The organism is Rhodobacter capsulatus (genome assembly GCF_003254295.1).
Taxonomy (GTDB): Bacteria; Pseudomonadota; Alphaproteobacteria; order Rhodobacterales; family Rhodobacteraceae; genus Rhodobacter; species Rhodobacter capsulatus.
In genome coordinates this window covers 321,037-378,062 of sequence record NZ_QKZO01000003.1, presented here as the reverse complement: position 1 = coordinate 378,062, position 57,026 = coordinate 321,037, and the positions used below count along the sequence as shown (strand labels likewise).

Sequence of the window (57,026 nt, the reverse complement as noted above, 5' to 3'; positions counted from 1 at the left end):
CGATCATATCCTTGCCCGCTTCGGTCAGCCGAGGGCCTGAGCCTTTTCCGCCCGCCTGGCCAGCAGATCGGGCAGATGCGTCTCGATCCAGTCGGTGAGCGCAAAGACCCGCGTCGCGATTTCCCAGCCCGCGGGCGTCAGGCGGTAATCGACGCGCGGCGGCACCTCGCCGTGATCGTGCCGCGCCACCAGACCGTCGGCCTCCAGCACCTGCAGCGTCTGCGCCAACATTCGCTCGGAAATCCCGCCGATCTTGCGGCGCAGCTGCGCGAATCGCAGCGTTTCGCGGCCAAGCGCGATCAGCACAAGCCCGCCCCAGCGCGAGGTGACATGCTGCAGGATCTGCCGCGACGGGCAGTCGGCGGCCAGAACATCGCCACGCGGCAGCTCTGCAAGGACGGCGGGGGGGCTGTGCATCTTTTTCGGATACTTACATTCATGTGGGTACTTACGTTTTGATAGCACCTGTGGCGAGATCGGGCAAGTCAACGAAAGGAATGCCCATGACCATCGCCGTCTCTGCCGCCACCGGACAACTGGGGACGCTTGTCCTTGCCGCGCTGAAAGCCCGCGGCGCCGCGCCCGTCGCCCTTGCCCGCACGCCCGCGCGCATCGTGGGATACGAGGCCCGCGCCTTCGACTACACCGCCCCCGATGCGGCGGCGCTGGCCGGAGTTTCGGTGCTGGTGCTGATTTCCAGCAATGATTTCAACGACCGCGCCGGGCAGCATGCCAGGGCGATCGCGGCGGCCAAGGCCGCGGGCGTGGGGCGGATCGTCTATACCTCGGTGCTCAAGGGCGATGCCTCGCCGATGACGCTGCTGGCCGCCGATCACATCGCGACCGAGGCCGCGCTGAAGGCCTCGGGCGTCGCTTATACGATCCTGCGCAACGGCTGGTACACCGAGAACCTGACCGGCAATCTTGGCGCGGCGCTGGCGCATGGGGCGCTGATCGGCGCGGCGGGCGAGGGGAAATATGCCGCCGCGCCGCGGGCCGATTATGCCGAAGCGGCGGCGGTGGTGGCGCTGGAGCCGGGCCACGAGGGGCAGGTCTATGAACTTGCGGGGGACAGCGCCTTCACCATGGCCGAGCTTGCGGCCGAGGTCGCGGCGCAATCGGGCAAGCCGGTCGCCTATGTGAACATGACGCAGGCGGACTATGCCAAGGCGCTCGAAGGCTTCGGCCTGCCCGCCGCCTTTGCCGCGACGCTGGCCCAATCCGATGCGGTGGTGGGCACGGCCGGGGCGCTTTACGACGACAGCCAGACGCTCTCGCGGCTGATCGGGCGGCCGACGGTGCCGATGGCGGAAACCGTGCGGGCGGCGCTGGCGTGAGCTGCCTTGGCCAAGGCCATCGCCTTGGCCATGCCTCACAGCAGTCCCGCGACCCCCGAGGGCCCAGAGGCCCTCGGGCAGCGCCCGCCCCGCCCATGGCGGGCGCTTCTCGCCCGCCGGGCCGGGCGCTGCCCTCTGTTGTGCGGGCTGAAACGGTCATGCCACAACCGGGGCGCCGCGGGCGGGGAAACGCGGGTCGCGTTTCCCCGCCCGAACCCCATGCCGCTTTTGCCCCATGCCCTGCCGGTTCCAAGGTTTGACCAAACCGGCCGCTCATGCCACAGATGCGGCACCAGATGGAGGATCCGATGCCCCGCGCCGCCGCCCTTGCCGTGATTTCCGCCTATTACGACGCCTTCAACCGGGGCGACACCTCGGCGATGGAGGCGCTTCTGACCGAGGATTTCGAGCATCACGTCAACGAGGGCGAAATCCGCCGCGGCGTCGAAACCTTCCGCGCCTTCAACGCCCACATGTCCCGCTGCTACCGCGAGACGCTGGCCGACATCGTGGTGATGGCGAATGATGCGGGCAGCCGCGCGGCGGCGGAATTTACCGTCCATGGCCGCTACATCGCCACCGACGACGGCCTGCCCGAGGCGCGCGGCCAAAGCTACATCCTGCCCGCGGGCAGCTTCTTCACCCTGCGCGGCAACCGCATCCAGCGCGTCACCACCTATTACAACCTGGCCGACTGGATCCGTCAGGTCCGCTGATGGAAACGCGGGTTCTGACCGGCCCGGCGCTTGATGCCGCGCTGGACGATGTGGCGGCGCTGCGCATCGCGGTCTTTCGCGACTGGCCCTATCTTTACGAGGGCTCGCTGGACTATGAACGCCGCTATCTGGAAAGCTACCGGACCTCGCCCGGCGCCGTCGTCGTCGGCGCCTTTGACGGGCCGCGGCTGGTGGGCGCCGCCACCGGCACGCCGCTGGAAGATCATGCGGAGGATTTCGCCGCCTCCTTCGCCCCGACCGGCCTGCCGCTCGAGACGGTCTTTTACTGCGCCGAGTCGGTGCTGTTGCCCGATTATCGCGGCCAGGGCCTTGGCCACGCCTTCTTCGACGCGCGCGAGGCCCATGCAAGGGCGCTCGGCCGCCGCTTCAGCGCCTTTTGCGCGGTGATCCGCCCCAAGGATCATCCACTGAAACCAGACACTTACCGCCCGCTTGACGGGTTCTGGCAAAAGCGCGGCTATGTGCCCCTGCCCGGCGTGATCGCGCATTTCCGCTGGACGGATATCGGCGCCGCGGGCGAGACTGCGAAACCGTTGCAATTCTGGGGGAGGCCGCTGTGAGACATGTCACCATCGCCGCCGCGGCCTATCCGCTCGACTGGGCCGAGGACTGGGCCGGCTATGAAGCCAAGACCCGCGCCTGGGTGCAGATGGCGGCCTTGAAGAAAGCCGATCTGCTGGTCTTTCCCGAATATGCGGCGATGGAACTGGCCAGCCTTGGCGGGGCCGAGGTCGCCGCCGATCTGCGCCGCGCCGTGGCCGAGGTGTTGCACCACCGCGCCGCGATGGAGCGTCATTTCGAGGGCCTTGCGATCGAATTCGGCCTTTACATCCTTGCCCCCTCGGGCCCGGCGCAGGACGGCTATGATCTGCGCAACCGCGCCGTGCTGTTTGGCCCCGCGGGGCGGATCGGCCATCAGGACAAGGCGATCATGACCCGCTTCGAACGCGAGGACTGGACCATCGGCCCGGGCCGGGGACTCACGCTGTTCGAGACCGGAATCGGCAAGATCGGCATCGTGATCTGCTATGACAGCGAATTTCCCCTTTTGTCGCGGGCCCTGTGCGAAGCGGGGGCGGAGATCTTGCTGGCGCCGAGCTGCACCGATGCTGCCGCGGGCTACAACCGGGTGCGGATCGGGGCGCAGGCGCGGGCCCTGGAAAACCAGTGCGTGACGGTGCAGGCGCCGGTCGTGGGCCTTGCGCCCTGGTGCCCCGCGGTCGATGAAAATCACGGCGCCGCAGGGATCTACGGCCCCCCCGACGCGGGCTGGCCGGACGATGGCGTGCTGGCGATCGGGGGCTATGACGAACCCGGCTGGGTCGTCGCCACGGTCGATCTGGACCAGGTCACGCACAGCCGCCGCGACGGCTCGGTACTGCTGTTCCAGCACTGGTCGGAGCAGCCTCTGCAGGCGGTGCAGATCCGCACCGTGGTCGAATCCCCCCGAAAATCTTGACATTGCCCTTGAATTCTGCCTTTAGCGGGCGCAAAGAAAGCGCGCCCGCCGCATCCGTGCGGGTATCCCCAATGGAGTGACCATGGCCAAGGAAGAAATGCTCGAATTCCCCGGCGTCGTGAAGGAACTCCTGCCGAACGCGACGTTCAAGGTCGAGCTGGAAAACGGCCATGAGATCATCGCGCATATGGCAGGCAAGATGCGCAAGAACCGCATCCGTGTTCTGGCAGGCGACCGGGTGCAGGTGGAAATGAACACCTATGACCTGACCAAGGGTCGCATCAACTACCGCTTCAAGTGAAGCTCATCCTCGGATCGGCCAGCCCGCGGCGACGCGAGCTTCTGGGTCAGCTGGGTCTGACCCCGGCCGAGGTGCGTATCCCCGACATCGACGAAACCCCCGAACGCGGCGAGGATGCCCGCGCCTATGTCGCGCGCATGGCGCGCGAAAAGGCGGCGGTGCTGGATTGTGCGGGCGATGAGGTGATCCTGACCGCCGATACCACCGTCACCTGCGGGCGCCGGATTCTGGGCAAGCCCGCCGATGAAAAGGAAGCGGCCGAGTTCCTGTGGCTGCTGTCGGGCCGTCGCCATCATGTGCTGACCGCGGTTGCCGTGCGCACGGCCTTGGGCCTGCGCGAGCGGCTGGTGGATACGGTGGTGAAATTCCGCCCGCTCTCGAATGCGGAAGTGAACGGCTATCTTGCCAGCGGTGAATGGCAGGGCAAGGCGGGCGGCTATGCCATTCAGGGCCTTGCCGGGGCCTTCGTGCCTTGGATTCAAGGCTCGTTCACCGGCGTCGTCGGCCTGCCGCTGGCCGAGACCGCCGTGCTGTTGCGCGCGGCGGGCCTTGCCATGGGAGAGGACGCATGAAGGGTCGGATCGTGGTTCTGGGCGCGGTCGGCGGGCTTGAGGCCGCCGCGCTGATGGTCGATGGCCAGCTCGAAGACCTGCTTGTCGATGTTTCGGACGCGATGGCGCTGGCGCCCGGTGCGATCTGCCGCGCGAAGATCGAACGGCCGATGAAAGGGCAGGGCGGTCTGTTCGTGGCGCTTCCGGGGGCCGAAAAGGGCTTTTTGAAAGACGCCAAGGGGCTGTCGCCGGGGCAATCGGTGCTGGTGCAGGTCTCGGGCGGGGCGGAACCGGGCAAGGCGATCCCGGTGACGCTGCGGCTGTTGTTCAAGGGCCGCTACGGCATCGTCACCCCGGGCGCGCCGGGGCTGAATGTCTCGCGCCGCATCCGCGAGGAAGATACGCGCGAAGGTCTGCAGGCGCTGGCGGCTGTGGTGATGGAGGGCTCGGAGATGGGCCTGATCCTGCGCTCGGCCTGCGAGGGCGCGGAAGAAGGCGAGATCGTCGAGGATCTGGCGGGCCTGCGCGAGCTGGCCGAGGCGGTTCTGGCCGATGTCGAGGGCGCGCCGGAATTGCTCGTCGATGCGCCTGCGCCGCACGAGGAAGCCTGGCGCGAATGGGCCGATCCCGCCCCCGACGAGGTGGTGGAGGGCTTTGAAGATCATGGCGTTCTGGAAGCGATCGACGCGGTTCTGTCGCCCCGCGTGGCGCTGCCCGGCGGCGGTCACCTGATGATCGAGCCGACGCGCGCGCTGGTCGCCGTCGATGTGAACACCGGCGCCGACACCTCGCCCGCCGCGGCGCTGAAAGCCAATATCGCCGCTGCCCGCGATCTGCCGCGGCAGCTGCGGCTGCGGGGGCTGGGCGGTCAGGTCGTGGTCGATTTCGCGCCGATGCCGAAGAAAGACCGTCTGGTGCTGGAACAGCAGCTGCGCGCGGCCTTCAAGACCGAAGCGGCGGAAACCAGCCTTGCGGGCTGGACGCCGCTGGGGCTTTACGAACTCGTGCGCAAGCGTGACCGGGCGGCGCTGGCGTCCCTGCTGGCGGGGCGGACATGAGCTGCCCGATCTGCGGCAAGGCGACCGAGCCGAAATACCGCCCCTTCTGCTCGAAACGCTGCGCCGATGTCGATCTGGCGCGCTGGCTGAGGGGCAGCTACGTCATTCCGGGCGATCTTGCCGAGGAAGAGGACAGCCCGACCGAAGACCCCGCCGCCCCGCACTCCTGACCGCCCGCATTCCCGAACGCCTGCAGGCTGGCGGGCGGGGCGATCCCCTTTTATGGTGAGGCCGGGGAGGCCTGCGGCATGGTGAGGATTCTGATCGTCGATGACGACCCGGATGTGCGCGAGCTTGTGCGCTACGAGCTCGAATCGCGCGACTGGGAGGTGACCGAGGCGGCGACCGCGGCCGAGGTGGCGCCCGCGCTGGCGGCGGCTGCGCCCGATCTGATCTTGCTTGATCTGCGCCTGCCCGATCAGGACGGGCTGAGCCTGGCCGCGCGGTTGCGGGCAACTTCCGCGATTCCGATCATCATGCTGACCGGGCTGGGCGGCGATGTGGACCGGATCGTCGGCCTTGAAATGGGCGCCGATGATTATGTGGTCAAACCCTTCAATCCACGCGAATTGGTGGCGCGGATCAAGGCGGTGCTGCGCCGCTCGGGCGCCGCCGCGGTGCCGGTTGCGCTGACCGAACATGACCGGCGCAGCTTCGCGGGCTGGGTGATCGACCTGACGGCGCGGGTGCTGGAAACCCCCGCGGGGCAGGCGGTGGCGCTGACCAATGCGGAATTCCTGCTGCTGGAGGCCTTTGTGCGGGCACCGCGCTGCGTGCTCAGCCGCGATCAGCTGCTCGAACGCACCCGCGCCGATGGCGGCGAGGTCTTTGACCGCACCATCGACGTGCTGATCTTGCGGCTGCGGCGCAAGATCGAGCCCAATCCGCGCGCGCCGCAACTGATCCGCACCGAACGCGGCGCGGGTTATGTGCTCGATGCCGAGGTGCGGCGGCTCTGATCTTCCAGCGTCAGGCGGATCGCCGCGGCCAGAACCTCCTCGGGGACGGGCTTGCGCAACAGGTTCGGCAGATCCGCCCCCGCCTTGCCCGGCGCGCCCGAGGTGAAGAGCACCGGCAGATCCGGGCGCAGCGCCTGCGCCTTCTCGGCCAGCGCCCGGCCGTCCAGCCCCGGCATCGCCAGATCGGTGTAAAGCAGGTCGATTTCGGGAATTTCCTGCAGCATTTCAAGCGCGCTCAGCCCGTCGGGCGCGGTGACGACGGCATGGCCCAGACGGCGCAGCTGATCGGCGGTGATCTCCAGCAGGTCGGCGTCGTCATCGACGGCCAGAATGCAGGCCTCGGCCGTGTCCAGCCCTTCGGGGCGCGCGGGGGCCTCGGGCGCGGGGCTCTCCAGCAGGCGCAGGCTGACGCGGGTGCCCGCCCCCGGGGCGCTGTCGATCGTCACCGTGCCGCCCGATTGCCGCACGAAACCATAGACCATGGACAGGCCCAGCCCGCTGCCCTTGCCCACGGGTTTCGTGGTGAAGAAGGGCTCGAAAACCTGATCCAGAAGGTCGGGCGGGATGCCCGCGCCGGTGTCGGAAACGGCCAGTTCGACAAAGCCATCGGCGGCGCGCCGGGTGGTGACGGTGATCTCTCCGGCCCCCTCCATCGCGTCGCGGGCATTCACCGCCAGGTTCATCAGCGCGTTTTCCAGCTGCCCCGGATCGACACGCACCCGCGGCAGATCCGCGGCCAGATCCGGCGTGATCCGCACCCCCGACCCCAGGCTTGACTGCAAGAGATCCAGCATCCCGTGCACGAGGCCGTTCAGATCGACATTTTCGGGGGCAAGGCGCTGGCGGCGCGAAAAGGTCAACAGCCGGTTGATCAGCCCGGCGGCGCGGTTGGCGGCGGACAGGCCACGCTCGGCCCGCGCCTTCAGCGCCGGGCTGGGGCCCAATTCGCGCGCCAGAATGTTCAGATTGCCGATGATCACCGCCAGGATGTTGTTGAAATCATGCGCGATGCCCCCGGTCAGCTGGCCCACCGTCTCCAGCTTTTGCGCGTGCAAGAGCTGGCTTTGCGTCGCCCGGCTTTCGGTCACATCCATGTGGATCGTGGCGAAACCGCCCATCGGGATCGGGTTCGAGCGCAGCTCCAGCACCCGCCCCGCGGGAAAGCGCATCTCGATCCGCGTCGGCCCGGCCAGCCGCCGCGGCACCAGATCGTCCAAGTCGACCGGCGTGCCGTCGGGCAGGCTGGCCTGCACCCCCCGCGCCGTCAGCATCCGGTTGATCTCGGTGATCGTGGGGGCGGTGGCGACCTCCGCGGCGGTGAAATCATGCAGCGTCAGATATTGCGGATTGCAGGCCACCAGCCGCCGGTCGCGATCAAAGACGGAAAACCCGTCCTTCATCGTCTCGAAAGTCGCCAGAAGCAGGCTCGAGCGTTCCGCCAGCTCGCGGTCCAGCTTTTCCACCTGCGCCGAGTTTTCGCGAAAGACGCTGAAGGCGCGGGCGAGATCGCCGATTTCGTCGGCGCGGCTGGCGCCGGGCACGGTGGCGTCGCGTTCCCCCGCGGCCAGCCGCACCATCGCCGCCGTCACCCCGCGCAGATTGCGCGCGAGCGGCCGGATCACCAGACCATAGGACAGCCCCCCGGCGATCAGGATCACCGCAAGGCCGATCGCCGCGAATTGCGCGGTGCGTTCCAGAATCGTGCGGCGCAGGCTTTCGGTCACCTCGGCGGTGGTGGTGCTTGCGGCGATCACCCGGCCGTCGACCGCGGTCTTCAGATCCGCCGCCCGCGCCGCCGCGCCGCGCAGATCGGCCTCGGCCCGGGCGCGGGCGGCCATGTCCTCGGCCTGCAGATCGAAGATCCCGCCCGTTTTTGCCTGATTGTGAAAGGCGACAAGGGCCCTGCGGAACTCGGCGCGCAAGCCCGCGGGCAGCGCCGCCCCGGTGGCGTCAAGCTGCGCCAGCGTGCGCCGATAGGCGGCGCGGCCAGCCTGCAGCGCCGGCGCGTCGCGCGCATCGCCCGCCAGGAGCAGCTCCGACATCGCCCGGTCGGTCAGCCGTTCCGCCGCCAGCAGCGGCGCCTGCGAGCGCACGGCGGTGCGGTAGATCTCTGGGTCGGGCAGGGTCTCACCTGCGGTGATCGCCTCCACCGCGAGGATCGAGGGGCCCAGCAGCTGGCGCAGAAAATCCTGTTGCGCCAGCATCTTTGCCCGTTCCGCCGCGCGCAGTGTCGCAACGGCGCGGAGCCGGTCGAGATCGGCGGAAAGCGCGCGCAGCCGCGCCGCCAGATCGGCCGAAAGCGTGGCGATCTGATCCGAGTTCTCCCCGGGCGCGGCGGCGCGCAGGGCGCGCATCTGCTCGGCAAAGGCCGCCAGATCGGCATCGATGGCGCGCTGCGCCTCGCTCAGCGCTTCGGCGGTGCTGGCGGCCATCAGGCTGGCGCCGCGGCTTTGCAGCCGGTCGCCGATCCGCGCCAGCCGCAAGGCCGCCGCCATCGCGGGCACATCGCGGCCGGTGACGGTCTCTGCCGCCTCGCCGATCTGATCGAGCGCCCGGATCGCCGCGACCCCCGCCAGCGCCATCGCCAGGGTGGAGAGCGCGACGATCAGCAACAGCCGCCCCTGAATGCCGCGCCAAAGGCTCATGGCGCCGCCTCCAGCCCCATCGCCTCGCGGTAGTGGCGGCGCTGGCTGGCGCGGCCAAGGCGATCGGTGATCCGGTCCCAATCTGCGGCGGCGGCGGCCAGTGCCACCTCGGGCGAGATCTCGCCCGCCAGCACCCGGCCGATCCGGGCATCCAGCGCGGCCATGTAGGCGGGATATCCCGGCAGGCGCAGATCCGGCGCGGTCTGCGGCGCCGACAGGCTTTCGCGCAGCACCGACAGATAATCCCCGGCCGCCTGCGGCCCCATCAGCCGCGCCCAGCCCGCGGTGTCATCCAGCTGCGAGAGCCGGTAGGGGTTGAAGCCCGAGGCGCCCGACATGACATCCTGCGCCGCCCGCGCCGGATCGGCCATGAAGGCGATGTAATCCCAGGCGGCGTTCGGATCGGCGGCGCCGCGCGGCACGACGGCGATCCAGCCGCCAAAGGCGAGGAACGGCACCGGACGCGGCGCCGCCAGCCGGTCCCAGCGTTTCGCGACCGGGTTCCAGACCTGATCGGCGCCCGGAAGCGCAAAGAACCCGACCCGGTCGCGGATTTTCGAACTCACCGGATCGGTCGCCACCGTGCCGATATCGGACCAGTCGAGCGCCATCGCCGCCCTTCCCGCGGCAAATTCCGTGCGCACCGCGTGACTGGGCAGCGGCGCCCCGGGCGCCGTGGCCAGCGCCGCCAGATAATCCTGCAGCGCCCGGACCCAGGCCGGGTTGTCGATCTCGGGCGCCATCGTCTCGGGGTCGAAGAAGAAATGCCCCGGATGGTCGGGATGGGCGGTATAGGCGGCGGCATGGGAAAACAGCGACCAGAGCCGTTGCCCGTTCTCGGCCGAGGCTTCGAGCGTGCCGGAAAGGCCGCGGGCGTGGAAAAAGGCGGCGATGCGGGCGTAATCGTCCCAGCTCCGCGGCGGTTCCAGCGCCCGGCCGGTCTGCGCCCGATAGGCCGCCCGCGTCGCCGGATCCTCGAACAGATCGCGGCGATAGGCGCCCATGTGCAGATCGCCGTCCAGCGTCACCGCCAGCCATTGCCCCCGCCAGCGCATCTGCCGGTCGCGATAGGCGGGGTGGATGCCGCGCACCAGCGGGCTCTCCACCAGCGCCGCGGGCACCGGCATGAGGTAAGGCGCGACATCGGGCAGCCAGTCGGCGGGCAGGATCAGCACATCGGCGGGCGGACGGCCGGTGACGAACCCCATCATCACCGCACCGTAAAGCGCATCGAAGGGGCGGGGCGTCACCTGCACCGCGACGCCGGTTTCGCGCGCGAACTCCGCCCCATGCGCGATCGCGGGCCCGGCAATCGGGCCGCCGTCGCGGGTCAGCACTTCAAGCGCCTCGGCGCGGGTCAGGCTCAGCGCCAGGATGACAATTGTTACAAGCCGGGCCGTCACGGGCGACATACTCCATTCATCTGCCGGGCGCTTCGTCCCCCAGGATCATCGCACATCCGATGCCGAGGAGGAACCGTGATACCCCTGACCAGCGAACTTGTGGCCATCGGCAAGACGGCCACCGACAAGGCCGATGCGATCGCGCAGGCCGTGGATCTTTTGACCGCGGCGGGCAAGATCGACCCGCGCTACGGCCAGAGCATGATGGGCCGCGAGGCCGTCGCGAATACCTTTCTGGGCAATGGCATCGCGATTCCGCATGGCCTGCCGCAGGACCGCGACCTGATCCACGACACGGCGATTGCGGTGGTGCAGCTGCCTGCTGGGGTCGAATGGGCGCCGGGCGACACCGCGCGTCTGGTGGTGGCGATCGCGGCGAAATCGGATGAGCACCTGCAGGTGCTGAGCAATCTGACCGATGTTCTGGCCGACGAAGCCGAGGCCGAGCGGCTGGCGACGACGACGGATGCGGCGGTGATCGTCGCGCGGCTGACCGGCGCCGCGGCGCCGGTGGCGGCCCCGGCCGGGGCGCCCGCCGATTTCGCGCAGGGGTTCGATGTCGTGGTCAGCGGCGCGCATGGGCTGCATGCCCGGCCCGCGACCACGCTGGTCGATCTGGCTAAGGGTTTTGCCGCCGAGATCCGTGTGCGTAACGGCGCCAAGGTGGCGAATGGCAAAAGCTTGATTTCGCTTCTCAATCTGGGGGCGGCGCAAGGCGCGGCCCTGCGCGTCAGCGCCGAGGGCCCGGAGGCCGATGCCGCCCTGGCGGCGCTGGCCGCGGCCTTTGCGGCCGGGCTTGAGGACGAAGAAGACACCGGTGCGGCGGCCCCCGAAGCCGCGACGCCCGGTCTGACGGGGGCAATCGCGTCGATGGCCTGCTACGAGGGGCGCACCCTTCATGGCATCTCCTCCTCGCCGGGATACGCGTTTGCCCCCGTCTTCCGCTTTGCCCGCGACGAGGTGGTCTTTGACACCGACGGTGCGGATGCGGCCTTTGAAACCGACCGGCTCGACACCGCGCTGCAGACCGCCTGGCACGAGCTGGAAGAGCTGCACGACGAAGTCTGGAAAAAATCCGGCCCCGCCCGCGCCGCGATCTTTCGTGCCCATCAGGAGTTTTTGCACGACCCCGAAATGGTCGCCGAGGCGAAGGCGCTGATCGGGCAGGGCCGCTCGGCCGGGTTTGCCTGGCACCGGGTCTTTTCCGACCGCGCCGACATGCTGGGGGCGATGAAGGATGCGGTGCTGTCGGGCCGCGCCATCGATCTGCGCGATGCGGGCCAGCGCGTGCTGCAGCATCTGGGCCGGGTGCGGACGGGCGAGACGCATCTGCCCACCGCGCCTTGCATCCTGCTGGCCGATGACCTGACGCCGTCCGATACCGCGCGGCTCGATCCGGCGCTGGTGCGCGGCCTTGCCACGGCGCAGGGCGGGCCGACCTCGCATACCGCGATCATCGCGCGGGCGCTGGATATTCCGGCGGTGGCGGGGGTCGGGCCGCGGCTCCTTGATCTGGCCAGCGGCACGCCGGTTCTGCTGGATGGCGGCGCGGGGGTGATCGTCGTTGCCCCGACCGAGGCCGACAAAGCCCGGGCCGAGGCCGCGATGGCGGCGCTGGCGGCGCAACGCGAGGCCGAGGCGCGCGAACGCTACAAGCCCGCGCTGACGCTTGATGGCGCGCGCGTCGAGGTGGTTGCCAATATCTCGGACGTGGCCGAGGCCATCGCCTCGGTCGAGGCGGGGGCCGAGGGCGTGGGGCTTTTGCGCACCGAATTCCTGTTCGTGAACCGCGAGGCCCCGCCCGGCGAGGACGAACAGCTGGCGATCTATGCCGCCATGCTTTCGGCGCTGAACGGGCTGCCGATCATCATCCGCACGCTGGATGTGGGCGGCGACAAGGAAATCCCCTATCTGCGCATGCCCGTTGAACAAAACCCGTTCCTGGGCGAGCGCGGCATCCGCTTTTGCCTGTCGCACGAAGACCTGTTCCGCACCCAGCTGCGGGCGATCTACCGGGCCGCGGCCGGGGGGCAGGTCCGCATCATGTTCCCGATGATCGCGATGATCGAGGAGCTGGAAACCGCCCGCCGCATCGCCGAGGAGGTCCGGCTGGAGGTCGGCGCCGCACCGGTCGAGATCGGGATCATGATCGAGATCCCCTCCGCCGTGATGATGGCGCCGGAACTGGCGAAACGGGTCGATTTCTTCTCGATCGGCACGAATGACCTGACGCAATATGCGCTGGCGATGGACCGGATGCATCCGGTGCTGGCAAAACAGGCCGACGGGCTGCATCCGGCGGTGCTGCGGCTGATCGACAGCACCGTGCGCGCGGCCGAGGCCGCGGGGATCTGGGTCGGCGCCTGCGGCGGCATCGCGGGCGATCCGGTGGGGGCCGCGGTGCTCTCGGGGCTGGGGGTGCGGGAACTCTCGGTCTCGATCCCGGCGGTGGCGGGGATCAAGGCGCAGCTGCGCCACTCTGCGATGGCGCAAAACCGGGATCTGGCACGCCGCGCGCTGGCCTGCACGACCGCGGCCGAAGTGCGGGGGCTGAAATGACGCTGCGCATCGCCACGGTTTCGCTCAATTCCGCCGTCGATCAGACGGTGACCGTGCCGGGCTTCACCGCCGATGCGGTGAACCGGGTGGCCGCCTCGCGCATCGATGCGGGCGGCAAGGGGGTCAATGTCGCCTCCTTCCTGGCCCATGTCGGCCACGGGGTCGCGGTGACCGGGTTGCTCGGCGCCGAGAATGCGGCGCTGTTCGCGCGCCATTTCGCGGCGACGGGGCTGGTCGATGCCTGCCAGCGCCTGCCCGGCGCGACGCGGACGAATGTGAAAATCGTCGATCCGCTGCAAGATCAGGTCACCGATCTGAACTTTCCGGGCATCGCCGCGGGGCCTGCCGATCTCGGGGCCGTGGCCGCGACCCTGACCGAGCTTCTGGCGCAGGGTCTGGATTGGGTGGCCCTTTGCGGCAGCCTGCCCGCCGGGATCGGCGCCGAGGCCTATGCCGATCTGGCCGCCCTCGCCCGCAAGGGCGGCGCGCGGGTGGCGCTGGACACTTCGGGGCCCGCGCTGGGGCTGGCGCTGGCGGCGCGGCCCGACATCGTCAAGCCCAATGTCGCCGAACTGGGCGCGCATCTGGGCCGCCGCCTGACCGGGCCCGAGACCGTCTGCGAGGCCGCGCGCGATCTGGCGGCCTCGGGCGTCGGGCTCGTCGCCGTCTCGATGGGGGCGGCGGGCGCGGTGCTGGTGCGCGGCGCCGAGGCGGTGCTGGCGATCCCGCCCGCGACCCGGATCGCCTCGACCGTCGGGGCGGGCGACGCGATGGTGGCGGGGCTGATCCATGCCGCGACGCTTGGGCTGGGCCTGCCCGACACCGCCCGTCTGGCCACCGCCTTTTCGCTGGGCGCGCTGGGGGAAATCGGCCCGCATCTGCCGCCGCAGGACCGCATCACCCAGCTTGCCCGCACCGTCACCGTCAAAACGCTGCCGCCCGTCTGAGCCGCAGGGGAGGAACCCATGTCGAAGATCGTTGCCGTGACCGCCGGTGCCAAGGGCGTCGCGCATACCCATCTGGCCGCCGAGGCGCTGAGCGCCACCGCGCAGGCGCTGGGCCATCAGATCCGTGTCGAACGCCACTCCGCCGAGGGCGTCGAAGCGCCGCTGCAGGGGGCCGAGATCGCCGCCGCCGATGTGGTGGTGATCGCCGCCGACCTCCGCATCGAGGATGTCCGCTTCGTCACGAAACCCGTTTACCGGACCTCGACTGCCCGCGCCGTCACCCAGACGGCGGCGGTGCTGGCCGAGGCCCTTGCCCTGACCGGAGAGGAGACCCCGCAAATGACGACAGACACAGGCCAAAGGCCGCTCAAGGTGGTGGCGATCACCTCCTGTCCGACCGGCATCGCCCATACCTTCATGGCGACCGATGCGCTGAAGAAGTCCGCCGCCGCCCGCGGCTGGGAGATCGCGGTCGAGACCCAGGGCTCGGTCGGCTCGCAAAACGCGCTGAGCGCGGCGCAGATCCAGGCCGCCGATCTGGTGGTGATCGCGGCCGACACCCATGTCGATGACAGCCGCTTTGCCGGGAAAAAGGTCTACAAGACCTCGGTCGGCGCGGCGGTGAAGGGCGCGGCCAAGGTGCTGGATGCGGCCCTGGCCGAGGGCGTGGTGCTGGGCACCAGCCTCGCCGACACCGTCGATGCGCTCAAGGCGCAGCGCGCCGCGACCCGCTCGGGCCCCTACATGCACCTGCTGACGGGCGTGTCCTACATGCTGCCGCTGGTGGTTGCGGGTGGTCTGCTGATCGCGCTTTCGTTCGTTTTCGGCATCAAGGCCTTCGAGGCCGAGGGCACGCTGCCCGCGGCGCTGATGGCGATCGGTGGCGGCGCCGCCTTCAAGCTGATGGTGCCGGTTCTGGCGGGGTTCATCGCCTATTCGATCGCCGACCGTCCCGGCCTGACGCCGGGTCTGATCGGCGGCATGCTGGCGGTGAACCTGAACGCCGGGTTCCTGGGCGGCATCGTCGCGGGCTTTCTGGCGGGCTATGTGGCGCGCTGGCTGCGCGATGCGATCAAGCTGCCGCGCACGCTCGAGGGACTCAAGCCCGTGCTGATCCTGCCGCTGCTCTCGACCGCGATCACCGGGCTGGTGATGGTCTATGTGGTGGGCGAGCCGGTGGCGGCGATCCTCGCGGCGATGACCGCCTTCCTGCAGGGGCTGGGCACCACCAATGCCGTCGTTCTTGGCCTGATCCTCGGCGGCATGATGGCCGTCGACATGGGGGGCCCGATCAACAAGGCCGCCTATACTTTCGCCGTCGGTCTTCTGACCTCGAGCACCTATGCGCCGATGGCCGCGGTGATGGCCGCGGGGATGACGCCGCCGCTGGGGCTGGCCCTGGCGACGCTTGTGGCGAAAAACCGCTTCACCGCCGAAGAACGCGAAGCCGGGGGCGCCGCCGCGGTGCTGGGGCTCTCCTTCATCACCGAAGGCGCGATCCCCTTTGCCGCGAAAGACCCGGCCCGGGTGATCCCCGCGATCATCGTCGGCTCGGCGATCACCGGGGCGCTGTCGATGGCGCTGGGCTGCCTGCTGGTCGCGCCGCATGGCGGGATCTTCGTCCTTGCCATCCCGCATGCGGTGACGAACCTCGGGCTTTATGCGCTCTCGATCGTGGTCGGCACGCTGGTGACGACGGGCCTGCTGATCGCGCTGAAAAAGCCGATCCCGGCCGAGGAGACCGCCCGCACCTGATCGGGCGAGGGGGCGAACACAAGGCCGACGGTCCGCGGATCGTCGGCTTTCCCATGCCCGCCCGGCGCGAAAATCGTGAAAATTCTTCCAAGATTCACGGGGCATCCGCAAAATCGCAAGGATTGCTTCACCGCTTGCGGTGCAGGGTGCCGGGGTATTTCGAAAGCGCGCGTTCACGGCGATTGACACATCGTCCGCGTTCGTGTCCGACTTCTTCTGACCCCGGAACACACGCGAAAAGCCCGCCATGCCTGCCAGACTGGTTCATCACTTCACTGCGTTTCGGGTCGCTGCGGCCTATGCGCTGGTGGGCGTGCTGTACATTCTGACAAGCGACCGGCTGCTGACGCTGATTTCCGGGGATTATCAGGATTATCAATCCTATCAGACCTTCAAGGGCTGGGCCTTCATCGCCCTGACCTCGCTGGCGCTCTGGGCGGTGCTGCGCGGCACGCTGGCGCAGCTGGAAAACGCTTTCGACGCCGTCTCGCAGGCCGAGAACCGGCTGCGCGGGGCGCTGGGTGCGGCGGGGGGCTGCGACTGGGAAAGCTTCGTCGACCGCCACGGGGTCCTGTGGCTGCGCACCTCCGGCATCCTGGCGCGCCGGATCGGCTGGCGCGAGGGGGAGGCGGTGCCGACAACCGAGCTGCGCGCGCTCGTCCATCCCGACGACATGGACAGTTTCAACGCCCATATGGCGCTGCACCGCGAGATTTTCGCGGGCGGGCGGGTGCCGATCCCGCCGCATGTGCACCGGATCCGCGACCGTGACGGCACTTACCGCTGGATCAAGGTGGTGACCGATGTCGACAGCAACTTTCGCGCCCCTGGCGGCAGGCTGTTCGGCTTCGCCCTTGATGTGCACGACCAGCAGGAGGCGATCCGGGGGCTGGCCGATGTCATCGCCGGGGGGCAGGTGGGCACCTGGCGGCACGATCTGCGCACGAACCGGCTGGTGATCAACGACCGCTGGGCCGAGATCATCGGCCGCAAGCCCGAAGACCTGCCCGCGCCGCTGATGATCGACGACTGGCGCGCGCTGGTCCATCCCGAGGACATGGTGCGGCTGAACACCGCCCAGGCGCCGAAGTTCCGCAGCCGGGACTATTTCTTCACCGAAGAATTCCGCATGCGCCATGCCGACGGGCACTGGGTCTGGATCCTGTCGCGCGGCCGCGCCGTCGAGATGGCCGCGACCGGCGAGGCGCTGGTGCTCTCGGGGGTGCATGTCGACATTTCGCGCCGCAAGCAGCTCGAAGCCGAGCTGATCGCGAAGAACGACTTCCTGCAGCGGCTGACGGAAACCTCTGTCTCGGGCATCCTGGCCTTCGACCCTTCGGGGGTGATCGTCTTTGCGAACATGGAGGCGGAGCAGATCCTTGACGCCACCGGGGCGGGGCTGGTCGGGCGCTCTCATGCGGCGCTGGGCTGGCTTTATGGCCAGCGCGACGGCAGCGGGGCGGGGCGGGGCTTTCCCTTCGAGCGCGTGGCGCGGGGCGGCGAGACGCTGAACGACCTGCGCCTGACCCTGCCGCGACCGGACGGGACGGAGCGGGTGATCTCGGTCAATGCGGCGCCGATGGAAGCGCGCGGCGGGCCGGTGCAGGTGGTCTGTTCGGTTTCCGACATCACGCAAAGGCTGATGGACGAGCGGCGTCTGGCCGAGGCCGCCGAAGAGGCCAGCCATGCCGCGACGCATGATGCGCTGACCGGGCTGCCCAACCGCGAATCCTTTCGCGCCCAGGTCGGCCCGGCGCAGCTGCGCGCGCGCGCCGCGGGCGATCTGTTGCAGCAGGTCTTCCTGTCGATCGACCAGTTCCAGCAGATCAAGGACCGTTTCGGCCCGCAGCTGGGCGACCGGGTGATCTGCAAGGTCGCCGAACGGCTGGAGGCGCTGCGCGAACCCGATCAGCTGCTGGCCCGGGCCGGGGCCGAGGAATTCACCTTCCTCAGCCGCGGCCGCCTTGCCGAGGAACCCGAGGCGGCGACCGCGGCGCTGGCGCAGGCTTTCGCCGAACCTTTCGAGATCGACGGCCAGCCGCTTTATCTGTCCGCCTCGATGGGGATGAGCCGGTTTCCGATGGATGCGCACAGCCCCGAGGAAATGTGGCTGAACGCCGATCTAGCGATGTACGAGGCCAAGGCGCTGGGCGGCAACCGCGCCGTGCCCTTCACGCCGAAGCTGCGCGACCGGCTCGCGCGCGAGGCGACGATCGGACAATCGCTGCAACGCGCGATCCGCGACGGCGCCTTTGCGCTTTATCTGCAGCCGAAGATCAACCTGCTCGATCACGGCAGCCTGGCCGGGGCTGAGGCGCTGGTGCGCTGCACCGATCCGGCGCTGGCGGGGATCGGCCCCGACATCTTCATGCCGATCGCGGAAAAGACCGGCCTCGTGCGCGACATCGACCTTTTGATGATCGATCTGGTCGGTGCCTTTGTCGCGACGCTGCGCGGGCGCGGCCAGCAGCTGTGCATCTCGATCAACCTCTCGCCCGAAAGCCTGCGCCGGGTCCGGTTCGGGCAGGCGGTGCTGGCGCATCTGCAGGCGGCGGATCTGGGCCCCGAAGATGTGCTGTTCGAGATCACCGAGGGCGCGGTCGTCGATCTGAATTCGGAGGCGCGCGACAGTATCGAGGCGCTTCTGGCGGCCGGGTTCGAGCTTTCGGCGGATGATTTCGGCACCGGCTATTCCTCGCTCAGCTATCTGCAAAAGCTGCAGCTGAAGGAATTGAAGATCGACCGCAGTTTCGTCTCGCGCATCGCGCTGGATGACGGGGCCTCCGATGCGATCGTGCGCGCGACCCTGGCGATGGCGGCGGCGCTGGGGCTGCGCACCGTCGCCGAAGGCATCGACACACCCGCCCAGGTGGTCTGGCTGCGCCAGCATGGCTGCGATCTGGGGCAGGGCTATCATTTCGCCAAACCCCTGCCTGCCATGGATTTTCTATGCGAATTTCTGCAATCCGACGGGCTGCGCGCCGAGGCTGCCGCCCTTGCCTGATCGCGGCGGCTTTTCGCTTTGAGCGGGATTTTTGGGTCGCCTTCAGGCGCTGGTTACCATTTGCCGCCATGATCGAGGGCGCGACTCCGATGAAAGACTGACGTTTTGCCCCAGCTGCCTCTCCTGTTGACCCGGATCCGGGCGGTGCTGACCAAGCATCCCAGCCCGGAAGACGTTGCCAGCGTCGTGCAGGGGACGTCGGTCGGGGTTTCGGTGACGGCGCTGAACGCGATGATCTACGTGCTGGAATCGCTGCGCCATGATGACCGCAGCTTCGTGGTCTTCTGGCTCGGCTCGATCCTCGCGCTGGGCGGTGCGCTCAGCCGGATGTCGCGCCGTGCCGCCGGGCGCCGGGTCCCGCGGGTTTCCGCCCGGGCGGCGCGGCGGCTGATCCTGACCTCGGTGCTGTTCGCCGCGCCCTGGGCGGTGCTGCCTTTGCATGTGATCGGCCTGCATCAGACCGGTGACCCGCTGGTGGTGCTGCTTGTCAGCACCGGCATGCTGGCCGGGGGCGTCTTCATGCTGCACCGCGCCTTCGTCGCCGCGGTGGCCTTCCAGTCGACGATCCTCGCCGCGGTGATCCTGTCGTTTCACCTGGGCGGCTGGGCGCAGGCCTGGTCGGTGACGCTTTATGCGCTGCTTTACGGCGCCTTTCTGGCGTATTTTTCCTATCGCACCGGCGAAACCGCCCGGCAGCGCGACGATTCCGTCGCGGCGCTGTCGCGGGCCGTCGGCAGCCTGCGCCAGGCCCGCGACGAAAACTATCTTCTGGCCAATATCGACGACACCACCGGGCTTCTGAACCGCAAGGCCTTCAACGCCCGCCTGGCCGAGGCGGTGGCGCGCCAGCGCGACAGCGGCCGGGGCTTTGCGCTGCTGCTGATGGATCTTGACCGGTTCAAGAACGTCAACGACCTGTTCGGCCATGGGGTCGGCGATGAATTGCTGACCGAAATTGCCCGCCGCCTGCGCGCCAACCTGCCCGAGGGCGATGTGATCGCCCGGCTCGGCGGGGATGAATTCGCGGTGATCCTGGCCGAGGTGAGCGCGGCGGCGCAGATCCGCCCGATCGCCGATCGCCTGCTGGCGGCCTTCGAGCCGCCCGCACTTCTGGCGGGGCGGCGGGTGCATCCGGGCGCCTCGATCGGGGCGGTGATCTGCCCGGACGACGGCGCCGATCCGGTCGAGTTGCTGATCAAGGCCGATCTGGCGCTGAACCGGGCCAAGGAAAGCGGGCGCGGCCAGTGCCTGCTGTTCAACGAACAGCTGCGCAGGCGGGTGATCGAGAGCGACCGGATCGAGGCCGGGCTGCGCGAGGCGCTGGAGGGCGAGCAGCTTTATGTGCAGTATCAGCCGAAGATCGCGCTGAGCGATGGCCGCCTGCTGGGGGCGGAGGCGCTGGTGCGCTGGCGCAGGCCCGACGGCTCTGCCGTCGCCCCCGACAGTTTCCTGACCATCGCCGCCGAACGCGGTCTGCTGCCCAATCTGTCGCGCCGGATCGCCGAGACCGTGGCGGCCGATCTGCTGGGCTGGCGCGGCGCGGGGCTGGCGCCGGGCAAGATCGCGCTGAACATCCATCCCGACGACATCAAATCGCCCGAGCTGCTGCTCGACACCATCGCGATGTTCGAGGCGTCGGGCGTCGACGGCCGCGATTTGCTGCTCGAGATCACCGAGGGCTGCTTTGTCGGGCGCGGCACCGACATGACGATCAGCCTGCTCGATTCGCTGGCGGAGCGCGGGTATGAACTGTCGCTCGATGATTTCGGCACCGGCCATGCCGCGCTGGGCGATCTGAAAAAGGTGCCGGTGGCGGAACTGAAGATCGACCGCAGTTTCATTGCCGGTCTGTGCTATCGCCGCGAGGATCGCGCCATCGTCGCCGCGATCGCCGAAATCGCCCGCGGCATGGGCATCCGCTCGGTCGCCGAGGGGGTGGAGGACGAGGCGCAGCGGGCGGTGCTGGTCGATCTGGGCATCGATGTCGGGCAGGGCTTCCTGTGGTCGAGCCCGATGGATGCCGCCGATTTCGCCCGTTTCCTGCGCGGAAACGCCTGCCGCACCGGCTGATCCCGGCCCGCGCGCGGTTGCGACCAAAAAACCGGTCCCGGCCGGGACTGTGGCGCTTTCGCGCCTTGCCGTGCCGCGTCGTTCGGCGTCAAATCCCGGCCGGAACGACCGTGGAAGGACCGAGGATGACATCCTATCTCAAGACGACACCGGACAAGGACGGGTGGTTTGGCAGCTACGGCGGGGCGATGCTGCCACCGCCGCTCGAGCCGCATTTCAAGGAGATCCGCGAGGCTTACGCGAAAATCTCGAAATCGGCCGATTTCATCGCCGAACTGCGCCAGATCCGCAAGCATTTCCAGGGCCGCCCCACGCCCGTTTCCTATCTGAAGAACCTCTCGGCGCTGTGCGGCGGCGCGCAGATCTATGCCAAGCGCGAGGATCTCAACCATACCGGCGCGCACAAGCTCAACCATTGCATGGCCGAGGGGTTGCTGGCGAAATTCATGGGCAAGACCAAGCTGATGGCCGAAACCGGGGCGGGGCAGCACGGGGTCGCGCTGGCCACGGCGGCGGCCTATTTCGGCATGGACTGCGAGATTCACATGGGCGAGATCGACATCGCCAAGGAGGCGCCGAACGTCACCCGGATGAAGCTTCTGGGCGCGACGGTGGTGCCGGTCTCGTTTGGCGGGCGCTCGCTGAAAGAAGCGGTGGACAGCTGCTTCCAGAGCTACATCGCCCAGGCCGATACCGCGCTTTTCGCCATCGGATCGGTCGTCGGCCCGCATCCGTTCCCGCGGATGGTGCGCGATTTCCAGCATGTCATCGGCGTCGAGGCACGCGAGCAATTCCTTGAAATGACGGGGGAATTGCCTGACATGGTGGCGGCTTGCGTCGGCGGCGGCTCGAATGCGATGGGGATTTTCTCGGGCTTCATCGACGATGCCGCGGTCGGTCTTTACGGCGTCGAGCCGCTCGGCACCTCCTCGAATCTGGGCGATCACGCGGCGACGATTTCCTTTGGCGAGGATGGCGACATTCACGGCTTCCGCACCCTTGTGCTCAAGGATGCGCAGGGCGAGCCCGCGCCGGTGCACACCGTCGCCTCGGGGCTGGATTATCCCGGCGTCGGCCCGGAGCACGCGCATCTGCACAAGATCGGCCGGGTGCACTACACCACCGCCAATGACAAGGAGGCGCTGAAGGCCTTTTTCGCGCTCTCGCGGCACGAGGGGATCATTCCCGCGCTCGAAAGCGCGCATGCCGTGGCCTTCGCGATGCGCGAGGCGGCGGCCCATCCGGGCAAGTCGATCCTGATCAACCTGTCGGGCCGGGGCGACAAGGACATCGATTACGTCACCCAGACCTACGGCTTCGCAACCGATCTGTGAGGCAGGCGCGCGCCGGGGCCTGATCCCGGCGCGCGGCGCGCCCCGGGCGGGGCGAATCCCGGGCTTTTGCCCCGGGGCAGGTTTGCGGATTTTATTCTCTGAACCGGGCGCCGGGCCGGTGTTCGGCCCGGAATTCCCGCGCCGGAGGGGCGCGGAACAGAATTTTGTGCTTTTTCGGGCCATGGCGAAAACACCATTCTCCCAAAGTTCGGCCGCTTTCAGGAAGGCGGGTTTTAGCCCCTTTTCAACCGCGGCCGGGCGTGGTCGATAGGATGGGCACGCAAAGGGGAGATCAGATGACGATGGTTTTCGAGGACAATTCGCGCTCGATCGGCGGCACGCCGCTGGTGAAGCTGGGGCGGCTGGGGCAGGGGCTGGGCGCCACCGTTCTGGCGAAGATCGAGGCGCGCAATCCGGCGGGCTCGGTCAAATGCCGGATCGGCGCGGCGCTGATCTGGGACGCGGAGGAACGCGGCCTCCTGACGCCTGGCAAGGAAATCGTCGAGCCGACCTCGGGCAATACCGGCATCGCGCTGGCCTTCGTCGCCGCGGCGCGCGGCATTCCGATCACGCTCACCATGCCCGAGACGATGAGCCTGGAACGGCGCAAGCTGCTTTTGGCCTACGGCGCGAAGCTGGTGCTGACCGAGGGGGCGAAGGGCATGGCGGGCGCCATCGCCAAGGCCGAGGAAATCGCCGCCTCGGACCCGAAATACGTGCTCTTGCAACAGTTCAGGAACCCGGCCAACCCGGCGATTCACGAACGCACCACCGGCCCCGAGATCGAGGCCGCGACCGGCGGCAAGATCGACATTTTCGTCGCGGGCGTCGGCACCGGCGGCACGATCACCGGCGTCAGCCGCTATTTCAAGCAGACCTTGGGCAAGGCGATCACCTCGGTCGCGGTCGAGCCCGCGGCAAGCCCGGTGCTCAGCCAGACCCGGGCGGGCGAGGCGGTGAAACCCGGGCCGCACAAGATCCAGGGCATCGGCGCCGGGTTCGTGCCCGAGGTGCTGGACCTGAGCCTTGTCGATGCGATCGAGCAGGTCTCGAACGAAGAAGCGGTGGCGGTGGCGCTGCGGCTGGCCCGCGAGGAAGGCATTCTGGCCGGGATTTCCTGCGGCGCGGCCACGGCGGCGGCGCTGCGGCTGGCGGCGCGGCCGGAAAACGCTGGCAAGACCATCGTGGTGATCCTGCCCGACTCGGGCGAGCGCTATCTGTCCTCGGTGCTGTTCGAGGGCGTCTTCGACGGCACCGGCGCCCCGGCCTGACGGCCCTTTGAAGTCAGGATCCTGGCATAAGGCCCCGCCCCGGCGGGGCCTTTTCTTCTGGCGACTCGCGCCGGAAGGGTGGCGGAACGGCAGAGAATAAAATTCTATATTCACGACCAATAATGACGAGATTTATCCCTTTCAATCTCGACTGACACGGTGGATATTTTGGAAATGACGAGGCTCACGGAAAGGACCGCCAGCATGCCGCGCCCGCTGATCAATCGCTCGCCGATGCCGGGGCTGGGGCTGTCGATGGGGATCACGCTGACGATGCTGTCGCTGGTCGTGCTGGGCCCGATCGGCGCGCTTCTGGCGCAGGGCGCCAGCTACGGGCTCGACGGCCTCTGGGCCACGGTGAACCGCGAGCGGGTCTGGGCGGCGCTGGAACTGTCGTTCCGGCTCTCGTTCTTCGCGGCGCTGTTCAATCTGGTCTTCGGCGTCGTTCTGGCCTGGGTGCTGGTGCGTTACGACTTTCCCGGCCGCCGTCTGGTCGATGCCGCCGTCGATCTGCCCTTCGCCCTGCCGACCGCCGTCGCGGGCATCGCGCTGACCACGCTTTACGCGCCCAACGGGGTCTTTGGCGCGCTGGCCAAGGATTTCGGGCTGAAGATCGCCTATACGCAAGGGGGGATCTTTCTGGCGCTGATCTTTGTCGGCCTGCCCTTCGTCACCCGCACCGTGCAACCGGTGATCGAGGAGATCGACCGCGAGGTCGAGGAGGCCTCGGCGACGCTGGGCGCCACCCGCTTCACCACCTTGCGCCGGATCATCGCGCCGATGCTGCTGCCAGCCGCGTTGACCGGCTTTGCGCTGTCGCTCGCGCGGGCGGTGGGCGAATACGGTTCGGTGATCTTCATCGCCGGAAACATCCCGCTGAAAACCGAGATCGCGCCGCTTCTGATCGTGATCCAGCTGGAAGAATTCAACTACGACGGCGCCGCCGCGATCGGCATTGCCATGCTGGCGATCAGCTTCGCGATGCTGCTTGCCATCAACCTGATCCAGATCTGGAGCCGCCGGAGGATTGGCGATGTCTGACGCAGCCGAACGCAACTGGCGATCCGCCACCGATGAGACGCCGCTGGTGCGGGGCCTTTTGATCCTGGCCGCCGTGGCCGGGATGGCGCTTCTGGTCGCCGCGCCGCTGCTGACCGTCTTTGTCGAGGCGCTGGCCAAGGGCTGGTTTGCCGCGCTGAAAAGCCTCGGCAACCCCGATGCGCTGTCGGCGATCCGGTTGACGCTGATGATTGCCGCGCTGTCGGTGCCGCTCAACGCCGTTTTCGGGATTGCGGCGGCCTGGTTCATCACTCGCTTCGAGTTTCGCGGCAAGGCCTTCCTGATCACCCTGATCGACCTGCCGTTTTCGGTATCTCCGGTCGTGGCGGGGCTGTGCATCGTCTTGATGTTCGGGGCGAATTCCGCCATCGGCGGCTGGCTGGTGGCACAGGGTTACCCGATCGTCTTCGCCCTTCCGGGGATCGTGCTGGCGACGATGTTCGTCACCTTCCCCTTTGTCGCGCGCGAGCTCATTCCGGTGATGATCGAGCAGGGCTGCCAGGAGGAGGAGGCGGCGCTGACGCTGGGCGCCTCGGGCTGGCGGGTCTTCACCACGGTGACGCTGCCGAAGATCCGCTGGGCGCTGCTTTATGGCGTGCTTTTGTGCAACGCCCGCGCGATGGGGGAATTCGGCGCCGTCGCCGTCGTCTCGGGCAAGATCCGCGGCCAGACCGCGACGATGCCGATCACCATCGAGATGCTTTACAACGAATATCTCTCGGTCGCGGCGTTTTCGCTGGCCGGGCTGCTCACCGCGCTCGCGCTGGTCACGCTGCTGCTCAAGACCGTGCTGGAGCTGCGCCACGCCGACGAAATCGCCGCCACCCACCGCCATTGAGGGACATGATGGATATCGACATTCAAGAGATCTCGAAGCTCTTCGGCACCACGGCGGCGCTGCATCCGGTGTCGCTCGCCATCCCCTCGGGGGCGCTGGTGGCGCTTCTGGGCCCCTCGGGCTCGGGCAAGACGACGCTGTTGCGGATTCTGGGGGGGCTCGAATTCCCGACCTCGGGGCGGGTGCTGTTTGACGGCCAGGACGCCACCGACATCCGGGTGCAGGATCGCCGCGCGGGCTTCGTGTTCCAAAGCTATGCTTTGTTCCGGCACATGACGGTGTTTGAAAACATCGCCTACGGGTTGCGCGCCCGGCCGAGGGCCGAGCGGCCGCCGAAGCTGGAGATCGCCCGGCGGGTGGCGCGGCTGCTGGAGCTGATCCAGCTGCCCGAGATTGGCGCGCGCTATCCGAGCCAGCTTTCGGGCGGGCAGCGCCAGCGCGTGGCCCTGGCCCGGGCGCTCGCCATCGAGCCGCGGATGCTGCTTCTGGACGAGCCCTTCGGCGCGCTCGATGCCAAGGTCCGCAAGGAGCTGCGTCAGGGGCTGCGCGACATTCACGACGCCACCGGCCTGACCACGGTCTTCGTGACCCATGATCAGGAAGAGGCGATGGAGCTGGCCGATATGGTGGTGGTGATGTCGATGGGCCGGATCGAGCAGATCGGCCGCCCCAGCGACATCCGCGCCCGTCCGGCCAGCAGTTTCGTGCGCGAGTTCATCACGGCTTGACCTCCGTCTGGCCAAGGCCATCGCCTTGGCCTCGCGGATCATTGGTCCGATGCCCCCCGAGGGCCCAAAGGCACTCGGGCAGCGCCCGCCCCGTCCCGGCGGGCGCTTCTCGCCCGCCGGGACGGGCGCCGCCCTCTGTCACGCCTGGGACTGCGGTCCTGTGCCGACCGGCTCGCAACGGGCGGGAAAACGCGATGCGTTTTCCGTTTCGCCCGACGCGCCGTTCGGCAGGGCAGGGGGGGGCCGAAATAAAAGGCGCCCGCCTGTTCGGACCTTCCAAAGAAGGGCGGACAGACGGGCGCAAACCCGAGGAGTGCAGGGGCGGTCCATGCCGCCCCTTGTCAGTGATCAGCGACGCTGAATGGTCGCCAGGCCGAAGGTGTTCGAGAAGGGCAGGAAGTCGCCCGGGATCACGTTCGATTGACGCGGCGTGTCTTTCAGCAGCGGGGCTTTCCAGAACTTCGCCGATTGCGGCGGAGCGTCAGCCGGGATCAGCTTGACCTTCGGCGCGGTGGTTTTCACCAAGGGCGTCGGCCAGAAGTCTTGCGACATGAACTTGGTGCCTTCGTAGACGTTCTTCTTGCGCGGGGTGTCGAGCAGAAGTTTCCAGCCAAAGCGCTCCGAGAAGGCGCCGGGCTTTTCGTCGGCCTTGACGGGTTGCGGCAGGAAGATGTGCCGGTGGTCTTTCATGATGTTGTCAGTCATTTCAGATGCGTCCTCACAGGTGAACTCTTCGGTTGCGTTCTCGACCGCGACCACCGCTGCGCGAGCAGTGATGGCGCGCACGAGTTTCGCCGCGCCGAGCGGCTTGTAGTTGACTTTCGCCACGAGCGCGGCAGCGCCGCCGGCGACACGTTCGGCATAGCCCGCAGCCGCGCTGGGATGCACGCCGGCGGACTTGAGGGCTTCGGCCAAGGCAGCGCCCTTCTTGCCGTCGGCGACGACGACCTTCAGAGCGCGTTTCGGAATACCTTCGCTTTTCAGTTGTCTTGCGATGTCGCAAGCCGTTTTTTCATCGGCATAAAGCCGTGTGATCACCGTCGTCATGCGTCCTCCTCGGGTTCAAGGGCATTCTTCAGTCACGTCCAGGTGTCCCGCACGGGCCTCGGGTCATCGACCTCCCCGCTTGAGAAGCGGCACAGCGAAGGCGATGGCCACGATCAAAATCAACGCCTCGATGGCGAACACCGTATTATAAGGCCCCACCACACCGGACCCGAAAGTCCCCGGCAGGGCAACCAAACCGTCACGAACCACCCCCGCAAGCGCGACACCCAGACCGGCGGCCGTCGCCTGCACAGCCCCCCAGGCTCCCAGCGCCAGCCCGATCCGATCGGCGGGCGCGGTCCGCATGGTCGCCGTCAGCGTGGCATGGCCGAAAAGACCGATGCCGAGCCCGACAGCGAAGGTGCCCGCAAGGAACAGCCAGATACCGTCCTGGCTGATCAGCGAGGACATGATGATGGCGACAAACCCGGGAACCCCGATCAGTGCACCCAGCACCGCCAGCGGCATCGGCCTTGCCCCGTTCCCCAGCACACGGGACGCAGTGCCGAAACCGGCAAGCGTCCCCAGCGCAAAGAGCGCGGTCAGTTTCGTCGTCTCCCCGACGGTCAGGTGCAGCGCCTGACCCCCGTAGGGTTCCAAAAGCACATCGGCCATACCGAAGCCGAAAGTCCCCAGCGCGATCACGGTCAGCAGCGCCAGCATCCCCGGACGGCCCATCAGCAGGCCGAAGGCCTCCTTGAAGGTCGGGTGCACCGCGGTTTCCATCTGCCGGGCACGGTCCCGGCTGACGGCTTCCTGCTTCCACATCGCGGCCATGTTCAACACGACACTCGCCAATGCAGTCCCCTGGATCACCTGGATCAGGCGCCCGGGCGTGTAGTCCGCCAGCAACGCCCCGTAGACGAGCGCGCTGATCACCATGCCGAAGAGCAGCATCACATACATGAGGCCGACGACCTTCGGCTGGTCTTCTTCCGCGACGAGGTCGGTTGCCAGCGCCAGACCCGCGGTCTGGACGATATGCACCCCGGCCCCCACGAGGAGGAAGGCAAGAGCGGCCGCGCTCATTCCGATCCAGCGCGGCGCATCCACGGATTCACCGAACCCCGACAGCACCAGAAGCGCGAAGGGCATGATGGCGAAGCCGCCGAATTGATAAATCGTTCCCTTCCAGATCCAGGGCGCGCGACGCAGCCCGAGAGCCGACTTGTGCGTGTCGGACTTGAAGCCGATCAGCGTGCGGAAGGGCGCAAACAGCATCGGCATCGCCAGCATCACCGAGACGAGCGAGGCCGGAACCGCCAGCTCGACGATCATCACCCGGTTCAGGGTGCCCGCGAGCAGGGTCAAGGTCATCCCGACGGTGATCTGAAAGAGCGACAGTCGCAGCAACCGCGAGAGCGGAACCTCTTCACTGGCCACGTCGGCGAATGGCAGGTACTTCGGAGCGTGCCGCGCCAGGTTCTTCAGAGCAAAAGCACGGTAGCCCATAGTCCAGCCGCCCGTCGGAGAGAGAAAGTGCGAGGGGCTCAGCCCCGGAGGGAATGGGCCCACCGACGGGTGCCGGTGGGCCCAAAGGTCAGCAGATTACTGAGCCGGCGCAACAGCGACGACGGTCGCCATCGGGTTGCCGTTCCAGTAGTTCGCGAACCAGGTCGTGTTGGTCAGCAGGCCGGCGTGCACGATCAGAGCGGCGACCGCAACGGCGCCGAGGATCAGCGGGATACCGGTCGAGGGCTTGACGACGGTCCAGATTTTGGCGTTGTTCATTGTATTTCTCCTCTACCCGATTACCCGAGCCACGGCGTGGCGATGGCCGAGAGGATGTGCGCAACAAGCGCCATCGCCCCGAACACACGGGTGCCATCGATCAGGTAGCTGTGGATTTCTTCAGCTTCTTTCAGCGACAGGCCGCTCGGCCCAGCTTTATCGTCAGTCATTGTCCCGAATCCTCCAAAACTGGGATCATTGGGAACGTTGATGAAGCTCTCTCGGTTAAGTTCGAGCCCCGTCTCAGCGCCCCCCCGCTGCCGGACCGTCTGTGATCCGACCTCGTGAGACGCACTATGGGAGCCCGAGTGTCGGCGATCAAGTGTAAAGTCGGGCTGACACTGCGGCAAATTCGGCCACCCCCGGGGGCGCAAAACCCCAGTGAAAACAGGTGTTCCAGAGGTATCTTTGGCTGATTCCGGGGCCGGTCCGCGGGCCCGCGCGGGGCCTGCGGCAGGGGGGTGCGACAGGGCGCAAGAGCCATGTGGCAAAGGGGGTTTGCGCCTCGCGGCCGTCGCGCGGCGGGCGCCTTGCGGGGGGCGCGAAACCGGCCTTCGGGTCAAACGGTCATTGCGGATGTGCATTAAACTGCGTTAGCCTGTCGCAGATCGGCCGGTTGCCCCGGCGCGCGGGCCCGGACGGCCTGTCGCAGGCAACCGGAATTTTCAGGTCGAATTGTCGCGCCGATTTTACCCGTCGCGAGGGCTTGAAACCGTTCTGACGGCTTCCCAAGTCGCGTGATTGACATGAATGTCGCACGCTCGGGCCTGATTCTGGGCCTGTCCCGTGCCGACTCCGTGCCGAATCTTTCGTCTTCGCCGCCGTTTCGCGCCGTCTTCCCGAATCTCTGACCGCAATTTCCCCCGCATCAGCCCATTCCTTGGGCAGATGCCCGGCTGCGATGCGCCAATGCCTGTCCGTCAGTATTTTACCTATTGATAAAATTTCGGATCATGGCAGCCTCGAAGGCAATAACAAAGCCAGGGAGGTCACAGTGACCACAAGCCAGTATCGACCCGGGGTGCATCCCGGGCGTCTTTCCGATGCCGAATATTGCACGGCCTTTGCCGATGTCGCGCCGCCTTTGAGCCCGCATCAGGCGCAGGTGGCGGCGGCGCGTTGCTATTTCTGCGCCGAGGCGCCCTGCACCACGGCCTGTCCGTCCGACATCGACGTGCCGCTCTTCATCCGGCAGATCCTGACCGGCACGCCCGAGGCGGCGGCGCAGACGATCCTGTCGCAAAACATCCTTGGCGGCATGTGCGCCCGGGTCTGTCCGACCGAAACCCTGTGCGAGGGCGCCTGCGTGCGCGAGGCGGCCGAGGGCAAGCCGGTCGAGATCGGCGCCTTGCAGCGCTTTGCCACCGACCGGCTGCAGACCTCGGGCGTCCATCCCTTCACGCGCGCGGCCCGAACGGGGAAAGCCGTGGCCGTGGTGGGGGCGGGGCCTGCGGGTCTGGCCTGCGCGCATCGGCTGGCGATGCGCGGCCACGAGGTCACCGTTTATGACGCGCGGCTGAAACCGGGCGGGCTGAATGAATATGGCATCGCCGCCTACAAGGCGCCGGGTGGCTTTGCGGCCAGGGAAGTGGCCTGGCTGTTGCAGATCGGCGGCATCGCGGTGCTGGAAAACTGGCAGCTTGGCCGCAACGGTTCGGTGGCGGATCTGCTGGCGGACCATGACGCGGTCTTCCTTGGCATGGGGCTTGCCGGCGTGAATGCGCTGACGATCCCCGGGGCGGAATTTGCCACGCCGGCGACCGAGTTCATCGCGCATCTGCGTCAGGCCGAGGATCTGGCGACGGTCCCCGTCGGCCGCCGCGTCGTGGTGATCGGTGGCGGCATGACCGCGGTCGATGCGGCGGTGCAGGCGAAACTGCTGGGCGCCGAGACCGCCAGCATCGTCTATCGCCGCTCGCAGGCGGAAATGCCCGCCTCGGGCCATGAACAGGAGCATGCGCAAAAGAACGGCGTGCGGATCGTGCCGAATGCCGCGCCCGTGGCGATCCGCAAGGACGATCAGGGCTATGAGGTCGAATTCGCCCGCACCGAAACCCGCGATGGAAAACTGGTGCAGCTGGACGACACCTTGCGGATCAAGGCGGATCAGATCTTCACCGCGATCGGCCAGACTTTGGGGCCGGTGCCTGAAGGCCTGACGATCACCGACGGCAAGATCGAGATCGACGCGCGCGGGCGCACCGGGCTGTCCCATGTCTGGGCGGGCGGCGATTGCGCCAGTGGCGGCGAAGATCTGACGGTGACCGCCGTCGCGCAGGGCCGCGATGCGGCCGAAGATATCCACGCTTTTCTGATGGGGGCCTGAGATGGCGAACCTGACTTCGACATTCCTTGGCATCAAATCCCCGAACCCGTTCTGGCTCGCCTCGGCGCCGCCGACCGACAAGGAAGTGAACGTCCGCCGCGCCTTTGAGGCCGGTTGGGGCGGCGTCGTCTGGAAGACGCTCGGGCTTGATGGCCCGCCGGTGGTGAACGTCTCCGGCCCGCGCTATGGCGCGATCCACGGGCCCGATGGCACGCTTCTCGGCCTGAACAACATCGAGTTGATCACCGACCGGCCGCTCGAGGTGAACCTGCGCGAGATCAAATCGGTCAAGCGCGATTACCCGGACCGGGCCTTGGTCGTGTCGCTGATGGTGCCCTGCGACGAGGACAGCTGGAAAGCGATCCTGGCCCGGGTCGAGGAAACCGAGGCCGACGGGGTCGAGCTGAACTTCGGCTGTCCGCATGGCATGGCCGAACGCGGCATGGGCGCGGCGGTGGGGCAGGTGCCGGACTATGTGGAGATGGTGACGCGCTGGGTGAAGCAACATTCGCGTATGCCCTGCATCGTCAAGCTGACGCCCAACATCTCGGACATCCGCATACCGGCCGAAGCGGCGAAACGCGGCGGCGCCGATGCGGTGAGCCTGATCAACACGATCAATTCGATCACCTCGGTCGATCTGGATCTGTTTGCGCCGCAGCCGACGATTGACGGGTTCGGCACCCATGGCGGCTATTGCGGCCCGGCGGTGAAACCGATCGCGCTGAACATGGTGGCCGAGATCGCCCGCAACCCGGCCACGCGCGGTTTGCCGATTTCGGGCATCGGCGGCGTCACCACCTGGCGCGATGCGGCCGAGTTCATGGCCCCGGGCGCGCATAACGTGCAGGTCTGCACCGCGGTGATGACCTATGGCTTCAAGATCGTCGAGGAGATGATCTCGGGCCTGTCGGACTACATGGACCGCAAGGGCCTGACCGAGACGCGCGAAATCGTCGGCCGCGCCGTGCCGAAGGTGACGGATTGGCAGTATCTGAACCTGAACTACACCACCAAGGCCAGCATCGCGCAGGAGGATTGCATCAAATGCGGCCGCTGCCACATCGTCTGCGAGGACACCTCGCATCAGGCGATCACGATGGCGGCGGATCGCACGGTGACGGTGAAGGAAGAGGAATGTGTCGCCTGCAACCTCTGCGTCGAGGTCTGCCCGACGAACTGCATCACCATGCGCGAGCTGTCCGAGGGCGAGCTGGACCTGCGCACGGCCAAGCCGGTCGGCGACTATCTGAACTGGACCGGGCATCCGAACAACCCGATGGCGACGACCAGCGGGAAGTGAGGTGATGGGCTTTCCGGTCGAAGCCCGGGAAGCCCATCCAGATTGACCGAGGCCATCGCCGAGGTCTGGCGACAGATCGGCCCCGTGACCGCCGAGGGCCCAAAGGCCCTCGGGCAGCGCCCGCCCCGCGCCACAGGCGGGCGCTTCTCGCCCGCCGGGCCGGGCGCTGCCCTCTGTCTCGCTTGGGGAAACGGTCGTGTGACCGCGCGTGCACCAGCGGGCGGGGAAAAGCGGTGCTTTTCCTGTTCCGCCCGACCCTTGCGGGGAATTTTCTTACGACGCCAGCGCCTGTTTCACCGCTTCGGGGGCGGTTTCGATCACCCGCAAGAGCACCGCGGCCGGGCCGCTGATCGCGCGCTGGCCCTGTTCCCATTTGCGATAGCCCGACAGGCTCATGCCCATCATCGGCGCCATCTGCGCCTGGGTCAGCCCCATCTTGCGCCGCAAGTCGACCGGGTTGATGCGTTCCTGCGGGATCGGTTCGAAAGCCGCGTCGCCCTCGTAAAAGGCCGCGCTGCGTTCAAGCGCCTGCCAAAGGCCGCTCTCCATCTCTTCCATGCCTGCCTCGTCCTTGACTGCTCTCGTTGCCGCCGCGGGATTTCCCCTGTCAGCCGCACCCCGGGGCCTTTGGCGCCTTCTTGGGTGAGCAAAGGCTAGCCGCATCGGGCCCGCCGATCAAGCCGCCGCTTGGTCCCGCCCAAAATTCGGGCAATCGCCTGTGTCCCCCGCGCCAAGCGCCCCGCAAGCCCCCCATTCCCCATTGACCGGGGCGGGGAAGCGTGGCCTCTTTCCTCTGACCAATCGGTCAGAAAACGAGTCGCAAGAGGGCAAAGCCCCGCAGACGACAGGGAGACAGCCAGATGCCATCACCCGGAGAAAACCTCCGTATCAATTCCGCGCGCCTGTGGGACAGCCTCATGCAGATGGCGCAGGTCGGGCCGGGGATCGCGGGGGGCAACAACCGCCAGACCGTGACCGATGCCGATGCCGAGGGCCGCGCCCTGTTCAAGAGCTGGTGCGATGCGGCGGGTTTGACCATGGGCCTTGACCGGATGGGCAACATGTTCATGTGCCGCGCGGGCACCGACCCGGAGGCGCTGCCGGTCTATATCGGCTCGCATCTGGATACCCAGCCGACGGGCGGGAAATACGATGGCGTTCTGGGGGTTCTGGGCGGGCTTGAGGTCATCCGCACGCTGAACGACCGCGGCATCCGCACGAAACACCCGGTCGTGGTGACGAACTGGACGAACGAGGAAGGGGCGCGGTTCGCGCCCGCCATGCTGGCCTCGGGCGTCTTTGCGGGCATCCACAGCCTGGATTACGCCTATGCGCGCAAGGATCCGGAGTGCAAGAGCTTCGGCGCGGAACTGGCGCGGATCGGCTGGGTCGGTGACGAAGAAGTCGGCGCGCGCAAGATGCAGGCCTATTTCGAGCTGCATATCGAGCAGGGCCCGATCCTTGAGGCCGAGAAAAAGACGATCGGCGTGGTGACGCATTGCCAGGGGCTGTGGTGGCTTGAATTCACCCTGACCGGGAAAGAGGCGCATACGGGTTCCACGCCCATGGGGATGCGGGTCAATGCGGGCCTTGCGATGGCGCGGATCATCGAGATGGTGCAAGAGGTCGCGATGGCCGCCCAGCCCGATGCCGTGGGCGGGGTGGGGCAGGTGAACTTCAGCCCGAATTCGCGCAACGTGCTGCCGGGCACGGTGATTTTCACCGTCGACATCCGCAGCCCCGATCAGGCGAAGCTGGACGGGATGCGCGCCGAGATCGAGCGCCGCGCGGCGGCGATCTGCGACGATCTGAAAGTCGGCTGCGCCGTCGAGGCGGTGGGCCATTTCGACCCGGTCACCTTCACGCCCGAACTGGTGGGGCGCGTCCGCGCCGCGGCCGAGAAGCTGGGCTATGCGCATCGCGACATCATCTCGGGCGCGGGGCATGACGCCTGCTGGACCGCGAAGGTCGCGCCGACGACGATGGTCATGTGTCCCTGTGTCGATGGGCTGAGCCATAACGAGGCCGAGGAGATTTCGCCCGAATGGGCCGCGGCCGGGGCGGATGTGCTGTTGCATGCGGTTCTGGAAACCGCCGTCGTCGTAGACTGACCGCGCGCCGGGGGCGCTGCCCCCGGACCCCCGAGGTATTTAGGGCAAGATGAAAGCGGATGCTTTCAGGGAGTGGACATGACCACAGTCATCAAGAACGGAACCATCGTCACCGCCGATCTGACCTACCGGGCCGATGTGGCGATCGAGGGCGGGCAGATCATCGCGATCGGGCAGGGGCTGACGGGCGACACCGTGCTGGACGCCACCGGCTGCTATGTGATGCCGGGCGGCATCGACCCGCATACGCATCTCGAGATGCCCTTCATGGGCACCTATTCGAGCGACGATTTCGACAGCGGCACCCGCGCGGCGCTGGCGGGCGGCACGACGATGGTGATCGATTTCGCGCTGCCCGATCCGGGGCAGGGGCTGATGGATGCTCTGCAGCAATGGGACAACAAGTCCGCCCGCGCGCATTGCGACTATTCCTTCCACATGGCGGTGACCTGGTGGGGGCAGCAAGTCTTTGACGAGATGCCGAAAGTGGTCGAGCGCGGCATCACCTCGTTCAAGCATTTCCTGGCCTACAAGGGCGCCTTGATGGTGAATGACGACGAGCTTTTCGCCAGTTTCAAGCGCTGCGCCGAGATCGGGGCGATCCCGATGGTGCATGCGGAAAACGGCGATATCGTCGCGGAAATGTCGGCGAAACTGCTGGCCGAGGGCAATACGGGCCCCGAGGCGCATGCCTATTCCCGGCCGAGCCAGGTCGAGGGCGAGGCGACGAACCGCGCCATCATGATCGCCGACATGGCCGGCGTGCCGCTTTATGTGGTGCATACCTCCTGCGAGGAGGCGCATGAAGCCATTCGCCGCGCGCGGATGCAGGGCAAGCGGGTCTGGGGCGAGCCGCTCATTCAGCATCTGACGCTGGATGAAAGCGAATATTTCCATCCCGACTGGGACCATGCGGCGCGGCGCGTGATGTCGCCGCCGTTCCGGGCCAAGCACCATCAGGACAGTCTTTGGGCGGGGCTGGCGGCGGGGACGCTGTCTTGCGTTGCCACCGACCATTGCGCCTTCACCACCGAGCAGAAGCGGTTCGGGGTCGGCAATTTCACCAGGATCCCGAACGGCACCGGGGGGCTGGAGGACCGGCTGCCGATGCTCTGGACGGCGGGGGTGAACACGGGGCGGATCACGATGAACGAATTCGTCGCCGTGACCTCGACCAATATCGCCAAGATCATGGGGATGTATCCGAAGAAGGGCGCGGTGCTGGTCGGCGCCGATGCCGATCTGGTGGTCTGGGACCCCGAAGCACGCAAGACGATTTCCGCGGCGAGCCAGCAATCTGCGATTGATTACAACGTCTTCGAGGGCAAGGAGGTGAAGGGCCTGCCGCGCTACACGCTGAGCCGCGGGATGGTTGCGGTTGCGGACGGAAAGGTGCAAAGCCGCGAGGGCCACGGGCAGTTCGTGGCGCGTGACCCGAACGGGTCGGTGAGCAAGGCGCTGAGCACCTGGAAAGACCTGACCGCCCCGCGTCCGGTGGTGCGCTCGGGCATTCCGGCCAGTGGCGTGTAAGCAAGGATGACCGAAGACGTGAAAGCCCCCGTGATATTTGCCAAGGATCTGAACCTGGTCTTTCAGACCAATGACGGTCCGGTTCAGGCGCTGAAAGACGTGAACCTGTCGATCGAGCGGGGCGATTTCGTCAGCTTCATCGGTCCTTCGGGCTGCGGCAAGACCACTTTCCTGCGCTGCATCGCGGCGCTGGAACACCCGACCAGCGGCACGCTGACGGTGAATTCGATCCCGCCCGAGGAGGCGCGCAAGGCCCGCAGCTATGGCTATGTGTTTCAGGCGGCGGGGCTTTACCCCTGGCGCACGATTGCGGGAAATGTGAAACTTCCGCTGGAAATCATGGGCTATACCAAGGCCGAACAGGACGCCCGTGTTGAAAAAGTGCTCTCGCTTGTCGATCTGCAGGGCTTCGCGAAGAAGTTCCCCTGGCAGCTTTCGGGGGGGATGCAGCAGCGCGCCAGCATCGCCCGGGCCTTGGCCTTCGATGCGGATATCCTGCTGATGGACGAGCCCTTCGGCGCGCTGGATGAAATCGTGCGCGACCGGCTGAACGAGGAGCTGTTGAAGCTTTGGGCGCGGACCGGCAAGACCATCGGCTTCGTGACGCATTCGATTCCCGAGGCGGTTTATCTCTCGACCAAGATCGTGGTGATGTCGCCCCGTCCGGGCCGGATCACCGATGTGATCGAAAGCACCCTGCCGAAGGACCGGCCGCTGGATATCCGCGACAGCGCGGAATTTCTGAAGATCGCCCATCGCGTCCGCGAGGGGCTGCGCGCGGGGCATGCCTATGACTGAGCGGCGCGCATCGGGACCGATGTCGGACGGGGGGCTGTCTGCCCCCCGCACCCCCCGAAGATATTTGCGGCAAGATGAAGGGGGAGCACGGGCATGAGGTCGATCCTTCCGATCCTGGCGGTTCTGAGTGCCATTATCGCGCTGTGGTATGGCGCGGCGGTGCTCTTGAACAAGCAATGGACCTATGATCAGGCCGCGCGTGCCGGGGTGACGGTGACCACGGCGCAGATGCTGGCCGATACGATGATGCAGGAACGCCCCGTCCTGCCCGCGCCGCATCAGGTGGCGAAGGGGCTTTGGGACGGGTTCACGGGGCAGAAGATCACCTCGAAGAAAAGCCTGGTGCTGCATTCCTGGATCACCTTTTCGGCGACGATGGCGGGCTTTGGCCTGGGCACGGCGGCGGGGATCTTGCTGGCGGTCGGCATCGTGCATTCGCGCGCCATGGACATGAGCGTGATGCCCTGGGCGATTGCCAGCCAGACGATCCCGATCCTGGCGATTGCGCCGATGGTCATTGTCGTGCTGGCCTCGCTTGGCATCAAGGGCTTGATTCCAAAGGCGATCATTGCGGCCTATCTGAGCTTCTTCCCGGTGCTGGTGGGCATGGTCAAGGGGCTGCGGGCGCCCGATGCGATGCAGCTGGATCTGTTGCGCACCTATAATGCCAGCGGGGCGGAGACGTTCTGGAAGCTGCGGCTGCCCTCCTCGATGCCTTATCTTTTCGCCTCGCTGAAAGTGGGCGTGGCGGCCGCGCTTGTGGGCACGATCGTCGCCGAACTGCCCGCGGGGGCAAGCCAGGGGCTGGGCGCGCGGCTTCTGTCGGGCAGCTATTACGGTCAGACCATCCAGATCTGGTCGGCGCTTTTTGCCGCCGCGATCCTGGCGGCGGGGCTGGTGCTGATCGTCGGGCTGATCGAGGGCCGGGTTCTCAAACGCATGGGGATGGTGCGATGAGCGCGATTGGCTGGGGAGCGATCCTGTTCTGGGGCGGCGCGATGGCGCTCAACTTTTATCTGGCGGAGCGGTTCCCGAATTCCCGCCCGGTGCGGGCGCTGGTGGCGACGCTGTTCGGGGTGACGCTTTTGGTGCTGTGGCAGGGGCTGGTGCGCGGGCTGAATGTCAGCCCCGTCATCCTGCCCGCGCCGAGCGACATCGCCGCCGCGATTGCCGCCAACCTGCCGCTTTTGTGGGGGGATTTCGTGCAGACGATCCTCAAGGGCGCGCTTTCGGGCTATCTGATCGGCTGCGGCGCGGCGATCCTGGTGGCGATTGCGGTTGACCGCTCGCCCTTCCTGCAACGTGGGCTTCTGCCGGTCGGCAATTTCGTCGCCGCCCTGCCCATCGTCGGCATCGCGCCGATTCTGGTGATGTGGTTCGGCTTCGACTGGCAGTCGAAGGCCGCCGTCGTCGTCGTGATGGTGTTCTTTCCGGTGCTGGTGAACATGGTCGCGGGGCTGGCCGCCACGGATGCGCTGAGCCGCGATCTGATGGCGACCTGGTCGGCCAGCTACGGCCAAAGCCTGATCAAGATGCGCCTGCCCGCCGCTTTGCCGTTCCTGTTCAACGGCTTGAAGATCGCCACCACGCTGGCGCTGATCGGCGCGATCGTCGCCGAGTTTTTCGGCTCGCCCACCCGCGGCATGGGGTTTCGCATCTCCACCTCGGTCGGACAGCTTGATCTGGCGCTGGTCTGGGCCGAGATTGCGGTGGCGGCGCTGGCGGGATCGGGCCTTTTCGGGCTGATCGCGATGATCGAGAAGGCGGCAACCTTCTGGCACCCGTCGCAACGGGGAAGATGAGTTCAACCAACCGGGCGCAAGTCCCGGACGCAACAGGAGAGACGATGATGAAAAAGGTGATGCTGGGGGCGGCGGCACTGGCGCTGATGGCGGGCGCCGCCTCGGCCGAAGAGGTCAAGCTGCAGCTGAAATGGGTGACGCAGGCGCAATTCGCGGGCTATTACGTCGCCGCCGAAAAGGGCTATTTCGAGGAAGAGGGGCTTGATGTCACGATCCTGCCGGGCGGCCCCGATATCGCGCCTGAACAGGTGATCGCGGGGGGCGGCGCCGATGTGATCGTCGACTGGATGCCGCCCGCTTTGGCTGCGCGCGAAAAGGGGCTCAAGCTTGTCAACATCGCGCAGCCCTTCAAGCATTCGGGCATGATGCTGACCTGTCTGAAGGAAACGGGCGTCGCCACCACCGCCGATTTCAAGGGCAAGACGCTGGGCGTCTGGTTCTTCGGCAACGAATATCCGTTCCTGAACTGGATGTCGAAGCTGGGCATTCCGACGACGGGCGGGGCGGATGGCGTCGAGGTGCTGAAGCAGGGCTTCAACGTCGATCCGCTGTTGCAAAAGCAGGCCGCCTGCATCTCGACGATGACCTACAACGAATATTGGCAGGTGATCGATGCGGGGATCAAGCCCGAGGATCTGGTCACCTTCAAATATGAAGACGAGGGCGTCGCGACACTGGAAGACGGTCTTTACGTGATGGAGGACAAGCTCGCCGATCCGGCCTTCAAGGCGACGATGGTGAAATTCGTCCGCGCCGCGATGAAGGGCTGGAAATATGCCGAGGCGAACCCGGACGAAGCCGCGATGATCGTTCTGGACAACGACGAGACCGGGGCGCAGACCGAGACGCATCAGAAGCGCATGATGAGCGAAGTGGCGAAGCTGACGGCGGGCTCGAACGGGGCGCTGGATGTGGCCGATTACGAGCGCACCGTGGCGACGCTGATGGGCGGCGGTTCGGATCCGGTGATCACCAAGGCGCCCGAGGGGGCCTATACGCTCGAGATCACCAACGAAGCGCTGAAATAAGCGGTGCAGATCCGGAAAGGGCGCCTCGGGCGCCCTTTTCGATCAATAGATCACGAAATCGGCCGGGGTCAGCGCCAGATCCGGGGCCAGGATCGCCACCAGCACCCGCCCGCCCGCGGCCGCGCCGTTCGGATCATAGAAGAGCCGCCCGGTGTCGCTTTCATAGATCAGCCGGTCGTCGGCCTCTTGCGCCAGACCCGTGGTGTTGATCACGAAGGCGCCGCTCGCCACCCGCCCCGGGACCAGCGCCGCGAAGACCGCGTCATCGAACCGGAGCGTGTCGTCCAGCGGGTTGAAATCCAGGATGCGGTCCAGATTGTCCGGCGCGGGCGCGGTGTCGAAGACGAAGCTGTCCGCCCCGGCGCCGCCGCGCAGCGTGTCAAGGCCAAGCCCGCCCGAGATCCGGTTCGCCCCCGCATTGCCCGAGATCTGGTTCGCCAGCCCGTTGCCGGTGCCGTTGATCGCCGCGGTGCCGGTCAACACCAGCCGCTCGACAAAGGCCCGGGTCGCCCCCGTCAGGCTGTAGCTGACCGAGGTCATCACCGTGTCGATGCCGCCCGCGTCGCGCAGATCGGATTCGGAGATCGTCTCGACCACGCGGTCGCTGGCGCGTTCGACGAAATAGATGTCATTGCCCGCGCCGCCGATCATCACATCCGCCCCCGCGCCGCCGCTGAGCCGGTTCGCCCCGCTGTTGCCGGTCAGCGTGTTGTCCAGCGCATTGCCGGTGGCATTGATCGCCGCGGTGCCGGTCAGCATCAGCCGCTCGACAAAGCCGCGGCCCGGAGCCGCCAGACTGTAGCTGACCGAGGTCAGCACGGTGTCGATGCCGCCCGCATCGCGCAGGTCGGTCTCGGAGAGGGTCTCAAGCACCTGATCGGCGTCGCTGTCGACCGTGTAGATGTCATTGCCCGCGCCGCCCAGCATCACATCCGCCCCGGCGCCGCCCTGCAGCCGATCATTGCCGTTCCCGCCGTCAAGCCGGTCGTTTCCGTCCCGGCCGTCCAGCGTGTCGGCCCCGTCCAGACCGCGCAGAAGATTGGCCGCCTCGTTGCCGATCAGACGGTTGCTCAGCGCATTGCCGGTGGCCGAAAGCGCGCCGGTGCCGATCAGGATCAGCGTCTCGATGAAACAGGCGCCCGCGCAGAACGTCAGGTCATAAGAGATCCGGGCCAGAACCGTATCGGCGCCGCCCGCATCCTCGGCGCCCTCGGGGGTGCAGAATTCGCAGACCGTGTCGGTCTGGCTGTCGACGACATAGGTATCATCGCCCGCGCCGCCACGCATCGTGTCGTCGCCCGCGCCGCCGTCCAGCGTGTCATTGCCCGCCGCGCCCAGCAGCGCGTCAAGCCCCGCCGCGCCGTAAAGCAGGTCATTGCCCGCAAAGCCCAGCACCGCATCGTCACCGGTGCTGCCCGAGAGCGTGTCATTGCCGGTGCTGCCCGAGAGCCGGCTGGCGAAACTGCCGCCATAAAGCACCACCGCCGCCCCCGCCGCCGTCGGATCGCCCTGCGCGCCCGGGGCGCCCAGCAGCAGATCGCCAAGCCCGTCGCCGTTCAGATCGCCCGCCGCCGCGACCGAGACCCCGGCCGAGGCGCCCGCCCAGCCGATCAGCGCCAGCCCGTCCAGCCCGTCCAGATCGGCCAGATCAAGCGTGCCGAAGGGCGTCGCCCCCGCCGCCACGTTGCGCCCGAAGATCACCCAGGCGGCGCCGGTCCCGCCGTCATGGCCGGGAGCGCCCAGAACCAGATCGCCCAGCCCGTCGCCGTTCACGTCGCCCGCCGCCGAAACCGCCCAGCCCAGCGCGTCATTCGATCCCGCACCGGTGATCGCAAAGCCCTCGCCCGGGTCCAGCGCCGCCAGATCGAGCCTGCCGAAGGGCGGGCCCCCGGCGCCGGTGTCGCGCCCGAAGATCACCCAGGCGCCGCCGCTCCAGGGGGCGGTGCCCTGCGCATAGGGGGCGCCGATCGCGATGTCGTCGATGCCGTCGCCGTTGATGTCGCCGAGCGCCGCCACCGACCAGCCCGCCGCCGCGCCGTCGCCGGGGCCGGTCAGGGCAAAGCCGGTCTCGGGCGTCAGCGCGGCCAGGTCGATCGGGCCGCGGTCGGGATCGGCGCTGCCGAAGATCACCCAGGCCGTCCCGGCATCTTCGCCCGTCGCGCCCGCCCCCGCGACATCGCGGCCGGGCGCGGCAAGGATCAGATCCATCCGCCCGTCGCCGTTCAGATCCCCCGCCCGCGACACCGAAAGCCCGAGCAGATCCCAGTCCGCGCGGCCGGTGATCGCCTGACCCAGCCCCGCGGGCAGCGCCGTCAGCGCGATCTGCCCCAGCCGCGACAGATCGGCGCCGCCGCGGATCAGCCAGACCGCGCCTGTATCGGTGCCGCCCGTGTCGGCGCGCGGCACGCCGATCAGCAGATCGGCCAGACCGTCGCCGTCGAAATCCCCCGCCGCCGCGACGCTGCTGCCCGCCAGATCGGCCTCGGCACCGCCGCTGATCCGCAGCGCCCGGTCGGCCGGGCTCGCGGCCAGATCGAGGGGCCCCCCGGCGCCGATATCGGGGGCGCCGAAGACCACCCAGGCCGCGCCGCCATCGGGCGCGCCCAGATCGCTGCGCGGCGCGCCGATCACGATGTCGTCGAGGCCGTCGCCGTTCACGTCGCCCGCCGCGGCCAGGCTGGCGCCGAACCTTGCCCCCGTCTCGGGGCCGCGGATCATCAGCCCCTGCGCGGGGGTCAGCGCGTCCAGACCGATCGGCCCCGTCGGGCCCCCGACACTGCCGAAAATCACCCAGACCGCGCCGGTATCCGTTCCGCCCCGGCTGTCCCCGATCGCGCCGATCATCAGATCGTCGTGCCCGTCGCCGTTGAGGTCGCCCGCCGAGGCGACGCAGCAGCCGAACCCCGCGCCTGTCACGCTGTCGTGCAGGACGACGCCCTGATCCGATGTCAGGGCCGAGAGGTCGATTTCCCGCGTCATCCGCCCTCCTGCGCGGGTCCGGTCCGCGCTGCCGCACCGCGGGGCCCGCCGGACCGGGGGCGTCGGGTGCAACGGTGAAAATTCTGCGCCCCGACCCCGGTTGCGGCAAGGATTTTTTAACGAACTGCGGAAAGACAGGGGCGGGGCAGGGGCAAGGCCCGGCAAGATCAGTCTTGGCCTGCACAATCTGGGGCTGCATCAAGGTTTTGGTGGCAACTCGGGTATATTCAGGGAGAACGGGGCGGGATGCGGCGCCCCGCGCGGAGGACTGTCGCATGCCGAATTCTCGCATGCTGAAATCGCTTGTTGCCGATTCGGGCGCGCTGCCCCGGCCCCGGCCGGGCGGGGCAGGGGCCTGCGGTCGCTGCGGCGCGGGGGCGGCGCGATGATGGATTTTCCGCCCCTTGCTTGCGATGGTTTCGGGCCGGAGGCCGACCTGCTGCCCTGCGGGCTTTTGCTGACCGATCTGGAGGGGCGGATCCTTGCCGCCAATGCGACGCTGCTGCGCTGGCTCGGGCAGCCCGCATCGGCGCTGATCGGTCAACGCCGCTTCGCGCATCTGCTGGCGATGCCGGGGCAAGTCTACTGGAAGACCGATCTGTGGCCGAAGCTCTGCGCACAGGGCCATCTGGACGAGGTGACGCTGCCCTTGCCCGATGCGGGCGGCGGGCTGCGCCATTGCCTGCTCAGCGCGCAGCTGTCGCAAGACTCGGGCCGCATCGGCTTCGTGCTGAGCGACGCGGCGCGGGCGCATCAGCGCGACCAGGATCAGGCGCGGGCGGGCGTGCTGGCGCAGCTGCGCATGCGCTGGCTGGCGCAGATCGAACGCATGGCCGGGGTCGGCGCCTTTGCGCTGGATCCCGAAACCGGCGAGATCGAGGCCTCGGACCGGGTGTTCGAGATGCTGGGCCTGCCCGCGGCGGCGGGGCTGACGCTGGAGCAGCTGCTGGCGCGGTTCGTCTCGGGCAAGGTGCGGGCGGCGATCCGGGACGATCTGGCGCAGCTCACGCGCACGCAGGCGCCGATCGAGCACGAGGCGGTGCTCTCGACCCCCGCGGGCGTGCTGCGCCGCGTGCAGATGCAGGCCGAGGGGGAATGGCTGGGCGGGCAGATGACGCGCATCGCCGGGGTGCTGCACGATATCACCCGGATGCACGAGGATCAGCAGCGGCTCTGGCAGGCGGCCAATATCGACGAGCTGACCGGCCTTGCCAATCGCCGCCTGTTCCACCGCCAGCTGCAGGGCGCGCTGGAGGGGGGGAGCTTTGCGCTGGTGCTGCTCGATCTCGACGATTTCAACGCGGTGAACGATCTTCTGGGCGCCGATGCGGCGGATGCGGCTCTGCGCGAGGTGGCGGTGCGGCTTTCGGGGCTTGTCGGCGCGGCCGGGCTGGCGGCGCGGCTGGGCGGCGACGAATTCGCCCTGCTTCTGCCCGCCGCCGATGCCGATGCGGCGGCCGAACGGCTGGCACAGGCGGCGCGGACGGCGCTGGCGCAGCCCTTCGACGTGGCGGCGACGGTGCTGACGGCCTGCATCGGCATGGCCAGCTTTCCCGCCGATGCCACCGATGCCGAGGGGTTGCTGCGCTGCGCCCGTCAGGCGCTGGCCGAGGTGAAAACGGTCCGTCCGGGCTCGGCCGCCTTTCTGCGCGGGCCGCTGCGCGACCGGGTCGAGGCCCGCCGCGCCGCCATCGCCTTCGTGCAGGAAGCCGCGCGCGAGGGCCGGATTCTGGCCTGGTATCAGCCCAAGGTGCGGCTCGACAGCCGCCGCATCGTCGGCTACGAGGCGCTGGCGCGGATCCGCACGCGCGAAGGCACGATCTGCGGCCCCGAACTCTGGGGGGCGGCGCTGGAGGATGTCGATTGCGCGCGGCTGGTCGATGGCAATGTGCTTGATGCGGTTCTGGCCGATCTGACGCGCGATGCGGCGCGGCTGATGCGGGTGGGGGTCAATTTCTCCGAAGCCTCGCTGCGGGGCATGGATTTCGCCGAACAGATCCTGGCGCTGATCGCGACACGCGGGCTTTCGCCTGCGCTGATCGAGCTGGAAGTGGTCGAAACCGTGCTGCTCGGGCAGCGGTCCGAGGTGCTGGCGCAGGGCTTCACGCGGCTGCGCGCGCAGGGGATGCGGATCGCGCTGGATGATTTCGGCACCGGCTTCGCCTCGCTCTCGCATCTGCGCGATCTGCCGATCGACCGCATCAAGCTCGACAAATCCTTCGTGATGGGGCTGGCGGCCGATCACCGCAACGCGCCGATCTTGCGCGCGATTCTGGATCTGGCGGCGGTGCTTGGGCTTGAAACCGTCGCCGAGGGCGTGGAGACCGAAAAGGCCGCGGTCTATCTGCGCGGGCTGGGCTGCCTTGAGGGGCAGGGCTTCCGTTTCGGCCCAGCCCGCCCCTTCGAGCTGCTGCCCGCCGCGGGCAGCAGGCTTTGACGCGGCCGCTCAGCCCCGCCGCGCGCGCCGCCGCTGGCGGCGCTGCCGGTTCCACAGCCGCAGCTGCGCCAGCAACCGGCGCGGGTTCAAGAGCAGCGCGCGCAGCGGATGCCGGGCGTCGTGCTCGGCGATCTCCCAGCGCGGCCGGCTCATGAACGGGGTTTCGCCCAGCCGCAGTGCCACGGCGCGCAGCAGCACGGCGCGGCGGCGATAGAAATCGGCCGCGTCGCGCGGGGCAGGGGCTGCGGGCTTGCGCAGATGCGCGAAGAATTCATGCCCCTGCGTCGGCGCGATCTCGAGGATCTCGAAGTCGACAAGGCCCAGATGGTGCAGCTCGCGCAGATGCAGTTCGAAGAGCTCGGGAAAGAGCACGCTGCAATGGGCGTCGGTATAGTCATAGGGCGCGGCAAGCCGGGTCACGAAGGCGTCGTATTGCGCCTGCAGATCCTCTTCGGGGCGAAACCGGGCCGGATCCTCGGTCAAAAAGCCGCTCGCCTCGGAGCGTTCCGCCGCGCGCCAGTAGAAGGAACGATAGCCGTAAGCGTCGAACAGCGTCACCGGATCGGGCTTGTCGCGGTCGGTGTGATAGGCCAGCAGCCAGTCGCCCAGCCGGGTCGGGACGCGGAAATGGTCGAAACAGGCGCGGCCGTCGGGAATCGCCATGCTCAGCACGCCGCCCGGTTTCAGCGCCTGCGCCGCGCCCTGCAGGAACAGGATCGGATTGGCGAGATGTTCGAAATTATGCGACGAGACGATGTGATCGAAACTGCCCAGCCGGCCTTCCCGGTCCAGCACCGCACCGATCCGGCAGGCGTCGCCGACGAAATCGACCGCTTCGATCTCGTCGATGCGGCTGTCGGGGATGAAGCTGTTCTCGCGCGCCCGGGCCCGCAGGGTTTCGGTGTCGAAGACGTCGAAGATCCGCACGTTGCAGCCCGCGCGTTTCGGCAGGGCGGGGTTGAAATAGGGGGCAATCTCGATCCCGCGGGCGCTCGGGGTCACATGTTTCAAAAGCAGGTCGAGGCGGGAAGCCATGGCCGTTCTCTCCCGAAAAGAGGGCGCCACGACGGATCGGGCACCGGATCAAGGTCTTTGGAGACAACCGCGCGGAAACCGGATCGGCTGTCCGGAAGTCCCTTGAGGCAGAAACTTCGCCTCGGGTCAACTTTCAATGGAACGGCTTGGTGGAGCTGAGGGGGATCGAACCCCTGACCTCATCATTGCGAACGATGCGCTCTCCCAACTGAGCTACAGCCCCTCGCCGTGGGGGGTATTTCGCCCAAGGCGCGGGCAATGTCAAGCGCCCCAAACCCCTCTCCGCACAAATTTTTTCATCTTCTCAGGCGCGCGCTCCCAGCTTGCCGCGGACGAAGCCGACAAGCTCGTTTGCGGGCCGGGCGCCCGCGGCGCGTGCCAGCTCGCGGCCCTTGCGAAACAGGATGAATGCGGGGATGCCCTGGATGCGGTGGCGCTGCGCGGCCGCCGGATGGGCCTCGGTGTCGATCTTCGCCAGCCGCACCTGACCCGCCAGCGTCGCCGCGGCGGATTGAAATTGCGGCGCCATCTGGCGGCAGGGGCCGCACCAGGGCGCCCAGAAATCGACGAGCAGCGGCAGGTCGTCGCGCTCGGCCTGGGCCAGCGTCGCCGGATCGATCTCGGCCACCTTGCCGGTGATCAGCGCCGCGCCGCAAATGCCGCATTTCGGCCCCGCCGCCAGCCGGTCCGAGGGCAGCTTGTTCGCCTGCCCGCAGGCAAGGCAGGTCAGTCGCAGCGCTTCCGCCATCTCGGTCTCCATCATATGCGCGTTGCAGAATATATCTGGCGCCGACGGCCGATTTCAAGACGGCGGGGTCAAGACGGCGGGGCAAGACTGCGGGATCACGCCTGCGGGCCGTCGCCCATCACGTCGCGCCAGTGGCGGCGACACAGCGAGACATAGGTCTCGTTGCCGCCGATCTGCACCTGCGCGCCTTCGTGCAGGGCCCGGCCATCGGGGCCCATCCGCACGACCATCGTCGCCTTCTTGCCGCAATGGCAGATGGTGCGGACCTCGCGCATTTCATCGGCCAGCGCGAGCAGCGCCGCCGAGCCCGGGAACAGCTGGCCGCGGAAATCGACGCGCAGCCCGTAACACATCACCGGCAGCCCCAGATCGTCCACGACGCGGGCCAGTTGCCAGACCTGCGCCTCGGTCAGAAATTGCGCTTCATCGACAAAAACGCAGGCGCAGGGGCCTGAGTCGAGCCGATTTCCGCACAAATCGAACATGTCGGTCTGGGGGGTGAAGCACGTCGCCGCGGCCGAGATGCCGATGCGGCTGCCGATCTTGCCGGGACCGGCGCGGTCATCCAGACGCGCCGTGACCAGCAGGGTCTGCATGCCGCGTTCGATGTAGTTGTAGGACGCCTGCAAGAGCGCGGTGCTCTTGCCGGCATTCATCGTCGAGTAATGGAAGTAAAGCTTGGCCATGCCGCCTTCTGCGTCAGCCGGGTCGGCCGCGCAAGAGGGGAGGCGGGGGCAGGGCCCCCGTGCCGGGTCTCAGTGGCCGCGTTGCGCCCGCGCCGGACGCTTGGGGGCGGCCTGACCGCCCGCCGGGGCGTGGCCTTCCGCGCGGCCGCCGCGTTGCGCCGCCGGTTTCGCATCGGGCTTGCGGGCCGGTTTCGCCTCGCCCGCGCGGGCGGGTTTCGGCCCCTGACCGCGGTGCTGCTTTTTCGGCTGGCTGTTGCGCCCGGGGGCGGGACGCGTGCCCCCCTCGGCATGGGGTTCGCCGCCGATGACCGGGATCTTCGCGCCCATCGCGGCCTCGATCGCGCGCAGATCGCTCATTTCGAGCGGACCGCAGAAGGCCACGGCGCGGCCATCGCGCCCGGCCCGCGCGGTGCGGCCGATGCGGTGCACGTAGTTCTCGGGCACGTTCGGCAGGTCGTAGTTGTAGACATGCGCCACCTGCGGAATATCAAGGCCGCGCGCCGCCACATCGGTCGCCACCAGCACCTGCACCTCGCTGGCGCGGAACGCCGAAAGCGCCCGTTCCCGCTGCCCCTGGCTTTTGTTGCCATGGATGGCGGTGACCGAAAAACCCCATTTTTCCAGAAGCTTCGTCAGCTTGTCCGAGCCGTGCTTGGTACGGTTGAAGACCACCGCCAGCTCGCCCGGATGGCGCGAGATATATTCGGCCAGAAGCGCTGCCTTTTCGCCCTGGGTGGTGAAATGCACACCCTGATCGATCTTTTCGGCGGCCTTGCCGGGGGTGGCGACCTCGACCCGGATCGGGTCGGACAGGTAGCTGGCCGCCAGTTCCTCCATCAGCTTCGGCATCGTGGCCGAGAACAGCAGCGTCTGCCGTTCCGCCGGGATCAGCTTGGCGATCCGGCGCAGCGTGTGGATGAAACCGATGTCAAGCATCTGGTCGGCCTCGTCGAGCACGAGATATTTCGTCTCGCTCAGCACCAGCGCGCGGCGTTCGATCAGGTCGATCAGGCGGCCCGGCGTGGCGATCAGCACGTCGCAGCCCTTCGACAGTTTTTCCGCCTGCACGTTCAGCGAGGCGCCGCCGACGACGCGCTGGATGCGCACCGGGGCGCCCTCGGCATAGGCGGCGAGGTTGTCGTGGATCTGCGTCGCAAGTTCCCGCGTCGGCGCCAGCACCAGGGCGCGCACGGTTTTCGGCGCCGGGCGTTTGCCATAGGCGAGGATTCGGGTCAGCATCGGCAGGCCGAAGGCGGCGGTCTTGCCGGTCCCGGTCTGCGCAAGGCCAAGGATGTCGCGGCCGCGCACGATCTGCGGGATGGCTTTCGCCTGGATCGGCGTCGGTTTGGTCAGGCCAAGACCGGCCAGATTTTTCAGCAGCATCGGCGCAAGGCCGAGGTTTTCAAAGGTTTCCAAGAGGTTCGTCTTTCGTGGCGCAAAGGCGCGCAAAGGATCAAGCCCCCGGTCGGGGGCAGCGGCGGGCGGGCGGTGCAAGGCGTTGCACCCGGCCCCCCGCGTGAATGTGAGGCCAATTGTCCCGGTCGTGCTTTCGCAAGGAAAGCGGCTGCTCACGCGGCAGCGAGGGCGGGATGCCTACCAGATGGGCGCGATGGCTCCGCATGTCAAGGCAATCCTGACAATCTTCGGCATTTCTGCCGATCGATCAGGCGCGGTCGGCACTGTCCATCCAGATCGTCACCGGTCCGTCATTGACCAGACTGACCGCCATGTCCGCCCCGAATTCCCCATTCGCCACGGCAAGGCCGAGCCCGCGCAGAGTGTTCGAAAACTGCACATAAAGCCGATTGCCCGCTTCCGGCGGGGCGGCGCTCGAAAAGCCCGGGCGGTTGCCGCGCGAGGTGTCGGCGGCCAGGGTGAACTGGCTCACGACCAGACAGGCGCCGCCGATATCGCTGACCGAGCGGTTCATCTTCCCGGCCTCGTCCTTGAAGATGCGCAGCTTCGCAATCCGGGCGGCCAGTTTCTCCGCCTCGGCTTCGGTGTCGCCCTGCAAGGCGCAGACAAGGATCAGGAGACCCGGTCCGATCTCGCCCGTAACCCGTTCCTCGACTTCGACTTTTGCGCGGCTGACGCGCTGGATCAGGGCCCTCATTTCAGCTCCTCCGCCCAGGGTGGGTTGGCGCCCGCGCGGCTGACGGTGATGGCGGCGGCGGCATTGCCAAGCTTGAGACAGTCCGAGGTCAGCCCCGCCCCGGCGGTGGCGACACCGGCTTTCGTCAGCTTGCCCGCCCGGTCGAGCGCCGCCAGAACACCGGCGTTGAACGTGTCGCCCGCGCCCACGGTATCGACCACGCGCACCCGGTGCGCTGGTTCGAAAAGGGAAAGTTCGGCGCTGAAGCCATGCGCCCCCGTACTGCCCTCGGTGACGAAAATCAGCTTCGGTCCGCGGCTCAGAAGGCCGCGCGCCAGCGCCGCGATCTCGCCCGGACCTTCCAGCCAGCGCAGGTCCTCGTCCGAGAGTTTCACGATATCGGCCCGCGCGATCATCCGGCCCAGCCGGGCGCGATAGGCGGCCGCGTCGCGGATGAAGCCCGGGCGGATGTTCGGGTCGAGCATCGTCACCCGGGTCGCGGCTTCGCGCGTCATCAGCGCCTCATAGGTGCCGCCGCAGGGATCGACCGGCAATGAGATGCCGCCAAAGAAAAGCGCCGTCACCTCGGCCGGAAGGGCAGGCAGATCCTCCGGGGCGATCATCCGTCCGGCGGTATTTTCGTCGTAAAATGCGTAGCTTGCGTGACCATCCACCAGCGTCACGAAGGCCAGCGTCGTCGGCCGGTCGGAGCGGATCGAAAGCCCCGCATCGACCCCGGAGGCCGCCAGCCTCTCGATCAGCACCGCGCCGAACAGATCGGTCGAGATCCCCGAGAGGAACCCGGCCCGCGCGCCCAGACGGCCTAGCGCGATCGCCGTGTTGAACACCGAGCCGCCCGCATGGGGCGCGAAACAGGCCTCGCCCGCCGGGCTTTGCCGCGGCAACATGTCGATCAGCGCTTCGCCACAACTCAGGATCATCGGTGCCCCCCCGTTTGGCGAGACATAGCGCCAGGCGGGGCGGGGCGCAATAAATCAGCGTTATTGAACATTGTAGAGCCAGAGGCCCAGCCCCAGGACAACCGCCGTCAGAGCGACCGCAAAGGCGATTTTCCAGGCCGACCAGGGCCGGTCGCCGCGCACCTGCCCGGTCTGGGCGTTGATGACGAAGCGATAGGAGCGGTCGCGGTATTTGTAGGCGGCGGTCCAGATCGGCAACAGGATGTGCTTGAAGGTCTCGGCCGAGAAATCGGTGTCGATCGCGGCCACGCGCTGTTCGTCGCCGCCAATGTCGCGGCGCACATCCATGTCGATCACCCGCGCCATTTCGGTGCGCGCCTGATCATGCCCGTCAGAGAGATCGACCGTATAGCCCTCGGCCTCGAATCCGGAAAGGTAATCAGGGTGATAGGGCGTCAGCGCCGAAAGATCCCAGGGCTGCAGCGCCGCCATGGAGGCGGGCGGCAACGAGCGCGAGGCATAGATCACCACATCGTCGAAATCGCGCGCGACGCGGCCGGCGACCGGGGTCCAGCGCACATGACGCACTTGCTGGGTACGGGTTTCCATCTTCCCGTTCACCTCGACCCGAACCTGCTCGGTCTCGTAATAGGCGTCGCCCCGCGCGCCGGTGTAGCGCGAGCGGGTCTCGGCGTCGAAGGTCCAGAACGGCGCATAGACGCCGGTCATCTTGCGGCCCTTGCGGGCATATTGCGTCAGCCCCGAGGGCGCGAACCAGAGCCCGGACAGCCATTTGCTCAGCGCCGCATGCGCCTGCGCTTCGGTCAGGGCGAAAGGCACCAGGCCCTGCGGTTTGATCTGCCGCGTCAGCCCGGTGTCGACCACGACCGGAGTTGCACAAAACGGACATTGCACCGCATGATTTGCCCCGGTTATCTCGATCAAGGCAGCGCAATTCGAACATGTCAGCGTCCGGCTGTCCTGCATCGTCCCGGCGGGCAGACGTGCCGCCAGACCGGCGGCCAGCGGCAGTTCCACCAGCCCGGACCGGCCCCGGCCAAGGGCACGCGGGATCGCCTGTTCATGGCCGCAATGATCGCAGAGCAGCTTTTCCTGACCGGGGGCAAAGCGCAGATCGGCGCCGCAGGCCTCGCAAGGCGTGTGATGCTCGGTCTTGTCGCGGGACACCTTGGGCAGCGCCATGGCTTACACCCCGGGCGGCGGCGGCGGGGGCGTGGTGGCGAAAAGTGCTTCCAGATCCGGCACCTCGGCGGCCGGTTTCCAACCCTCCTGACCCGGCGCCCAGACGAGGCTGGCGCGGGTGAACCCGCCCGCGGTGATCATCGCGGCAAGCTGCGCGCGGCCAAAGGGGCCGGTGGTCTGCCCGTTCGCCGCCAGATGCCAGACGAGTTCGACGGGCGGCGGCGGAGGGGGCGGCGTGAAGGCTGCCGCGGGGGCGGGCGCCCCCCAGGGCCCGGCGGCCATGTTCATGCCCATCCCGGCCCCCATGCCCATGCCCATCGCCGTGCCCATCGGGCTGCCCGGCTGCGCCATCGCCTGCGCCGCGTTGAACTGCAGGAAGCGGTTGAGATCGCCGACGATCCCCATCGAGGTGCGCTGATCCAGAACCTTCTCGACCTCTTCGGGCAAGCTGATGTTTTCGATATAGAATTCCGGGATCGAGAGACCATAGGCCGCGACCAGCGGATCGATCGCCCCCGCCACCAGCTTGCCCATGTCGGCGGTGTTCGCCGCCATGTCGAGCACCGGGATTTTTGCCCCCGCGACCACGCGGGAAAACTCCTGCACGATCACGTTGCGGATCTGGAAGCTGATCTCGTCGGCGGTGAATTCGCCATCGGTGCCGACGATTTCCCGCATGAAAACAGCCGGATCGACGATGCGCATCGCATAGGTGCCAAAAGCGCGCAGCCGCACCGGGCCGAATTCCGGATCGCGGCAGGTCACCGGGTTCTTCGTGCCCCATTTCAGATCGGTGAAGCGGGTGGTGTTGAGGAAATAGATCTCGGATTTGAAGGGCGAGCGGAAGCCGTGATCCCAATGCTGCAGCGTCGTCAGGATCGGCATGTTGTTGGTTTCAAGCTGATAAAGCCCGGGCCCGAAGACATCGGCCAGCTGGCCTTCATGCACGAAAACCGCCGCCTGCCCCTCGCGCACGGTCAGTTTCGCGCCGTATTTGATCGCATGCCCCTCGCGTTCGAAGCGCCAGACCATGGTGTCGCGCGTGTCATCGACCCAATGGATCACGTCGATGAATTCGCCGGTCAGGAAATCAAGAATGCCCATGGGGTCTCCTAGCTGCCGCCGGTGAGCTCGGTGGCGATGTCGGTGATGATCGGCCGCGCCTCGGCCTCGGTCATGCCGGGGCGCAGGCGCGGGTCGTAAAGCATCCGCAGCAGCAGCTCGTCATGCCGGGTCAGCAGCGCGAATTCCTCGTCGTCGTTGAAGACCGAGGGCCGCGCATGCGGATAATCATTCGCAAGTCCAAGACCTTGCGCCAGTTCCTCATGCACGCAGGAGCGCCGCAAAAGCTCGGGATGTTCGGCGCGGATCACCGCGACGGCGTGGTTGTAGGCGGGGGCGTTCCCCTTGGAAAAGGCGAAGACGACGCAGAAGGTCGAGGGCGCAAGGCTGGTGATCGCCGTGACCGAGGCGGCGTCGATGCCCGGCACCAGCTGCATCAGCCGCGGCCCGAGCGCGCGGCGCTCGTCCTCGTTCACCACCAGCACGTCGAAATTCGCCGCCTCGTCCCCCACCGAAACCGGGTGCCTTGTGGCGCCGGCCAGCTGCCCGGCATAGGCGGTGATCATCGCCTTGTCATGGGCGCGCTGCGCCAGCGGCACCGAATCGCCGAAACTGACCGACATCCGCACCGGAACCTCCCAGCGCCGCAGCCGCGAGGCGCGGGTTTGGGCGATATAGGTGCCGCCGAAGGCCGAATATTCGTCGTAAAGCGCGATATGGATGAAGTTCTCGATCAGCTGATGCGTGGCAAAGGGCGCATCGCGGGGCGCGACATCGACGCGCATCAGCCCGCGGCTGCGCAGCGTCGCCTCGACCTGACGGTAATAGGTTTCGGCGGCCAGGCTTTCGGCACTGCGCGGGCTGACCGAGACCGGCGCGGGCGGCGCAGGCGGCGGGCGGGGGGAGCGGTCAAGACCGCCCTCCTCGCCCTGAAAAAAGCAGCCCGAAAGCACCGTGGTGAGCGCAAGAAGCCCCGCAAGCCTTTGACCTTGCGTCATTCCTTGCCCTGCACCGGCTTGGCCCGCGCCGAAGACAGGGTCTCGCGCAGCGTGGCTTCCAGCGTGACCAGCTCCGCCTCGGCCTCGGCGCGGTGCCGCTTGCCCTCGTCGGCGATGCGCAAACTGTCCTCGATCGTCGCGATCAGCTCGGCATTGGCGCCGCGGATCGCCGCGATGTCGAAAACGCCGCGCTCCATTTCCGTGCGCACCGCCGCATTGGCCTCGCGCAGGGTTTTCGCATTCGCCGCCAGCAATTCGTTCGTCAGATCGGCCGCCTGTTTCACCGCCTTGGCCGCATCGGCCGAGCGCTGGATCGTCACCGCCTGCGCCAGCTGCGTTTCCCACAGCGGCACGGTGTTGACGAGCGTCGAATTGATCTTTGTGATCAGGCTCTTGTCGTTTTCCTGCACAAGCCGGATCGAGGGCAGCGACTGCATCGTCACCTGCCGCGTCAGCTTCAGATCATGCACGCGCCGTTCCAGATCGTCGCGCGCGGCGCGCAGATCGCGCAGCTCCTGGGCGCGCAGCATCTTGTCGGCTTCGGGCGCGGCGGCCAGCGCGGCTTCCCGGGCGGGGATGTCGGCGCGGTCGGTCTCGGCGATCTTCGCCTCGCCCGCGGCGATGTAAAGCGCCAGCTCGTCGTAGAAGTTCAAGGTCTTCTCATAAAGCCGATCGAGCGCCTTGATATCGACCAGAAGCCGCTGTTCGTGGCCCAAAAGCGCATCGGTGATGCTGTCGATCTGGCCCTGCACCTCTTCGTAGCGGGCAACGAATTTCGCGAAAGGCGCGGCGCGGCCGGTCAGCCTGTCCCAGAGCGAGCGTTCGCGCCGCACATCCAGTTCCTCCTCGGAGAAACCGCGGATCGTCGTCACCAGCGCCGAGAGACTGTCGCCCGCCGCGCCCAGATCCTTGGCGCGGACATCGGCCAGCATCTCCTGCGAGATCGCCTGCAACTCCACCTGCGCCCGGGTGCCGAACTGGGTGATCGAACCGCTGTCGCGCAGGTCGATCTCGGCCATGCGGGCGCGGATCGCCTCGGCGACGGGCGGGGCGGCTTCGGCCAGCGGCACCGGCGGCGGGGCGGGCTCGGCCAGCACGGTCGCGGTCACGGTTTCAATCTCTGCAAGCGCCTTCGCGGCTTCGGCGCGGACGGTCTCGGTCATGCTCACCCCCTTGGGGCGGTGTCAGGCCGGATCGACCTCGCCCCCGATCTGCACCCCACGCGGAGCGCCCGTCGCCCGGGCACGCAGCGCAATCAGGCAATCCAGCGTCTCGCCCGTGACTTTTTCGAGCGTGTCGGCATAGCTGCCAAGGGCATATTCCTTCGTCGTCTCGGGAAGGACAACCGAAAGTTTGCGCGTCGCGGCCTCGATCTGCACCAGCGCGCCGATCAGCGCGGTTTCGGCCTCGCGCCGGGCCTCGGCGGGGCGGCGGCGCAGATCCTGCAACAGCCGCAGCTGCGCGGCGCGGCAATCGGCGAAAACCGGCAGCAGTTCCGGCGCAAGGCGGCGCAGCTGCCGGTGCACCTCGGTCATCCGCAGCTTCACCGCCTCGGCCAGATCGCCGCCTTCGGCCAGATGTTTGGCGGGGGCGAGCGGCCCGGGCGGCCCGGGCCTTCGGCGCAGCGCCGAGGCGCGGATCGACAGCTGCACCGTCGCGGCATGCAGATGGCCGAGCAGAAGGCGGGGAAATTGCGCCACCACCCCGAGGGCGGCGGCAAGGGGGCGGGGCGGGGGGGCGGTCTGGACCATGGGACACCTTTGACACGATGCAGTCAGACTCGCCGTCCGGTGCGGCCGATTTGTGGCCAAGCTGCGGAAACTGCCGGGAAAACGGGCGGTTAGAAAAGAACGGCGCGTTTCCGGGCGGGAAACGCTGTCCGTTCAAAAGGCCTTGTCGGGGGGGCTGATCACGCCGTCGCGGGCCAGCCGGTCGCGCAGGACCTCGATTTCGATCTCCAGCCCCTCGCGGCCGCTGTCCAGAAGCGCGCGGGTGCGGGCGGTGAAATTCGCCTCCAGATCATCGAGCAGCGATTCGAAGGCGGCCCGGGCGGTTTCGTCGCGGCGGCTGGCCCAGAGATCGGCGCATTTCTCCCCGGCGTCGCGGGCGCCCTGGAGATAGACGGTCATGTAGCGCCGCGCCGCGGTCAGATCGCCCGGGTCCTCCTCGACGGCGCGGAAAAGCCCGCGCGCCGAGGCGGCAAAGGCCTCGGTCCGGGCGGTCAGCCGGGCGTCGTCGATCCGCGCGATCGCCGCGCGCAGGGCGGTCAGGTGCCTTTCGCCCTCGGCGACGACTTTCGCGACGCGGTCTTGCTGAAACGTGTCGACCCCCGCCATCCCCTTGTCCCGCATCGGATCAAGCCCGAAGGCGATCAGGCCAAGCGCCACGCCGACGGCGGCCACGACCCCCGCGCCGATCAGGCCAAGTTCCGGCGCCTGCGCCCCCACGGCCAGCCCCGCACCAAGCAGGACCGACCCCAGAGCCTTGCGCGGCAGGGCCGGGCGGCGGGCGGTCTTGCGGGCCGCAAAGGCGGCTTCGGCCTTCAACCCCTCGCGCATCAGGAAGGCGGCCAGACCGATCGTGGCAAAGGCGCCGAGATTGCGCGCCAGCGCCAGGGGCCCATCGCCGAACGCATTGAAAAGAAATGGGAAAGCGGCGAAGACCAGCCAGGCCGGGCGGCCTGCCAGCGGGTGGCGCGGCGCGGGATCTGGCAGCCGGTCGGGGGCGATGCCGGGAAAGCCCTGGTCGGGCGCCCCGGGCCGGGGCGAGTATTTGCCGCCGAAGCGCCGGGCCATTTCAGACCGTGCCTTTCAGCGCGACCGAGAAGATCAGCGCCAGAAGCAGTCCGAAAGCGATGGTTTGCATGGTTTTGCGCGACATGGGCCCTCCGCGGGTGGTCGGTTGCGCTCAAGGTAGGCGCAACCGGGCCGGGTTTGAAGGGGCTTGCCGCGCGGGATCAGCCGCGTTTCGGGCCGGGCTTGCCGCCGAAGGGCCGCTTGTCGCCGCCCGCGTGGCTCTTGAACCCTTCCGAGCGCGGTTTGCCGCCGGGTTTTGCGCCGTGGCTCTTGAAGCCTTCGGATTTGAACCCGGGCTTGCTGCCGCGCGGGCCGAAGGATTTGGCCCCCTCGCCATCGCGCGGGGCGTAGGGCTTGCGGTCGCCATCTTCGCGGCGGGC

General features: G+C 67.7%; 50 protein-coding genes, 1 tRNA gene and 1 pseudogene (1 of these 52 running past the window's edge). 29 read left to right on the top strand and 23 right to left on the bottom strand.

The annotated features are described in order from the left end of the window. Window positions 1–40: the end of an arsenate-mycothiol transferase ArsC gene (locus LY44_RS06395; RefSeq protein ID WP_055212568.1), read on the top strand. The gene continues 413 nt to the left of window position 1, outside the view; only the last 40 of its 453 coding nucleotides appear in the window; the start codon falls outside the window, past its left edge; the stop codon is at window positions 38–40. On the opposite strand, the gene LY44_RS06390 is transcribed toward LY44_RS06395, so the two are convergent. Further along, window positions 25–417 carry a winged helix-turn-helix transcriptional regulator gene (locus LY44_RS06390; RefSeq protein WP_055212570.1) on the bottom strand — a complete coding sequence of 131 codons (393 nt, stop codon included), beginning with the start codon at window positions 415–417 and terminating at the stop codon, window positions 25–27. The two genes, LY44_RS06395 and LY44_RS06390, sit on opposite strands and share 16 nt — an antisense overlap. A gap of 86 nt (window positions 418–503) precedes the next feature. Here LY44_RS06390 and LY44_RS06385 point away from each other — a divergent pair, with 86 nt between their 5' ends. The 9 genes from LY44_RS06385 (at window position 504) to LY44_RS06345 (ending at window position 6,402) form a co-directional block, all read left to right on the top strand. Continuing rightward, entirely contained in the window at window positions 504–1,337 is an 834-nt protein-coding gene (locus tag LY44_RS06385; RefSeq protein WP_055212572.1) for an NAD(P)H-binding protein, read from the top strand. Between the two features lie 308 nt (window positions 1,338–1,645). Continuing rightward, on the top strand, window positions 1,646–2,053 hold the full coding sequence (locus LY44_RS06380; protein WP_223230676.1) for a ketosteroid isomerase-related protein: 408 nt from the start codon (window positions 1,646–1,648) through the stop codon (window positions 2,051–2,053). Then, on the top strand, window positions 2,053–2,634 hold the full coding sequence (locus LY44_RS06375) for a GNAT family N-acetyltransferase (protein ID WP_111395977.1): 582 nt from the start codon (window positions 2,053–2,055) through the stop codon (window positions 2,632–2,634). Before LY44_RS06380 ends, LY44_RS06375 begins: the two co-directional genes overlap by 1 nt. Continuing rightward, entirely contained in the window at window positions 2,631–3,533 is a 903-nt protein-coding gene (locus tag LY44_RS06370; RefSeq protein ID WP_055212577.1) for a carbon-nitrogen hydrolase family protein, read from the top strand. Before LY44_RS06375 ends, LY44_RS06370 begins: the two co-directional genes overlap by 4 nt. An 82-nt stretch (window positions 3,534–3,615) precedes the next feature. After that, window positions 3,616–3,834 carry a translation initiation factor IF-1 gene (gene infA, locus LY44_RS06365; RefSeq protein ID WP_055212580.1) on the top strand — a complete coding sequence of 73 codons (219 nt, stop codon included), beginning with the start codon at window positions 3,616–3,618 and terminating at the stop codon, window positions 3,832–3,834. Further along, complete coding sequence (locus LY44_RS06360; protein ID WP_055212581.1) at window positions 3,831–4,406, top strand: Maf family protein; 576 nt, start codon at window positions 3,831–3,833, stop codon at window positions 4,404–4,406. Before infA ends, LY44_RS06360 begins: the two co-directional genes overlap by 4 nt. Next, entirely contained in the window at window positions 4,403–5,443 is a 1,041-nt protein-coding gene (locus LY44_RS06355) for a ribonuclease E/G (protein WP_055212583.1), read from the top strand. The genes LY44_RS06360 and LY44_RS06355 overlap by 4 nt, the downstream gene beginning before the upstream one ends. Continuing rightward, complete coding sequence (locus LY44_RS06350; protein WP_055212585.1) at window positions 5,440–5,613, top strand: DNA gyrase inhibitor YacG; 174 nt, start codon at window positions 5,440–5,442, stop codon at window positions 5,611–5,613. The genes LY44_RS06355 and LY44_RS06350 overlap by 4 nt, the downstream gene beginning before the upstream one ends. A gap of 78 nt (window positions 5,614–5,691) precedes the next feature. Beyond that, the gene (locus tag LY44_RS06345; RefSeq protein WP_055212587.1) at window positions 5,692–6,402 is read left to right on the top strand and encodes a response regulator; all 711 of its coding nucleotides are present in this window, start codon (window positions 5,692–5,694) and stop codon (window positions 6,400–6,402) included. Here the strand turns inward: LY44_RS06345 and LY44_RS06340 are convergent. Beyond that, entirely contained in the window at window positions 6,369–9,047 is a 2,679-nt protein-coding gene (locus LY44_RS06340) for an ATP-binding protein (protein ID WP_055212589.1), read from the bottom strand. The genes LY44_RS06345 and LY44_RS06340 overlap by 34 nt on opposite strands. Beyond that, window positions 9,044–10,459: an ABC transporter substrate-binding protein gene (locus LY44_RS06335; protein ID WP_055212591.1), complete on the bottom strand. Its 1,416-nt coding sequence runs from the start codon at window positions 10,457–10,459 to the stop codon at window positions 9,044–9,046. The genes LY44_RS06340 and LY44_RS06335 overlap by 4 nt, the downstream gene beginning before the upstream one ends. A 66-nt stretch (window positions 10,460–10,525) precedes the next feature. Between LY44_RS06335 and ptsP the strand changes: the two genes are divergently transcribed. The 10 genes from ptsP to LY44_RS06285 all read left to right on the top strand — a co-directional run bounded on the left by ptsP (window position 10,526) and on the right by LY44_RS06285 (window position 26,015). Continuing rightward, window positions 10,526–13,009, top strand: a complete 2,484-nt coding sequence (gene ptsP / locus LY44_RS06330; protein WP_055212593.1) for a phosphoenolpyruvate--protein phosphotransferase — start codon at window positions 10,526–10,528, stop codon at window positions 13,007–13,009. After that, window positions 13,006–13,956: a 1-phosphofructokinase gene (gene pfkB, locus LY44_RS06325; protein WP_081024409.1), complete on the top strand. Its 951-nt coding sequence runs from the start codon at window positions 13,006–13,008 to the stop codon at window positions 13,954–13,956. Before ptsP ends, pfkB begins: the two co-directional genes overlap by 4 nt. An 18-nt stretch (window positions 13,957–13,974) precedes the next feature. Continuing rightward, entirely contained in the window at window positions 13,975–15,711 is a 1,737-nt protein-coding gene (locus LY44_RS06320) for a PTS fructose-like transporter subunit IIB (protein ID WP_055212595.1), read from the top strand. A gap of 247 nt (window positions 15,712–15,958) precedes the next feature. Then, on the top strand, window positions 15,959–18,715 hold the full coding sequence (locus LY44_RS06315; protein ID WP_055212597.1) for a sensor domain-containing protein: 2,757 nt from the start codon (window positions 15,959–15,961) through the stop codon (window positions 18,713–18,715). A 144-nt stretch (window positions 18,716–18,859) separates the two neighbouring features. After that, complete coding sequence (locus LY44_RS06310; RefSeq protein WP_055212735.1) at window positions 18,860–20,785, top strand: putative bifunctional diguanylate cyclase/phosphodiesterase; 1,926 nt, start codon at window positions 18,860–18,862, stop codon at window positions 20,783–20,785. Between the two features lie 125 nt (window positions 20,786–20,910). After that, entirely contained in the window at window positions 20,911–22,119 is a 1,209-nt protein-coding gene (gene trpB / locus LY44_RS06305; RefSeq protein WP_055212598.1) for a tryptophan synthase subunit beta, read from the top strand. A gap of 296 nt (window positions 22,120–22,415) precedes the next feature. Further along, window positions 22,416–23,390 (top strand): cysteine synthase A, encoded by a 975-nt coding sequence (gene cysK / locus LY44_RS06300; RefSeq protein ID WP_055212736.1) that lies wholly within the window; start codon window positions 22,416–22,418, stop codon window positions 23,388–23,390. 204 nt (window positions 23,391–23,594) lie between these two features. After that, window positions 23,595–24,431, top strand: a complete 837-nt coding sequence (gene cysT, locus LY44_RS06295; protein WP_055212600.1) for a sulfate ABC transporter permease subunit CysT — start codon at window positions 23,595–23,597, stop codon at window positions 24,429–24,431. Next, entirely contained in the window at window positions 24,424–25,287 is an 864-nt protein-coding gene (gene cysW / locus LY44_RS06290) for a sulfate ABC transporter permease subunit CysW (RefSeq protein WP_055212737.1), read from the top strand. Before cysT ends, cysW begins: the two co-directional genes overlap by 8 nt. A gap of 8 nt (window positions 25,288–25,295) precedes the next feature. Continuing rightward, window positions 25,296–26,015: a sulfate/molybdate ABC transporter ATP-binding protein gene (locus LY44_RS06285; RefSeq protein WP_081024411.1), complete on the top strand. Its 720-nt coding sequence runs from the start codon at window positions 25,296–25,298 to the stop codon at window positions 26,013–26,015. Between the two features lie 348 nt (window positions 26,016–26,363). Here LY44_RS06285 and LY44_RS06280 read toward each other — a convergent pair whose 3' ends face one another. The 4 genes from LY44_RS06280 to LY44_RS06265 all read right to left on the bottom strand — a co-directional run bounded on the left by LY44_RS06280 (window position 26,364) and on the right by LY44_RS06265 (window position 28,963). Further along, a complete protein-coding gene (locus LY44_RS06280) occupies window positions 26,364–27,062 on the bottom strand; it encodes a hypothetical protein (RefSeq protein ID WP_055212602.1) in 699 nt (232 codons plus the stop codon). A gap of 63 nt (window positions 27,063–27,125) precedes the next feature. Beyond that, window positions 27,126–28,514: a light-harvesting complex assembly protein PucC gene (pucC, locus tag LY44_RS06275; protein WP_055212604.1), complete on the bottom strand. Its 1,389-nt coding sequence runs from the start codon at window positions 28,512–28,514 to the stop codon at window positions 27,126–27,128. Window positions 28,515–28,610: 96 nt separating this feature from the next. Beyond that, complete coding sequence (locus LY44_RS06270; protein WP_013068240.1) at window positions 28,611–28,793, bottom strand: light-harvesting protein; 183 nt, start codon at window positions 28,791–28,793, stop codon at window positions 28,611–28,613. Window positions 28,794–28,813: 20 nt separating this feature from the next. Then, entirely contained in the window at window positions 28,814–28,963 is a 150-nt protein-coding gene (locus LY44_RS06265; protein WP_013068239.1) for a light-harvesting protein, read from the bottom strand. An 824-nt stretch (window positions 28,964–29,787) separates the two neighbouring features. On the opposite strand from LY44_RS06265, the gene LY44_RS06260 reads away from it, so the two are divergent. Together LY44_RS06260 and preA are read left to right on the top strand one after the other, a co-directional pair. After that, a complete protein-coding gene (locus LY44_RS06260; RefSeq protein WP_055212606.1) occupies window positions 29,788–31,119 on the top strand; it encodes an NAD(P)-dependent oxidoreductase in 1,332 nt (443 codons plus the stop codon). 1 nt (window position 31,120) lies between these two features. Further along, the gene (preA, locus tag LY44_RS06255; RefSeq protein WP_055212608.1) at window positions 31,121–32,422 is read left to right on the top strand and encodes an NAD-dependent dihydropyrimidine dehydrogenase subunit PreA; all 1,302 of its coding nucleotides are present in this window, start codon (window positions 31,121–31,123) and stop codon (window positions 32,420–32,422) included. A gap of 273 nt (window positions 32,423–32,695) precedes the next feature. On the opposite strand, the gene LY44_RS06250 is transcribed toward preA, so the two are convergent. Continuing rightward, entirely contained in the window at window positions 32,696–32,980 is a 285-nt protein-coding gene (locus tag LY44_RS06250; protein ID WP_055212610.1) for a helix-turn-helix domain-containing protein, read from the bottom strand. 302 nt (window positions 32,981–33,282) lie between these two features. Between LY44_RS06250 and LY44_RS06245 the strand changes: the two genes are divergently transcribed. From LY44_RS06245 to LY44_RS06220, 6 genes are all read left to right on the top strand, one after another. Further along, window positions 33,283–34,533, top strand: coding sequence for a Zn-dependent hydrolase (locus tag LY44_RS06245; protein ID WP_055212612.1), 1,251 nt, complete (start codon window positions 33,283–33,285; stop codon window positions 34,531–34,533). 78 nt (window positions 34,534–34,611) lie between these two features. Further along, window positions 34,612–36,063 (top strand): dihydropyrimidinase, encoded by a 1,452-nt coding sequence (gene hydA, locus LY44_RS06240; protein ID WP_055212614.1) that lies wholly within the window; start codon window positions 34,612–34,614, stop codon window positions 36,061–36,063. Window positions 36,064–36,069: 6 nt separating this feature from the next. Then, entirely contained in the window at window positions 36,070–36,861 is a 792-nt protein-coding gene (locus LY44_RS06235; RefSeq protein WP_013068233.1) for an ABC transporter ATP-binding protein, read from the top strand. Between the two features lie 93 nt (window positions 36,862–36,954). After that, a complete protein-coding gene (locus LY44_RS06230) occupies window positions 36,955–37,818 on the top strand; it encodes an ABC transporter permease (protein ID WP_055212616.1) in 864 nt (287 codons plus the stop codon). Then, window positions 37,815–38,663 (top strand): ABC transporter permease, encoded by an 849-nt coding sequence (locus LY44_RS06225; protein ID WP_055212618.1) that lies wholly within the window; start codon window positions 37,815–37,817, stop codon window positions 38,661–38,663. Before LY44_RS06230 ends, LY44_RS06225 begins: the two co-directional genes overlap by 4 nt. 47 nt (window positions 38,664–38,710) lie before the next feature. Then, window positions 38,711–39,691 carry an ABC transporter substrate-binding protein gene (locus tag LY44_RS06220; RefSeq protein WP_055212738.1) on the top strand — a complete coding sequence of 327 codons (981 nt, stop codon included), beginning with the start codon at window positions 38,711–38,713 and terminating at the stop codon, window positions 39,689–39,691. 42 nt (window positions 39,692–39,733) lie between these two features. On the opposite strand, the gene LY44_RS06215 is transcribed toward LY44_RS06220, so the two are convergent. Further along, complete coding sequence (locus LY44_RS06215; RefSeq protein ID WP_055212620.1) at window positions 39,734–42,670, bottom strand: FG-GAP repeat protein; 2,937 nt, start codon at window positions 42,668–42,670, stop codon at window positions 39,734–39,736. 388 nt (window positions 42,671–43,058) lie between these two features. On the opposite strand from LY44_RS06215, the gene LY44_RS06210 reads away from it, so the two are divergent. Continuing rightward, the gene (locus LY44_RS06210) at window positions 43,059–45,107 is read left to right on the top strand and encodes a putative bifunctional diguanylate cyclase/phosphodiesterase (RefSeq protein WP_161805951.1); all 2,049 of its coding nucleotides are present in this window, start codon (window positions 43,059–43,061) and stop codon (window positions 45,105–45,107) included. 9 nt (window positions 45,108–45,116) lie between these two features. Here LY44_RS06210 and LY44_RS06205 read toward each other — a convergent pair whose 3' ends face one another. From LY44_RS06205 to LY44_RS17865, 14 genes and pseudogenes are all read right to left on the bottom strand, one after another. After that, window positions 45,117–46,142, bottom strand: a complete 1,026-nt coding sequence (locus LY44_RS06205; protein WP_055212624.1) for a methyltransferase domain-containing protein — start codon at window positions 46,140–46,142, stop codon at window positions 45,117–45,119. Window positions 46,143–46,289: 147 nt separating this feature from the next. Beyond that, a tRNA-Ala gene (locus LY44_RS06200) sits at window positions 46,290–46,365 on the bottom strand. Window positions 46,366–46,446: 81 nt separating this feature from the next. Then, complete coding sequence (gene trxC / locus LY44_RS06195; RefSeq protein WP_074554574.1) at window positions 46,447–46,890, bottom strand: thioredoxin TrxC; 444 nt, start codon at window positions 46,888–46,890, stop codon at window positions 46,447–46,449. A 95-nt stretch (window positions 46,891–46,985) separates the two neighbouring features. Further along, window positions 46,986–47,576 carry a thymidine kinase gene (locus LY44_RS06190; protein WP_055212627.1) on the bottom strand — a complete coding sequence of 197 codons (591 nt, stop codon included), beginning with the start codon at window positions 47,574–47,576 and terminating at the stop codon, window positions 46,986–46,988. A gap of 69 nt (window positions 47,577–47,645) precedes the next feature. Next, window positions 47,646–48,992, bottom strand: a complete 1,347-nt coding sequence (locus tag LY44_RS06185) for a DEAD/DEAH box helicase (RefSeq protein ID WP_111395976.1) — start codon at window positions 48,990–48,992, stop codon at window positions 47,646–47,648. Window positions 48,993–49,239: 247 nt separating this feature from the next. Continuing rightward, a complete protein-coding gene (gene dtd / locus LY44_RS06180; protein ID WP_055212629.1) occupies window positions 49,240–49,689 on the bottom strand; it encodes a D-aminoacyl-tRNA deacylase in 450 nt (149 codons plus the stop codon). Beyond that, a complete protein-coding gene (locus tag LY44_RS06175) occupies window positions 49,686–50,609 on the bottom strand; it encodes a carbohydrate kinase family protein (protein ID WP_055212630.1) in 924 nt (307 codons plus the stop codon). The genes dtd and LY44_RS06175 overlap by 4 nt, the downstream gene beginning before the upstream one ends. Window positions 50,610–50,669: 60 nt before the next feature. Beyond that, window positions 50,670–51,791, bottom strand: coding sequence for a hypothetical protein (locus LY44_RS06170; protein WP_055212631.1), 1,122 nt, complete (start codon window positions 51,789–51,791; stop codon window positions 50,670–50,672). Between the two features lie 3 nt (window positions 51,792–51,794). Next, window positions 51,795–52,895, bottom strand: coding sequence for an SPFH domain-containing protein (locus tag LY44_RS06165; protein ID WP_055212632.1), 1,101 nt, complete (start codon window positions 52,893–52,895; stop codon window positions 51,795–51,797). 8 nt (window positions 52,896–52,903) lie between these two features. Then, a complete protein-coding gene (locus tag LY44_RS06160) occupies window positions 52,904–53,851 on the bottom strand; it encodes a DUF2927 domain-containing protein (protein ID WP_055212633.1) in 948 nt (315 codons plus the stop codon). After that, the gene (locus tag LY44_RS06155) at window positions 53,848–55,014 is read right to left on the bottom strand and encodes a toxic anion resistance protein (RefSeq protein ID WP_055212634.1); all 1,167 of its coding nucleotides are present in this window, start codon (window positions 55,012–55,014) and stop codon (window positions 53,848–53,850) included. The genes LY44_RS06160 and LY44_RS06155 overlap by 4 nt, the downstream gene beginning before the upstream one ends. A 21-nt stretch (window positions 55,015–55,035) precedes the next feature. Further along, window positions 55,036–55,602, bottom strand: a complete 567-nt coding sequence (locus LY44_RS06150) for a hypothetical protein (RefSeq protein ID WP_055256408.1) — start codon at window positions 55,600–55,602, stop codon at window positions 55,036–55,038. Between the two features lie 132 nt (window positions 55,603–55,734). Beyond that, a complete protein-coding gene (locus tag LY44_RS06145; protein ID WP_055212636.1) occupies window positions 55,735–56,646 on the bottom strand; it encodes a 5-bromo-4-chloroindolyl phosphate hydrolysis family protein in 912 nt (303 codons plus the stop codon). 161 nt (window positions 56,647–56,807) lie between these two features. Next, window positions 56,808–57,026, bottom strand: a pseudogene (locus LY44_RS17865) (pseudouridine synthase); the annotation flags it as partial.

Bases quoted from the DNA above. Each gene is read 5' to 3' on its own strand.
- trxC (WP_074554574.1), bottom strand. From the start codon at position 46,890: ATGGCGGAAGCGCTGCGACTGACCTGCCTTGCCTGCGGGCAGGCGAAC.
- LY44_RS06250 (WP_055212610.1), bottom strand. From the start codon at position 32,980: ATGGAAGAGATGGAGAGCGGCCTTTGGCAGGCGCTTGAACGCAGCGCG.
- LY44_RS06345 (WP_055212587.1), top strand. From the start codon at position 5,692: ATGGTGAGGATTCTGATCGTCGATGACGACCCGGATGTGCGCGAGCTT.
- LY44_RS06235 (WP_013068233.1), top strand. From the start codon at position 36,070: ATGACCGAAGACGTGAAAGCCCCCGTGATATTTGCCAAGGATCTGAAC.
- LY44_RS06150 (WP_055256408.1), bottom strand. From the start codon at position 55,602: ATGGTCCAGACCGCCCCCCCGCCCCGCCCCCTTGCCGCCGCCCTCGGG.
- LY44_RS06245 (WP_055212612.1), top strand. From the start codon at position 33,283: ATGCCATCACCCGGAGAAAACCTCCGTATCAATTCCGCGCGCCTGTGG.
- LY44_RS06145 (WP_055212636.1), bottom strand. From the start codon at position 56,646: ATGGCCCGGCGCTTCGGCGGCAAATACTCGCCCCGGCCCGGGGCGCCC.
- LY44_RS06155 (WP_055212634.1), bottom strand. From the start codon at position 55,014: ATGACCGAGACCGTCCGCGCCGAAGCCGCGAAGGCGCTTGCAGAGATT.
- LY44_RS06170 (WP_055212631.1), bottom strand. From the start codon at position 51,791: ATGGCGCTGCCCAAGGTGTCCCGCGACAAGACCGAGCATCACACGCCT.
- preA (WP_055212608.1), top strand. From the start codon at position 31,121: ATGGCGAACCTGACTTCGACATTCCTTGGCATCAAATCCCCGAACCCG.
- LY44_RS06270 (WP_013068240.1), bottom strand. From the start codon at position 28,793: ATGAACAACGCCAAAATCTGGACCGTCGTCAAGCCCTCGACCGGTATC.
- LY44_RS06220 (WP_055212738.1), top strand. From the start codon at position 38,711: ATGAAAAAGGTGATGCTGGGGGCGGCGGCACTGGCGCTGATGGCGGGC.
- LY44_RS06165 (WP_055212632.1), bottom strand. From the start codon at position 52,895: ATGGGCATTCTTGATTTCCTGACCGGCGAATTCATCGACGTGATCCAT.
- dtd (WP_055212629.1), bottom strand. From the start codon at position 49,689: ATGAGGGCCCTGATCCAGCGCGTCAGCCGCGCAAAAGTCGAAGTCGAG.
- LY44_RS06190 (WP_055212627.1), bottom strand. From the start codon at position 47,576: ATGGCCAAGCTTTACTTCCATTACTCGACGATGAATGCCGGCAAGAGC.
- trpB (WP_055212598.1), top strand. From the start codon at position 20,911: ATGACATCCTATCTCAAGACGACACCGGACAAGGACGGGTGGTTTGGC.
- cysT (WP_055212600.1), top strand. From the start codon at position 23,595: ATGCCGCGCCCGCTGATCAATCGCTCGCCGATGCCGGGGCTGGGGCTG.
- LY44_RS06265 (WP_013068239.1), bottom strand. From the start codon at position 28,963: ATGACTGACGATAAAGCTGGGCCGAGCGGCCTGTCGCTGAAAGAAGCT.
- LY44_RS06160 (WP_055212633.1), bottom strand. From the start codon at position 53,851: ATGACGCAAGGTCAAAGGCTTGCGGGGCTTCTTGCGCTCACCACGGTG.
- LY44_RS06315 (WP_055212597.1), top strand. From the start codon at position 15,959: ATGCCTGCCAGACTGGTTCATCACTTCACTGCGTTTCGGGTCGCTGCG.
- hydA (WP_055212614.1), top strand. From the start codon at position 34,612: ATGACCACAGTCATCAAGAACGGAACCATCGTCACCGCCGATCTGACC.
- LY44_RS06320 (WP_055212595.1), top strand. From the start codon at position 13,975: ATGTCGAAGATCGTTGCCGTGACCGCCGGTGCCAAGGGCGTCGCGCAT.
- LY44_RS06175 (WP_055212630.1), bottom strand. From the start codon at position 50,609: ATGATCCTGAGTTGTGGCGAAGCGCTGATCGACATGTTGCCGCGGCAA.
- LY44_RS06285 (WP_081024411.1), top strand. From the start codon at position 25,296: ATGGATATCGACATTCAAGAGATCTCGAAGCTCTTCGGCACCACGGCG.
- LY44_RS06280 (WP_055212602.1), bottom strand. From the start codon at position 27,062: ATGACGACGGTGATCACACGGCTTTATGCCGATGAAAAAACGGCTTGC.
- LY44_RS06380 (WP_223230676.1), top strand. From the start codon at position 1,646: ATGCCCCGCGCCGCCGCCCTTGCCGTGATTTCCGCCTATTACGACGCC.
- LY44_RS06210 (WP_161805951.1), top strand. From the start codon at position 43,059: ATGGATTTTCCGCCCCTTGCTTGCGATGGTTTCGGGCCGGAGGCCGAC.
- pfkB (WP_081024409.1), top strand. From the start codon at position 13,006: ATGACGCTGCGCATCGCCACGGTTTCGCTCAATTCCGCCGTCGATCAG.
- cysW (WP_055212737.1), top strand. From the start codon at position 24,424: ATGTCTGACGCAGCCGAACGCAACTGGCGATCCGCCACCGATGAGACG.
- LY44_RS06385 (WP_055212572.1), top strand. From the start codon at position 504: ATGACCATCGCCGTCTCTGCCGCCACCGGACAACTGGGGACGCTTGTC.
- LY44_RS06230 (WP_055212616.1), top strand. From the start codon at position 36,955: ATGAGGTCGATCCTTCCGATCCTGGCGGTTCTGAGTGCCATTATCGCG.
- LY44_RS06335 (WP_055212591.1), bottom strand. From the start codon at position 10,459: ATGTCGCCCGTGACGGCCCGGCTTGTAACAATTGTCATCCTGGCGCTG.
- LY44_RS06215 (WP_055212620.1), bottom strand. From the start codon at position 42,670: ATGACGCGGGAAATCGACCTCTCGGCCCTGACATCGGATCAGGGCGTC.
- LY44_RS06375 (WP_111395977.1), top strand. From the start codon at position 2,053: ATGGAAACGCGGGTTCTGACCGGCCCGGCGCTTGATGCCGCGCTGGAC.
- LY44_RS06355 (WP_055212583.1), top strand. From the start codon at position 4,403: ATGAAGGGTCGGATCGTGGTTCTGGGCGCGGTCGGCGGGCTTGAGGCC.
- LY44_RS06350 (WP_055212585.1), top strand. From the start codon at position 5,440: ATGAGCTGCCCGATCTGCGGCAAGGCGACCGAGCCGAAATACCGCCCC.
- LY44_RS06225 (WP_055212618.1), top strand. From the start codon at position 37,815: ATGAGCGCGATTGGCTGGGGAGCGATCCTGTTCTGGGGCGGCGCGATG.
- LY44_RS06390 (WP_055212570.1), bottom strand. From the start codon at position 417: ATGCACAGCCCCCCCGCCGTCCTTGCAGAGCTGCCGCGTGGCGATGTT.
- LY44_RS06205 (WP_055212624.1), bottom strand. From the start codon at position 46,142: ATGGCTTCCCGCCTCGACCTGCTTTTGAAACATGTGACCCCGAGCGCC.
- infA (WP_055212580.1), top strand. From the start codon at position 3,616: ATGGCCAAGGAAGAAATGCTCGAATTCCCCGGCGTCGTGAAGGAACTC.
- LY44_RS06340 (WP_055212589.1), bottom strand. From the start codon at position 9,047: ATGAGCCTTTGGCGCGGCATTCAGGGGCGGCTGTTGCTGATCGTCGCG.
- cysK (WP_055212736.1), top strand. From the start codon at position 22,416: ATGACGATGGTTTTCGAGGACAATTCGCGCTCGATCGGCGGCACGCCG.
- pucC (WP_055212604.1), bottom strand. From the start codon at position 28,514: ATGGGCTACCGTGCTTTTGCTCTGAAGAACCTGGCGCGGCACGCTCCG.